Origin of the sequence: Paraburkholderia ultramafica (assembly GCF_902859915.1) — a bacterium.
GTDB classification, from domain to species: domain Bacteria; phylum Pseudomonadota; class Gammaproteobacteria; order Burkholderiales; family Burkholderiaceae; genus Paraburkholderia; species Paraburkholderia ultramafica.
Map to the genome: position 1 here is coordinate 1 of NZ_CADIKK010000040.1, position 55,156 is coordinate 55,156.

The window sequence follows — 55,156 nt, forward strand, 5'->3', positions numbered from 1 at the left end:
CGGAGCGGTTTCGCTCAAAGAATTTTTAGCGAAGCGGGCGCGGATTTCGTGCCGTGCCTGCGATCACCCCGGTGCGCCGCTTCCGCTTCGCTAAAAATCCTCTGCCTTATCGTATTGAACGTGTGGGTATTAGAGTTTGTTGTTTGTAATGTGTATTTGAATTGCGAAGAGGCGAATCAGGTCAATTCGACGGTTTATTTCGCGCGGAACAAATGACTAGTCCGCATTTGTGCTGCTCATCGTAGCGCTGTTGCCGTTTTCCGTGGACCATGCTGGCGAAAGTCCGCAAGCGTTACGACAATCGCCATGCAGGACGATCTGGGGCTCCGGTCCGGCCAATATATGCAAACGCAGCATCAATAAAGCCGAAAAATCAATTTGATTCATGTTGCGTCGCGGAATAACATGGCTGCCATCTTTCCATTTCGCCCTCGTCGACGCGTTATGTCAGTCAAATCAATCACTTCGAATCCGGTGCGCCGTGAGCACAGTCCATTCGCGGCAGTCGCCGCAGTCACGTTGCTCACGGGTATTGGCGCGGGTCTGGGCGGCATGTTGCTCGCGTTGTTGCTGCACGGCATCCAGCACGTCGCGTACGGCTACAGCGTCACGCACGCGATCAGCGCGGAGAGTTTTCTGCAAGGCGTGACCGGCGCGGCGCCCGGGCGCCGCGTGCTGGTCCTGGCGATTTGCGGCCTGGTGGCGGGGCTCGGCTGGTGGGCGTTGTATCGTTTTGGACGGCCGCTCGTGAGCATTCGCGAGGCCGTCAAATCCGACGATCCGCAGATGCCGTTGGCGAGCACGACAGCCCACGCGCTGTTGCAGATCGTCACGGTCGCGCTGGGTTCGCCGCTCGGCCGCGAAGTGGCGCCACGCGAGATAAGCTCGGCGCTTGCCGGGTGGCTGTCGCGTCGCGCGGGTTTGTCGGTCGCGCAGAGCCGGATCATGGTGGCATGCGGCGCGGGCGCGGGTCTGGCCGCGGTCTACAACGTGCCGCTCGGCGGCGCAGTGTTCGTCCTCGAAGTCTTGCTGGGCACCTTCGGCTGGCCTGCGCTGGTGCCGGCCATCGTGACCTCGTCGATCGCGGCGCTGGTCGCGCAAGCGGGACTGGGCAACGAGCATCAATACCTCGTGCCGTCGATGACACTGAGCGCGTCGCTGGTGGTGTGGTCGGTCGTGTGCGGTCCGCTTTTCGGCGCGGCGGCGTGGGGCTTTACGGAACTGATGAAGCGCTCGCGTGCCGCTGCGCCGAAAGATTGGCGTTTGCCGGTGTTGTCGCTGCTGAACTTCGCGATCATCGGCGTGCTGGCGATGCACTTCCCGCAATTGCCCGGCAATGGCAAGGGCCCGGCGGGGCTTGCATTCGATGGCGGTCTGACGATCGGTCTCGCCGCGATGTTGCTGGTGTTGAAGATCGTGATTACCGCGAGCAGTTTGCGCGCGGGTGCCGAAGGCGGCTTGCTGACGCCGGGTCTCGCGAATGGCGCGTTGCTGGCGATCGTGCTCGGCGGCGTGTGGAGTCTGTTCTGGCCGGGGGCTTCGTCAGGGGCATTCGCGGTGGTCGGCGCGACGGCGTTTCTCGCTGCATCGATGCAGATGCCGATTACGGCGGTGGTGCTCGTCTTTGAATTTACGCGCGTGAGTCAGGATTTTCTGATTCCCGTCCTGCTTGCCGTGGGCGGTGCACTGTTGGCTTTTCAGGCTTGCACGAAGTGGGCGCCCGCGTTGCAGCCCGGTTTCGGGCTTAACTGGGGCGGGGTGGGTAAAGCGCGATAGGGTGGGGTGGCCTCGCGGATGCCGTTCGTCGACCCGTGCGACGACGCCGTCAAAAGTCTTCCGCATCAGTGGTTAACATATGTTGCGCAAAATATTGATGTGGCAACATCTGTATCAATCCAGCTTCCAATGCGCAGAAGGCTGGTTAACACCACACTGGGGGAAATGTCATGAAACACAGGCTACTGATGGTGCTCACGACTCTTTCAATGGTTTCGGCCATCGTTTCGGCGCAAGAGACTCAGCCGACCCTGGCAAAAATCCAAAGCGGAAACTCGATTTCTATCGGTCATCGCGAGACGTCGGTGCCGTTCTCGTACGTTGATACGAACAATCAAGTCATTGGATTTTCCCAGGACCTTTGCGACAGGATTATCGACGCGGTCAAGGCAAAGACGGGGCACCCCGATCTGCATGTCCGCTTCATACCTGTCACTTCACAGAACCGCATTCCGCTCGTGCAGAATGGCACCGTCGACCTGGAGTGCGGTGTGACGACCAACCTGACCTCGCGGCAAAACCAGGTCACGTTTTCCGACACGTTCTTTGTTGCCACGACGCGTCTCCTCACGCGCAAAGACTCGGGCATCAAGGACTTCGCGGACCTTACCGGCAAGACCGTGGTGACCAATCAGGGAACCACCTCTGAACGTCTCCTCAGGAAAATGAACGAGGAGAAGAAGATGAACATGCAGATCATCAGCGCGAAAGACTATGGCGAAGGCCGTGTCACGCTCGAGACCGGCCGTGCCGTGGCATATATGATGGACGATGTCCTTCTTGCCGGCGCGCGCTCGCTCACGGCGAAGCCCGCCGACTGGATCATTGTGGGAACGCCTCAGTCGTCTGAAGCATATGGATTCATGCTCCGCAAAAATGATCCGGAATTCAAAAAGCTGGTCGACGACGCAATGATTCGTGTCATGAAGAGTGGCGATATCAAAACCATGTACGACAAGTGGTTCATGAAGCCTGTCCCGCCGAAAGGCGTCAATTTTGACTTCCCGATGAGCGAGTCGCTGGAAAAGCTGTATGCGGCACCCGACGACAAGGCCTTTGATTGAGATTGGGCACGGGATGAACAGCCGTCAACCCGCGTGCAGGCGTGAACGATTCGCCGGTCAACTAATAAGGATGCCTTGGCTTATCGAGGTCTATGTGAGCCAGGCCGTTTCTATATCATCGGCCACATGCCCTGACGACGCTGTCCGCAAGTGAGGTACGCGTGAGTAGAACTCAACGGCAGAAAATCAGACACCCATCGAACTGGCGCTTTCGTGGCGAGGTACGGCGTGTGCGCCGCAATCGCTTCTGGCACGGGCTTAACCTCGGGCGTCGCGAGCGTTGAAATTGGCTTGCTGCCAAGCGCTGGACTGAGATACTCGCGCACGACGAACTCGGCCTTCCGATAGGTCTGATCGGCCCGCTCCTCGCGCCTGAATGCGAACGTGCATCAACGTGCGAGACGTCAGGGTAGGGGGCGAGGCTGGGGGAAGTCTTCCTTGCCGGTGCTCAGTCCCCGATACCGTAACAGCCACGTCCCGGCCTAAGCGCAACGGCAGGCAACAAAAAACCCCGTAAGACGTTGATCTTACGGGGTTTCTCGAACTACTTCGGCTCATGCCGGAACAACCGTTGGTGCCCAGGAGAGGACTCGAACCTCCACGGTGTTGCCACCGCTAGGACCTGAACCTAGTGCGTCTACCAATTCCGCCACCTGGGCACGTTTTCAAGCTAGACCGCTATTTTAGCGAGATGATGCAGCGTGTCAATCCCTACTTCAAACAAACGTCGCTTTATCAGCCGCCCGGTTAAGTTGTGCAGCAAAGCTGCTGCTTTCACTACCCAACTACCGTCCGGCCGACTACGCAACCCGATCGCACAAACGAGTGAACCGGACCGCGTAGCCTCAAACAAAAATTAGAGCCACCCGTAGGTGGCTCTAATTTTGAATCTGGTGCCCAAGAGAGGACTCGAACCTCCACAGTGTTGCCACCGCTAGGACCTGAACCTAGTGCGTCTACCAATTTCGCCACCTGGGCAGATGATGAACAGCAAAGACCGCCATTATAGCGACAGATTGGAGCCTGTCAAGCGTTTCTCAAAACTTGCTTAAACCTCGCGACGACGCGCCTGCGCGCGCCTCCCAGCGACTGTTGACGGGCCGCGTGGCGCGCAAGACGGGTGTTAGAATGCCTCGCAATAGTTCGTTGGTACGGTGCACACACGCCCGTCGACTCAGTTTTGAACGAGCCGGACCCGAGCAGTCTTTTCTGTGCATTTGCAGGTGCAACTCAAGCGCAACGCAAACGCTTCTTCAGCCGAGCCACATCGCCGACCGACGTCCATGCAACGAGAAAAAATCATCGACAAGCCCTTGAGCAAATTTCCGTATCCGATTCCAAGCCGCGAAGAAATCCTGGGCGTCCTGCGCACGAGTGAAGCGCCGCTTGCCGCGAACGACATCGCCGAAGCCTTGTCGATCAAGCGCCAGGAGCGCGAAGGATTTTTCAAGCGCCTCGGCGCGATGGAGCGCGACGGCCAGATCCGGCTCGATCAGCGCAATCTCTATCAGTTGACGCATCCGTCGAACTTTGTCGCGGGCCGCGTGCAAGGTCATCGCGACGGCTACGGTTTCCTGATTCGCGACGACGGCCAGGACGACCTGTTCCTGCCCAGCGGCGAGATGCAGAAGGTCATGCACAACGACCGCGTGCTCGCGCGCATCGTCGGTTATGACCGGCGCGGCCGTCCGGAAGGGCATATCGTCGAAGTCACGGATCGCGCCAACAAGCGCGTGATCGGCCGCCTGCTCAACGAGAACGGCGCGCTGATCGTCGCGCCCGAAGACAAGCGCATCGGCCACGACATCCTGATCACGCAGAACACCAAGAAGGCCAGGGTCGGCCAGGTGGTGGTGGTCGAGCTGACCGATTTTCCGAGCCGTCACTCGCAGCCGCTCGGCCGCGTGGTGGAAGTGCTCGGCGATATCGACGACCCCGGCATGGAAATCGAAATCGCGGTGCGCAAATACGGCGTGCCGCACGAATTCAGCCCGGACGCGCTCGACGAAGCCGCCAGGCTGCCCGACGCAGTCCGCCCGGTCGACGCGCGTCATCGCATCGATCTGCGCGACGTGCCGCTCGTCACGATCGACGGCGAAGACGCGCGCGACTTCGACGACGCGGTGTATTGCGAGCCGGTGCAGGTCGGCCGCGGCGAGGGCTTCCGCCTGATCGTCGCGATCGCGGACGTGTCGCACTACGTACTGCCGAACAGCGGGCTCGACGCCGATGCGATCGAACGCAGCACGTCGGTGTATTTCCCGCGGCGCGTGATTCCGATGCTGCCGGAGAAACTGTCGAACGGCTTGTGCTCGCTGAATCCGAACGTCGATCGTTGCGTGCTCGTGTGCGACATGATCGTCACCGCGCGCGGCGAAGTGAAGGCGTATCAGTTCTATCCCGGCGTGATCCACTCGGCCGCGCGTCTGACCTACACGGAAGTCGCCGCGGTGCTGAAAAACACCAAGGGTCCGGAGGCCACGCGCCGCGCCGCCTTGCTGCCGCAGCTGCAGAATCTGTACGGCGTGTACAAGTCGCTGTTCGCGGCGCGCCAGAAGCGCGGCGCGATCGATTTCGATACGACCGAGACGTACATCGTCTGCAATGCGCAGGGCAAGATCGAACAGATCGTGCCGCGCACCCGCAACGACGCGCACAAGCTGATCGAGGAGTGCATGCTGGCCGCGAACGTCTGCGCGGCCGACTTCCTCAAGCGCAACAAGCATCCGGGCCTGTTCCGCGTCCATGCCGGGCCGACCGCGGAGAAGCTCGAAAATCTGCGCACTTTCCTGCGCGGCATGGGCCTCACGCTGGCTGGCGGCGACACGCCGCACGCGAGCGACTACGCGGCGCTGATGGCGCAGATCCGCGAGCGGCCCGATGCGCAGATGCTGCAAACCATGCTGCTGCGCTCGATGCAGCAGGCGGTCTACAGCCCGGAAAACATCGGTCACTTCGGTCTCGCGTACGAGGCGTATGCGCACTTCACGAGTCCGATTCGCCGTTATCCCGATCTGCTGACGCACCGCGCGATCTACGCGATCCTGCAGGGCCGCAAGTATCAGCCGGAACCGCCGCAAGGCGTCGAGCTGAATACGGCGCTGTCGCCGCGCGCGCGCGCCATGCAGCAGGCCGACGACGAAAAGCGCGGCCGCCAGCGCGGCAACAACGTCGCGATCTGGGAAGAGCTCGGCCTGCATTGCTCGGCCAACGAACGCCGCGCCGACGAAGCATCGCGTGACGTCGAAGCATGGCTGAAGTGCTATTTCATGCGCGACAAGCTCGGCGAAGAGTATGGCGGCATGGTGAACGGCGTGACGTCGTTCGGCATTTTCGTGCAGCTCGATTCGCTTTTCATCGAAGGTCTCGTGCACGTCACCGAACTCGGCTCGGACTACTTCCAGTACGACGAGATCAAGAACGAGTTGCGCGGCGAGCGCACCGGCATTCGTTACCGCTTGTCGGATCGCGTGCGCGTGCAGGTGAGCCGCGTCGATCTCGATGCGCGCAAGATCGATTTCCGGCTCGTGCGCGACACGCCGATCAAGCCGCCAGTGGCGCGTGGGGCGCTGGCCGACAAGGGCGCCGGTGACAGCGGCGGCGCGCGCGTGCGGGTATTGCCGCCTGCCGAAGGCGGCGCGGCAGCGCCGGGCGCGCGGCGCAAGAAGGCCGCGCCGGCGCAAACCGTAGCGGTCAAGGAGGCGCGCGCAGCGCGTGGCGCGGCGAAGAAGCACGGCGCCGCGGCTAAAGCGGCGCCGAAGCCGCAGGCACGCAAGAAGCGTTGAAGCGCAAGCGCTAAGCGGTTTCACCGCCTGAACCGCGCGCATCGGGTACGTTCACACGTGCCGGTTGCGCGCGGTCTGCTTTTTATCGCGGGCAAGCGCGCGAGCGCGCGAGGCAAGTAGAGTGTTCAAGCGAAGTACTCAGGCTCGTATTCATCACAGCAGCGCGCGTTGCAGGCGCGCTCAATCAAAGGTTGTTCAGTCATGGCACGTCTCAAGGTTTTATACGGTTTCCACGCAGTGACCGCGCGCATCCGGCACGATGCGTCGACGGTCGAAGATGTCTATTACGACGCGACGCGCAAAGACCGTCGTATGACCGAATTCCTGCACGCGGCGAAAGATGCCGGCGTGCGTCTGATCGCCGCCGACGAAACGCGGCTGTGGGGGCTCGCGCACACCGAGCGTCACCAGGGCGTGGTGGCCCGCGCGGGCGACCTGCCGCTCGCGCAGAACCTGGCCGAACTGCTCGACGGCATCAACGGTTCGCCGCTGATCCTGGTGCTCGACGGCGTGACCGATCCGCACAATCTCGGCGCCTGCCTGCGCGTGGCCGATGCCGCCGGCGCACATGCGGTGATCGCGCCGCGCGATCGCGCGGTCGGCTTGAACGCGACCGCCGCGAAGGTGGCGAGCGGCGCGGCCGATACCGTGCCGTACATCACCGTGACGAATCTGGCGCGTGCGCTGCGTGAGTTGAAGGACGCCGGGGTGTGGGTGGTCGGGACCGCCGGCGAGGTCACCAGGAGCCTCTACGACACGGAGCTCGACGGTCCGGTGGCGCTCGTGATGGGCGCCGAAGGCGAGGGCATGCGCCGCCTCACGCGCGACACTTGCGACGTGGTCATGCAGATCCCGATGGCGGGCACGGTCGAGAGCCTGAACGTGTCGGTGGCGAGCGGCGTGTGTCTGTTCGAAGCGGTGCGTCAGCGCGCGGTGAAGAAGTAATCGCCCGGCGACCGCGTGCCACTCCGGTAAACTAGACGTTTTTACTGCTTGCCTGCTTTTTCTCCATGACTCAAGACGAACTCAAACAACTGGTCGGCCAGGCCGCCGCCGACTACGTGAACGCCAACGTGCCCGAAGGCGCGGTGATTGGCGTCGGCACCGGCTCCACCGCGAACTGCTTCATCGACGCGCTGGCCGCCAACAAGGCACGCTATCGCGGCGCGGTGTCGAGTTCGCTCGCCACCACTGCGCGGCTGCAAGCGCACGGCATCAAGGTGCTCGATCTGAACGAAATCGATTCGCTGCCGGTGTACGTGGACGGCGCCGACGAGATCGACCACAGCGGCGCGATGATCAAGGGCGGCGGCGGCGCGCTGACGCGCGAGAAGATCGTCGCGTCGGTGTCGGACGTGTTCGTCTGCATCGCGGATGCGAGCAAGCTGGTCGACACGCTCGGCAACTTCCCGCTGCCGGTCGAAGTGGTGCCGATGGCGCGTACCGCGATCGGCCGCCGCGTCACGGCGCTCGGCGGCGTGCCGGTGGTGCGTGTGACGAAAGAGGGCGTGCCGTTCATTACCGACAACGGCAACGAAATCATCGACGTGAAGGGGCTGCGCATCAGCGACCCGCGTACGCTGGAAACGCAGATCAATGCGTGGCCGGGCGTGGTGACGGTCGGACTGTTCGCGGGCCGTGGCGCGAACCTGTGCCTGCTCGGCACGGATACCGGCGTCGAAACGATCGAGTACGGCAAGGGTTGATCGACGCGCGTCGCAGTTGCGCGTGAGTTTGCTGTTAAGGGGCTCACGCGTGCTTCGTTTGCATGGCCTGCACCGTTTGTACCGTTTGCATTAGCACGCGCCTTGCCTGATTGCCTGCGTCGTCCGCCGCAAATACCACTCCACTGAAAACTCCAGCTGCGCATCGTTCGGCGCCTCGCTTCGCGAAATGCTGCGCCACTGCCGGATCGGCGCGCAGCGTGCCGGTCGCGTTAGTCGACGCGGCTGCGTCGCCAGCTTTTAGCCGCCAGCCATCGCGGTCATGCCGCACGATCTGGGTCACGCCGCCCGCGGCGGTAATCACCGGACGTGCCGCCGCCATCCCCTCGACGATCATCCGCCCGGCCAGCTCCGGTTCGGGCGACGTGTGCACGATCGCATCCATCGCTTTCATCCATGCAGGCACAGCGGTCTGAAAGCCCGCGGAAAGGCAGGCGATCCGGACCGCCCGACGCCACCGCGTGCTCATGCAGACGCTGCGCTCGCGCGTGTCCGTACGCGTGCTCGCCGAACAACGCACGAGCGAACGGATTTATCGAATTATTCGCGTGCTGTCGCGCGTCGAATGTGGGCACGCGCACGCACGGCAAGAAATGCGACACATACACTCGTTCCTAGGCGCAACAGATGTTTCCCGACAGCCAGGAGAGGTCATGAAAGTGGCGATCGTGCACGACTGGCTCGTCGCATCCGGCGATGCGGAGAAGGTGCTCGAGCAGATCATCGAGTGCTTTCCCGACGCGGACCTTTTCAGCCTGGTCGATTTTCTCGAGGACCGCAGGCCGCTCGGCGGCAAGTCCGTCACGACGTCGTTCATCCAGCGCCTGCCGTTTGCACGGCGCCACTATCGCGCGTATCTGCCGTTGATGCTGCGGGCCATCGAACAGTTCGATTTGTCGGGCTACGATCTGATTATCACGAGTTCCTCCGCGCTCGCCAAGGGTGTGCTGGTCGGCCCGGATCAGACGCATGTGAGCTACGTGCATTCGCCGCTGAGCTTCGCGTGGGATCTGCAACACCAGTATCTGCGCGAAGCGAATCTGACGCACGGGCCGAAGTCGTGGGCGGCGCGCGCGTGGCTCCATTATTTGCGCGGCTGGGATACGCGTTCGGCGAATGGCGTCGACCGCCTGATTGCGAGCTCGCATTGCGGCGCGCGACGCATGATGAAAGCATACCGGCGCGACGCCGCCGTGATTCCGCCTCCCGTTGACGTGCGCCAATTCGAACTGTGCGCGCAGAAGGACGACTTCTATCTGAGCGTATCGCGCATGGTGCCGGGCAAGCGGATCGACCTGATCGTCGAGACCTTCAATGCGACGCCGCATCGCAAGCTGGTCGTTATTGGCGACGGGCCGCAGATGGCGGCGATGCGCGCCAAGGCCGGGCCGAATGTGACGATCCTCGGCGCTCAGCCGTGCGAGGTTCTGAAGGATCATCTGCAGCGCGCGCGGGCCTTCGTGTGCGCCGCCGAAGCAGACTTCGGCATCGTCCCGCTCGAAGCGCAGGCCTGCGGCACGCCGGTCATTGCGTTCGGCAAGGGCGATGCGCTCGAGATGGTGGTGCCGGTCGGCGACGCGCATCCCACCGGCCTTTATTTCGGATGCCAAACGGTCGGGTCGATGCGCGACGCGATCGACCGCTTCGAACGGCTGCGCGAACCTATCACCCCCGCGGCCTGCCGTGCGAATGCCCAGCGGTTTTCGGCGGCGGTTTTCCGCCGCGCGTTCATGGCCGAGGTCACCCGGACGATCCTGGCCGCGGGCCAGCGTCAGCGCCTGGGGACGGTAGAGCGGGGCGAACACGATCTGACTGCCCAGACCCTCGGATGGCCGGGCAAATCCGCATCCACGAGCAGTGGGGGGCGCTGATGCGCTCGGGCCAGGTGCGTCAGCCTTTCGGCCCGGCACGTCGGCGGGAGATCCGGCGCTGGGTCAGATTGTCTCTTTATTCGCACATTGGGAAGTTCGCAGTGTGCGAATAAAATGGCTTTCGCTGTACCGCAGCAAGCTGTAACCAGCCGTTCGGACTATGCCGTCCGGCCGGCTATCGTTGTCGATCCGCTCCATTTAGCCTTGCAGGTCAGGCGCGCATGTTCGATGCGCGGGTACGTGCGAGGAGAGACGATGCGGGTCATTTCAAAGAAGGCGTTGCTGGACTTTATAAAGAGACATCCGGGCGCGCGCAGTGCGCTACTGACCTGGTACTCACTGGCGCAGGCTTGCCTCGCGTATGGCTATAACGACCTGAAGCAGACGTTCGCCGGCGTGGACTACGTGCCGCCTCAGTACACCGTTTTCGATGTTGGCGGCAACCGGTTCCGGATCGTCGCGGCGATTCACTAGAACAGGCAGTCGTGATTCGTTCGTCATGTATTGACGCATGCGGAGTACGACCTTTGGACGAGGAAGAATCTAAACTCATGAATGCCGATCGCCTTCCGGGACCTTTTCCCGACGTTGCTCAAACCTGGGCCGTGCTGCAAAACCAGTTGCCGATCACACCCATTCGTAGCGAACAGGATTACCAGCAGATGGTGCGGGTCGCCAACTCGCTCGCCGATCATCTGAACGGCAACGAGGAAGACCCGCTTGCCGATCTGTTCGCGATCGTGACGGACCTGATCGGAAGCTGGGAAGCGCACAACGTGACGATTCCAAAAGCGGAGCCCCGCGAGGTGTTGCGGCATCTGCTGGAGACGCACGGACTCAAGCAGAAGGACCTGATAGGTATCGCGTCGCCCACCGTGGTGAGCGATATTCTCGCGGGCCGACGCGCCATCAGCAAAAAGGTGGCCAAGGCGCTGGCCGTGCGTTTTAATACCGACGTCAGCGCGTTTCTGTGAAGCTCGCGCAGCGCCGGCTTCGTGCCGTGCGCTGCGCAGGACTGCAAGCTTTCGCGCACTTCGACTCGTTCCATTCACGCCGGCGCCGGCGGCTTGTCGTTGAGCCGTTGGTGTCGGCGCTGCCGCATTGGTGTCGCTTCTATTGCAGGATATTTGCGCGCGACGTCCGTCCGTTGTACATGCCGGAGCCGCTCACGCCGTTGGACGTCCCGCCGGCGGTGCGCCTGCAGGTCGGCACGATCGCCGACACTTTGGCGAACGGCTTGCGGATCGGCATCGTCAGAATGCGTTGCGGCCGACAAAGCCCTTGAAGATGGTGATGAACACGATCTTCATATCGAACCAGAACGACCAGTTGTGAATGTAGAAGAGGTCGAATTTGACGCGCGCTTCCATCTTTTCCACCTTGGTGGTGGCGCCGCGATAGCCGTTCACCTGAGCCCAGCCGGTAATGCCCGGCTTGATCCGGTAGCGGTGCATGTAGCCGTACACCTGGTCCTTGTAGAGATCGTCGTGTTCGACCGCATGCGGACGCGGGCCGACCACCGACATCTGGCCGAGCAGCACGTTGAGAAACTGCGGCAGCTCGTCGAGACTGGTGCGGCGCATGAAGCCGCCGAGCTTCGTGACGCGCGCGTCGTTGCGCGAGGCCTGAGTGATCTGGCCATGCGCTTCGTGATGAACGGTCATCGAGCGGAACTTGTAGATTGCGAACGGCTGGCCGTCGACGCCTTTGCGGGTCTGGCGAAAGAACACGGGCCCAGGCGACGTGAGCTTGATGCCGATCGCCAGCACGATGAACACCGGCGCCAGCGCGAGCAGCGCGAGCGCCGCGAACAGACGGTCGAACATCAGCTTCGGCCACATCTGCGGCGGCGAGAAGGGCGTCGCGCTCAGATTGAGCGTCGGCAAACCGACGACATCGACCAGCGCGTGATTGAACAGCGAGAGGCTGCGCACATCGGGAATGAAGCGCAGATTCACGAAGTCGTGTCTGAAGGTGCGCGTGAAGCGATAGATCGTGTGTTCTTCGGACAGCGGCAACGCGAGCCACACTTCGTTCACGTGCTCGTCGCGCACCTTGCTGACGAACGTATCCAGATCGGTCAGCACCGGCAGGCGGTTCAGACGCGCGCCGTAAGCGCCGGCTCCTTCGATGCTGGTGTCGAATACGCAGACCGGTTTGAAGCCGGCTTGCGGCGCATGTTCGAGATGGGCGAGCAGCGTACGCGAGAAGCCGGGTGCGCCGACGATCGCGACCGTGCGGAAATTCATCCCGCGGCGCCGCACGCCGCGCAATATCACGTGCATGATGCAGCGGGTGACGATGATCAGCGCGCCGGAGATCAGCGTCGAGTAGCCGAACCACAGCCGTGACACCGCGTCCATACGGTGCAGCGTAAACGCCAGCACGAGGCCGGTGGCGACCACCACCAGCCAGGCCGCGGCGATTCTCGCGAGCACTGGCGCCAGCGCCTTGCCGCGCCACGTTTCATACACGCCGAAGCCCGGAAACAGCAGCAGCACGAGTACACAGTTGAAGGCGATCAGAAGTCGCTCGGTGTCCGACAACGCAATCGGAGTCGAGAAGCGCATCCAGTGAGCGAGCAGGCCTCCCGCAATCACGAAGAGTGCATCGAGCAATCGCACAGTATTCCTGAACATAGGTGAGTCTACCTCGTGGTCGGGCGGCCCCGTGCTTATTCGACGGTTTCAGCCTGGCGCAGGCGCGGCAGAAGACGGTCGAACTCACGCTTGACGAGGCCGTAGCATTCGCAGGCACGTGCTTCGAGGCCCTTGCGGTCGAGCACCTTGATGTGGCCGCGGCTGTGATGAATCAGGCCTTCGTCGTGCAGCTTGCCGGCGGCTTCCGTAATCCCTTCGCGGCGCACGCCGAGCATGTCGGCGATCAGTTGCTGGGTCACCGTCAGATCGTTCGACGCGACGCGATCCACCTCGATCAGCAGCCAGCGGCACAGTTGCTTGTTGAGCGCGTGGTGGCGATTGCACGCGGCGGTTTGTGCGACTTGCGTGAGCAGGGCATGCATGTACAGCAGCATCAGGCGGCGCAGAAAATCCGAGCGGGCGAATTGCTGCTTGAGCGCCTGCGCGCTCATCCGGTACGCGAAGCCGGCGCATTGCACCTGCACGCGGTTCGGCATGGTTTCGCCGCCGGTGAGCACCGGCACGCCGGTCATGCCTTCGCGGCCGACCGCGGCGATCTCGACCGAGCTGCCATCTTCCATCGTCGAGAGCATCGAGATGATCGCGGTGGTCGGGAAGTAGACGTGATGAATGCGTTGACCGGAGTCGCACAGCAACTGCTCGGTGCGCAGGTGGACCAGTTCGAGGTGGGGAGCTAGCGCTTGCCATTCGTGCGACGGCAACGCGCCAAGCAAATGGTTACCGTGCAGATCTGATTGAAGTGTCAACATGATCGGTCCTCGCGTGAAAGTCGCGTTCTGTGCGACTTTCTGTTTTTGATCCGATGCCTGCATCCGTTAGCAAACGAAGGTGCTGCCTGGCGAGCAGCGAAGGATTGGCAGAATCGGCCCCGTATTGGCCTTGGTGCGCCGCCGCCTTTGTTGTCGGTCCCCTTGCGGTGGCGCTGTGCTGCACTGATCTATTAGCGAGGAGCGTGCCAACGCCAGGGAAAACGAGCGCTGGTGCGGCGCAGCGAAGCAGGTCTTAGCGACGCGCGAAGCTAAATGTGAATTTTTGTTTCAAATCTGTACAACGCGTTGCCCGGAGGTCCGCGTTTCGCGGGCTCTTTTCAAACGGCCGAAGCCTTTGATGGTATTGGCTTTGCGGCTGCTGGTGCGGGTCATGCGGCAGGTGTCTCACGGTTCCAGTAGCCCTTCGATGCTCGCCGTGATGCGATGTCCGCGATGTGCCGGAATTGATTCAGATGTGTTCAATACGCTGCGTACGCTGCCGTACCGAGTGGCTTTTTGGAGGCGCGGAAGTCGCGGAAAAACCAACAGTGACTCCGTAAATCAGACACATGGATTCGCGGAGCGCGAGGTTTTATGCGTGTCGCGAACGCGTACCTAGTTCAGGAAGACGTTTACCGGTAGAACGTGGCGGATATCGCATTGACCGCGCGGACTTCGCCCGCGGGTGGTGCGCATGTTGCATCAGCTTTAAATGCCGGGCTGGATGCGCGTGCAACGATTCGTTCCTGTGACGCGAGTGACGTCAGAGGAATCAGCGGCACGTTGAACGGGCGGTTCGGTTCGAGGTGGAACCAGTCGTGCGCGGCCCGGTAGTGCGGGTCAATGATATGAACGAAGCGCGCAAAACGCTGCGCTTCGATGACAAGCTGCCAGCCGTCGCTGGTGCGCTCGACGGCCACCGTCAGACCCAGGTCGTGGCGCTCGCTCACGCGCCGCTGCGGCAGATGAAACGTTTGCGAAACGATCTGGCCGCTCGCCGCGTCGCGCAGTGTCGCAATTGTGACGTCGTGCGCGCGCGGGCCGAAGCGGTACGCGTGCGTGAAGTCGAAGAACTGGCCGAGGCATGCGGCCGCGCTGATACGTTGCACGCTATGCGGCTGCAACTCGACCGGGCGGCTGGCGGATGCGACCTTGACGCTGCCGTCGCGCAGGCAGACCAGTTCCAGTTGCGCACTAAACGTTTGCGCTCGCTCGTTGATCAGATGAATGTCGAGGCCGTTGAGCCCTTCGTTGGTCATCACGAGCTGCACGGGCTGCAGCGTATGCGCGAGGCCGTGCAGCGCGCTTTTAGGCCGTCCTGTCGCGTCGATCAAGCCCCAGCGCGCGCCGGGGCGCAGATCCTGCAATTGCCAGACCAGCGCGCCGCCGCACGTCGAGCCCGCGCGACGCCATTCGGCGAACACATCGCTCATCAGTTCGGCGCTCACTGCGCGCGACAGATCCAGATAACGCTCTGGGTCCTCATAGCGCAGCCGCGCCGGCTCGACGCCGTAGAGGGTTTGCAGATAGTGGTCGCGCACGTCGTCGAAATCCCAGCCCGCGCCGGGGTCGCGCGGCACCGCGGCCTTCCAGCGCGGATCGTGCGAATGGATCGTGCCGAGCACGTCGTGCAAGGTTGCGTCGTCGGGCACGTTGGCGAACGCGAGGCATTCGGCGGCAAAGCGCACCTGCGAGCGGCGCACGTCGTCGAGCGGACGCTGATACGCGCCCACGCCGTAGTAGTGCGTAATACCTTCGTTGGTCGAAAACGGCCATGCGCCTCCCGACGGCGAGTTGCTCACGTATGGCACGTCCGGCCGTTCGCGTGCGACGATCGCAGGCAAACGTTCAGTGAATAGCGGCTGCGCGCGCATCGAAGGCGGCAGGCCGAACATGGCCGCCTGCTGGTCGGCTTCACTGCCGCCGCACAACACGGCGAGCGCTGCGAAGCGCCGCGTGCGGGCCAGAAACTGCGTAGCTTCCCGCTCGACCGACGCGCTGAATGCGGCATCGTTCGGGTAGTCGAAATTCGCCAACGCGAAGTCTTGCCAGACGAGCATGCCGTATTCGTCGGCGAGTGTATAAAACGCGTCGGACTCATACACCATCGTGCCGCCCACGCGCAGCATGTTCATCCCCGCAGCGCGGGCCAGCTCGAACGCGTGACGCAATTGCGCGTCGGTCCCAGTGAGCGTGACGAGGTCCGCGCTAGTCCAGCACGCGCCACGGCAGAACACCGGCAGGCCGTTCACGCGTAATGCGAAACCCGTGCCGTCGACGCCGCGTTCCACTGCAAGGCTGCGAAAGCCGATCGATCCCAAAGAGTGAGACGTTACGAGCCCGTCATCGAGCTGCAACGTCAGCGGATATACAGTGGGCTCTCCGTGCGTGTGCGGCCACCAACGTTGCGCGTGCGGCACTCGCACGCTGCCGGTCAATGTGTACGCATCGCGCCATTGCAAAGACGAAACAGCAGCGCCGCATTTAAGTGTCGCGTGGCAGGCGGCGGTATCGTGCGGATTCGCGAAACGTAGCGTGAGTGAAACAACGCCGTCGTCGTGCTCGAGGCGGCTCGCCAGATCGAGCGTGTCGAATGTGTGCGGCGCATCGCCGAGCAGTTCGACCGGACGCCAGGGACCGACCGCCTGGATAGAAGGACACCAGCCCGGCATGTGGCCGAGCAGCGTGGTGCGCACGTTGCGCAAGGTCGGCGGCGACGCGAGCCGGGGCCGCCAGCGCGCGCGCGAGCGTTTTGCCGCCAACGCTGGCGTCAATGAGCGAAAGCACAGCGCGAGCGTCGCGCTGCCATTCAGTTCGATGTCCAGATCATGTGCGATGAACATCGAATCGGAGTCGAGGCGCTTGACGCCGTCGAGCCAGACTTCGGCGAGCGTCGCGAGGCCGTGCAGACGCAAGCGGCGTTGGCCGGTGCCCGTGAGCGTGACGCGATACCAGTGATCGTCGAACGCGAGCGGCGCTGGATCAGCAGGGTCGAGCAGGCCCGCGGCCCGGCGCGCGCTGGCTACGGTGCCCGGCACTGGCGCGGCGAGCCAGCCGTGCGCAGGCAATTGCGCGGGCGACCCGCACGCGCCCGCCGGCGTGCTGACGCACTGCCAGCCGGTGTCGAGCCGCTGCGGCCAGAGCGATTCGCATGCGAGGTTCACGGCGGCAACGCTTGCGTCGGCCGCGTCGGCTTGAATGCTCTGCGAGGTTGGGTCGACAGCGGCGGCCGTCGCCGCGAGCGGGCCGCGGCCGTCACCTTCGTCGGCCGCCGGATTGAGCGTCGGTGCATCCACGGCGAGTCCCCGAGAAGTCTACGCGGCGTGAGACGCGCACCTCACCGCACCAGTGCGGCAAGCGGCGGCAGCGTCTTGTCATACGCGCTTTCAAGCACGTCGAAGCAATCTTCACACGCGTCGCGACGACCGCGAGCGATGGCCCGTACGAGCCGGAACTGCATCACCATCGACTCCGACGCGATACGCTGCGCCGCAGCGGGGATCGACGCCGGAATCTCGAAGCCTTGCGCGGACAGCCACAGCAGATACTTCGACAGAAACTCGAAGTTCGCGCCGAGCTGCCGCATCAGGTTGAACGAGTACGGGTGGAAGAACGCATCACCGCGTTCGAGCAGCGTGTCGAGATGCGCGGGAAACTCGACGCGCCATTGCGAAATCGGATTGGTGAGCGGCCGCCGCTGCAGATGCGCGCACAGCAATTCCGCCGACGCTTCCGCGAGCGCGGTGCCTTCGAGAGCGGGCCGCGCCTGCTTGGCGAATTCCACGTAGGGGAACAGCAGATCGGCTTGCTGCGCGAATTGCGGCAGCTTGCGAAACACGCCGTCGTAGTCGTCGCCGTCGAGCTGGTGATAGCCGGTGTTGTGGAAATAGCCGAGGCGGCGCGCGGCCGGATCGATGAAGTCGATGCCCACCGTGGTCTTCGGATGCTCGCGACGATACGACGTGGCGCGTGTGTTCGGCAGGTAATAGCCGTCCACTTCCACCAGCACCGCATGGCCGCGCGAGGTCTGCGCAAGCACGCGGGCTTCGAGCGAATCGTAGATGGCCAGTTCCTGCACCTGGGTGCCGTACAGCCGTTCGAGGTCTTCGAGCGGGAATTTGAAGAACGTGAACTGGTCGCCTTCGAAATCCTGCGTGACGGTAAAGCCGAACGCCGCGCGCGGTTCGAGCCCGAAGCCGTGCAGCAGTTCGATCCACAGATCGACGTAGCAATTGGTCTCCTGCCACACGCGTTCGCCTTGATGCAGCACGTGCGGCACGTGCTCGCGCAAGCGCGTGCCGGATCCCGGCGCGGCGGCGCTGCCCTGAGTGGACAGGACGACGCGCCGGGGCATCGGCAAAGCGCTGGGCGTGCCCATGGGCACCGGCGTCAGAGAGGGATTCATGCGCCGGCTCCCGCGCGTTGTGCCGTCTGCATGGGCTGCATATGTTGCGCGACGCGCGCTTCGGTGTCGCCCCACAGCAGCGCGCGCACCTCGTCCGGCCAGTGGTTCACGTCGAGCCCATGATGACGGAATAGCGCGAGTGTGATGCGTTCCATGCCGAATCCGACACAGCCGGTATGCGCGAGCGCGCCGTCTTCGCAGACGATCTTCCAGATCGCGCCGAAGTGGTCCATGTGATAGTTGAACGACAGGCAGGCCGTCTTGCCGCGCGGGTCGGCCAGCGGGATCAGCAGTTCGAACTTCAGCGCCTGGGCGCGCTGGCTATCGGCGACGATCTTGCCGCCGCGGCCGAAGAACGGATCGTTGGCGAGATCCACTTCGACCGGCAGTTGCAACAGCGTCACCAGCAGCGAGCCGCGTTCGATCCACATCTGCCGGAACGCCATCACCTGTTCGGCGCTGCCGAGGCGCACGTATTCGCGCTGCCGGAACATCTGCATGCGGCCCGGATCGAGCGACGGTTCGTAGCGGAAGCAATACGACAGCACGTCGATCGTGCGGCCGTCGGCGGGCAGCGGGCCGCGCCGCGCCATCACCGGGTAGACCGGGTAGCAGGCGGCGGGCGTCAGCACCACGCGGGTGGGTTTTTGTTGCGCCATCCATGCGTCGCTGCGCTCTTCGTCGCTTTCGGTCATCGCGTCGTCGAGCGCGCGCAGCAGGCGCCGGTGGCCCATGTCGTTGCCGCAGAACGAGTGGATCGTGCCGGCCAGATTCGGGAAGCTCTTCAGGTATTCGCTGTCTTCGAAATCGGTGCGGCGCATCGCCGGCGGAAAGCGCAACACTTCCGGCTGCTGGTCCGCGCCCAACTGCGTGATCGCAACATTCACGCGGTCCAGCACGTTTTCGAAAAGCTGGCTGCGGCCGTACAGGCCGTTTTCGCCGGTATCGATCAGCAGGCCGGCGGCCAGCAGTTCGTCACGAAAACCGGTTGCGGCGGTGGCCTTGGCAGCGGCACTGGCAGCGGCGGCCGCGACAGTATCGGTCATCGAGTTCATTCAGGCTCTCCCCGGAGCGGCAGGACGCTGCGCGAGCAACAGGCTCGCGGTGTTCTGCGCAATCCGGTCGTTGTTGATCATCAGCGGCGCGGAGTGCAGGTCGCGTAAATGGCGTCCGACGCTGTACGGCGTGCCGTTCTTGTAGCCCGCCATACCGCAGATCATCAGCACTTGCTGGACGACTTGCAGCGCGGTGTTGGAGAGGCTGGTCTTCAACGTGTTCATGTCGGACGCGAAGCCGAGCAGCGCGGCGAGCGGCGCATCGGCTTGCGGGTCGTGCTGGCGCGCCTGCCGGGCCTGGTGCGCGGCGCGTGCCGCTTCCAGCGCGAGCGCGAGGCGCGCCTGCATCATCTGCAGCAGGCCGACCGCTTCGGCAAGGCGCAAGCCCGCTGGCGGCATCGAGCCGGGATTGGCGCGAGCCTGAACCCGGAAGCAAGCCTTCGCGCGATTCACCGCGTCGCTCGCGATGCCGGTCCAGACCGAGGCCCACAGCGTGTGCGAGACCGGCAGCATGGTCTGGTCGGCGATCTCGGCGAAGGGCGTCGCGAGGATTTGCGCGGCGAGCCCTGTGGCGACGAGGCGAAAGCCCTCGCTGCAGGTGCCGCGCATGCCCAGCGAGTCCCAGCCGCTGCGCTTTTCCAGTTGCGTGCCGTCACGCAACGCGACGATCAGCACCTGGTCGGCGGCGGCCGACTCGGCGGTGCGGCGCGCGGTGACCAGGATGCCGTCGGCGTGCGCGCCGTACGAGATCGTCGGGGCGAGCTTTTCGATCCGAAAACGCTCGCCGTCGAGCTCGACCGAGCAGGCGCTCGTGCGCAGGTTACCGCCGATGGTTTGCTCGGAGGTCGCCGAAGCCAGCAGCCATTGATGCTCGACCAGTTGCGCAAGCAGGCGCCGCTGCCAGGCCGATGCGCTGCCGTGCGCTTCGATGCACGCAACCTGGATCTGATGCATCGCATACACCATCGCAGTCGACGCGCAGCCTTGTGCGAGCGTCTCGCAGATCGCGCCGATGTCCGCGAGCGACAACCCCGCGCCGCCGAACGCGGGCGGCACCAGCGCCGACAGCAAGCGTTCGCGCTTGAGCGCGTCGAACGCCTCGCTCGGGAAGCGCGCGTCGCGGTCCACCGCATCGGCGAACTGCGCGGCCACCGCGGCGCAGCGACGCGCGGCCGCGCGCCAGCCGGGTTCGGCCTCGACCGCCGTCAGCTGGACGGCAGCGTCAGCGCTGTCGTGCGCTGGCGCTGCCGCGCCTGGGGCCGCGGCGCTGGCCGCGTCCAGCAGCGGCGCGATCATGCTGCCTTGGCCTGTTGCACTTCGGCGATCGCGGCGGCCATCGAATCGATGCTGGAGAACAGCCGGCGCGTCAGCAGGCGGTCCGGAATTTCAATGTCGAATTCATTTTCGATTGCCAGCATCAGATGCACGGTCGCGAGCGAGGACAAGCCAGCGGCGTATAGATCGGCGTCGTCCGCCAGACTGTCAGCGGGAACATCCAGACGGGCGGATTCGGAAATGATGCGTCGCAATGCGTTTTTCATTGTGTAGTGGCCCTTGTGGTCCAACGAGCTTTCGGAAGGTGTCGACGAAAAACGAGCACCTGTATTCGTTTTTAGTCTTTATCGGCCCGGCCGACATCGTTGCCGCGCTCAACCCATGTGACCTTGTCAGCCACTCACGGCATCCGCGTGCCGCTTGCGACGGCTTGCTGCGACGCCGTGCTCCGGTAGGCCGTATTTAAGGATCGTGAACGCCTGGCGTCGGTGCGATGCCGCACGGAAACACGCCTATTGCGGACGTACCGTGTAGCCATGCCAACGAGCCGGTGTGTTGAGCCAGGCCGTCGAGGGCGGCGTGTGATGCCGGCCCCGTTGAACTCACTCACTGCTGGGGAACTTGATGAACTGGAAGACGCTGGAATTCGATCAGCTTTCGGCACGCGAGTTGTACCTGATCTTGCGGGCGCGCAGCGCGGTGTTCGTCGTCGAACAATCGCACGTCTGTCTCGACGCGGACGGCCGCGATGAAAGCGCGCTGCATGTGTTCGCGGTGGAAGACATGGCGCGGCCGATGCCGATCCTTGCCTACGCGCGTTTGCAACCCGGCGACGCGGAAGATCCGGAAATCACGATCGACAAGGTGCTGACGAGCCCGCTGCGGCGCGGCGACGGCACCGCCGAACTGCTGCTCGAACGCATCCTCGCGGCGATCGCCGAGCGTTGGCCGGGACACGCCGCGCGAGTGAGCGCGCCGCTGGGCTTGCGCGGCTTCTACGAGCAATTCGGCTTTCGCAAGACGGAAGGGCCGTACCTCGAACATGGCGTGCCGTTCATCGGCCTCGCGCGCCAGGTTCGCGGCAGCCAGCCGCGCTTCGGCACGCGTCGTCGCGCGCGCGACGGCGAGTCGGTCATCAACACGTTCGAGCTGTTGTGACGGTGCGAACGCCGGTCATGTGCGGAGCATCCTCCGCATCAAACGCGTGACACCGAACCAGACCAGATTGACCATTGATTGGAATTGCTCATGAATCGCATCGTAGAACCAGGCAATTCGCTCGCCTCGGGCGTGGGCGTCACCGAAGCGCTCACGCGTTTTTCCGTGCAGCCGGCGATTCTCGCGGGTGGCTCGGGCACGCGGCTTTGGCCGTTGTCGCGCGAGCGCAACCCGAAACAGCTGATCGACCTGATAGGCGACGAATCGTTGCTCGAAGCCACGCTGCGCCGCCTCGATGACGCGTTCGCCGTGGCGGCGCACCACACGTCGTCCGTCGATCCGCTCGCGACCGCCACGCCGCTGGTGGTCTGCTGCGAGGATCTGCGGCTGCAAACGCGCGAGCGTCTCGAACAATGCAGCCGGCCGGTGCGCATGATGCTCGAACCGGTGCCGCGCAACACCGCGCCCGCGCTGACCGTCGCGGCGCTTGCCGCGCGCGCGGCGGCTGCGGCCGGCGATGATCCGATCATCGTCGCGTTGCCCGCGGACCATCTGATCGCCGATCATGCGGCGTTCGGCGTGGCGCTGTCCGAGGCGCTCGGGCACGCGGCGTGCGGTGCGATCGTCACGCTCGGGGTGCCGCCGCAACGCGCGGCCACCGGTTACGGCTATATCCGCACGGGTACGGCGCTCGGCACGCGGGGGGCGCGCGCGATCGAACGCTTCGTCGAGAAGCCCGATGCCGAACTCGCCGAACGTTATGTCGCCTCCGGCGAGTACTGGTGGAACAGCGGCATGTTCGTGGTGCGCGCGTCGGTGTGGCTGGCGGCCATCGCGCTGTGCCGTCCCGTGATCGCGGCGGCTTGCGCGGACGCATTCGAGCACGCCACGGTGGATGGCGATGGCGCACTGCATCTCGCGCGCGATGCGTTCGCCGCGTGCCCGTCCGATTCGATCGACTATGCGGTGATGGAGCGCGTCGCCACCGACGCGCGCCTCGTCGGTGTCACGGTGCCGCTCGTCGCGGGATGGTCGGACGTCGGCGCGTGGGATTCGGTGTGGGACGCATCGAGCAAAGATGCCAGTGGCAACGTTGCGCGCGGCCGCGTGATGTTCGACGGCTCGACCAACAGCTTCGCGCATTCGGAAGGGCGGCTCGTCGCCTGTGTCGGCGTGAGCGGCGTGGTGGTGGTCGAAACCGCCGATGCGGTGCTGGTCGCCGCGAAGGATCGCGTGCAGGACGTGAAGGCGATCGTCGGTCGTCTGAAGGCGGAGCGGCGCGCCGAAGCGCACGAGCATCGCAAGGTCGGGCGGCCGTGGGGCTTCTACGATTCGCTCGAACACGGCGAGCGCTTCCAGGTGAAGCGCATCGTCGTCAAACCGGGCGGCCGATTGTCGTTGCAGATGCATCATCATCGCGCCGAACACTGGATCGTGGTGCGCGGCACGGCGCTCGTCACGCGCGGCGAGGAGAGCTTCCTGGTCTCGGAGAATCAGTCGACCTTCATTCCGCTTGGCGTCACCCACCGGCTCGAGAACCCGGGCAAGACCCCGCTGGAGATGATCGAGGTGCAATCAGGCTGCTATCTCGGCGAGGACGACATCGTGCGCTTCGACGATCAATACGGACGGCTTCAGGTGAGCGGCGACGCAGGCAAGGGCGCTTCACACTGACGCGCGCGCGTGGTCGCCGACGGGCTCGCCCCAGGCGTTGTCGCTGGATGCGCGCCCGGCGTGCCCCCTCGCGCCGGTTCTTTTTCGCCAATGCGCAACCGCCAGCTCTGGTGGATCAGACAAATTCGTCTCGCTACGTGCGTATTCGCACCATGCAAATTCCATAACGCAGGCACGCTTGAGGTGCAAGCTTACGGCCCGTCAAAACGTCCGACGTTACACGGAAGAAACAATTCTTCAGAGGGATAACCCTGTCAGGAAGTGTCCCAACTGGCGCATCTGTTTTGAAGCTAGCAACGTATCGTGAAAGTAAGCCGTATGCATAAAAAACGACACGAAAAGGGCCGCTCAATCAACAGGCTACGCGGGGAAAACACCGCTTCGGGGAGAGTGTCATGGAACAGGCAAACAAAGATCGATCGCTGGTGAGCAAGGTGATGGATGGGCTCGTCACCGGCATCGTCGAAGAGAAGTACGGCGCCGTCCTGCCACCGCAGGATGTGTTGTCGAAGGAGTTCGACGTCAGCCGCACCGTCATGCGCGAGGCGCTGTCGATGCTGCTCGCGCGCGACATGCTGGACGTGCGGCCGAAGATCGGCACGCGCATCCGGCCGATGAGCGATTGGCGCATGATCGACGAGGACGTCGTGAACTGGCGTTTTCGAGCGAAGCCTGATCCGCTGTTTCTGCGCGACGTGATCGAATTTCGCATCCTGATCGAACCGCGTGCTTCGGCGCAGGCGGCCGCGCGCGGCAGCAGCGCGGACATCGCGGCGATTCGCGAGGCGTTCGACGCGTTTCGCGTGATCCGTCCAGGCGAGTCCGGCTATCAGGATGCCGACGAACTGTTCCATACCCGCATCGTGGTGGCGAGCGGCAACCAGTTCTTCAAACAGATGGCGGCGATCGTTCGCGGCGCGCTGTCGACCGTCAACCCCATCGTCACCGACAAGGCCGGCTTGTGGGAGACCGCGGTGAGCTCGCATCAGCGCGTGCTCGAAGCGATTGAACGGCGTAATCCGAAAGAAGCGGAAATCGCGTCGCTGGCATTGATCGACTACACGGCCGAAGAGGTCGGCGGCAAATTTTCAGCGGAGCCGCCGACGCGCGCCTGAGCGCAGCCGCGGCAGCGGCCTGCGGGTTGGTTTTCCTGTGAGACAGCGGATGACAGAAGGCGCAAGCCCATGTCCGCGCGTGCGCGTTCGGCATGCGCGACAATAGCGCCTGTTCTAAACCGCATGGACTCGAAGAAACGATGACAATCGCAACGCAGGAAACCTCCTCTGGCGACGTGATTCGCTGGGGGATCGTCGGGACGGGCCGGATTGCCCGTCGCTTTGCTCAGAGTCTGACTCATGTGCCGCAAGCGCAACTCAGCGCGCTGTGGTCGCGTCGCGCGCAACCGGCGCAGGCGTTCGCCGAAGAGTTCGGCGGCACAGCATGCGCGAGTTTCGACGCGCTGCTCGCGAGCGGGATCGACGCGCTCTATATCGCCACTGTCCAGGACAGTCACGCCGACTACGCGATCGCCGCACTGCAAGCCGGCCTGCACGTGTTGTGCGAAAAGCCGGCCACCATCAACCGGCCGCAACTCGTGCGTGTGCTCGACGCCGCGCGTGCCGCGCAACGGCTCTTCATGGAAGCGATGAAGCCGCCGTTCTATCCGCTCTACAGAAAATTGCGCGAACATCTCGCGGCCGATCCAATCGGCGACGTCGGACTCGTGCGGGCGGGCTGTTCGGTGCCGGGCGTGCCGGACGATCACCCGTCGCTGTCGTTCGACCATGCGGGCGGCGCGCTGCTCGATATCGGCATCTACGAAATGTTCCTCGCGGTGGACTGGCTCGGCGCGCCGCGCGAGGTGCAGACGCTCGGGCGGCTCGGGTCGACTGGCGTCGATACGTTCGCGAGTCTGAACAGCCAGCACGAGCGCGGCATCGCGCAGCTTTTTTGCGGGCTCGATCTGCACGGCAGGGGCGATGCGCTGCTGATGGCCAAAGGCGGCCACGTGATGCTTCACGAACCGTGGTGGAATCCGTCGCGCGCGACGATCCGTTACGCCGACGGGCACGTGGTCGAACTCGACGAGCCGTTCGATGGCGGCGGGCTGAACTACGAGACCGCGCATTTCTGCGCGCTGATTCGCGCGGGGCAACTGGAGAGCCCGGTGATGACGCATGACAAGTCGCTGCAGATGATCGCGATGGCCGATGCGGCGCGTGCAGCGCTGGGGCTGAAATTCGCGGGGGAGTGAGAGGATCAGGGCGGGGTGAAAGCGAGCCCCAGTGGTACGATTTGCGCGGGTGCGCGGAGGCGAAAATGCTCCGCGCGCCCGTCGCTTTCGAACCCCTTCCAATGGAGCCGCTTGCCATGCGCATGCCCATAAAACTGTGGCGCGACAACAAGAGCCTCGTCGCGTTCCTTTTTCTGATGGTGCTGTTTCGCAGCGCCGTCGCCGACTGGAACGTCGTGCCGAGCGGCTCGATGCTGCCGACGATCCGTGAAGGCGACCGGATTTTCGTCGACAAGATGGCCTACGATCTGCGTGTGCCGCTCACGCATATCGCGCTCGCGCATCTGCACGATCCGCAGCGCGGCGACATCGTCACGATCGATTCGTCCGCCGCGCACGAGTTGATCGTCAAGCGTCTGATCGGCTTGCCCGGCGACAGCGTCGCGATGCGCAACAACGTGTTGTATGTGAACGGCGTGCGCGCCGATTACCAGCCGCTCAAGCTCGCACCGTTGCCGGGCGACGCCGTTTCGCCCGGTGACTATCTGACCGAGCGTTTCGACGGCGTCGCGCACATAGTGAGACTTGCGCCGGACGCGCCCAGCCTGCGCGACTCGTTCGGCCCGGTCATCGTGCCGCCAGGCGAGTACCTGATGCTCGGCGACAATCGCGACGACAGTGCCGATTCGCGTTACTTCGGCTTTTTTCCGCGTAAGGAGCTGATGGGCCGCACGCGTCACGTCGCGTTCTCGCTCGACCCGGACCATTACTACAGACCGCGCTTCGAGCGCTTTGGCGCGTCGCTGGATGCGGCGTCGCCGGTTGCCAGCCGTTAGGCGACGCGGCCCAGGTGCTCAGTGGCTCAGTGACGCGACGGCAGCGCAAGGCGCCGTTCGTACCAGCGCTGCACCCATTCGAGCACCTGGCAGAGCACCCAGTACACCGCGGCCGCGGCGAGATAGAGCGGCAGCGGCTGATAGGTCGACGCGATGATTTCCTGCGCGCTGCGCAGCAGTTCGGTCACGGTAATCACCGACACCAGCGACGTGTCCTTGATCAGGCTGATCAAACTGTTCGACAGGCTCGGCACCGCAATGCGCAGCGCCTGCGGCGCGATCACATGGCGCAGCGTCTGGCGGCGCGAGAGTCCAAGGCTATACGCGGCCAGCCATTGGCCCTTGTGAATCCCGAGAATCGCGCCGCGCATGCTCTCCGACAGATACGCCGCCACGTTCGCCGACAACGCGATCACGCCGGCCGGCGTCGGCTCGAGCGAGATGCCGAAGCTCGGCAAGCCGTAGTAGATCACGAAGATCTGCACCAGCAGCGGCGTGCCGCGCATCACGCTCACGTAGATGCGCGCGAGCCAGTTCAGCGGACGACTGTGGCTGATGCTCATCAACGCGAGCACGGCGCCGGCAATCAGGCCGAAGAACATCGACAGAACCGCGAACTTGACCGTCAGGACGGCGCCCTGTGCGAGCACAGGAAGCGATTGGACGAGCAGGGAGGTGGTGGACATGAGCGGTGGTCTGGTTGGCGCACAAAGCGCACATCATAAACTTTGGCGGGCGTTAAGGCGTGGCTGCGCAAGGGCAAACTGAAGGCGCCGTCGGACGCATCATGCAGCGCCGGGCGTCGGGCGTCGGGCGTCGCGCAAGCTGCAACGTGAGCGGCAACGCAAGCCTCGGCGCAACCCTTCGCGAGCCTTCGCGAGCCACCAGGCGGCGGTGAAACGCTGCGCGATGCCACAGCGGCAAAAAACGCGAAGGGCGGCATCGTCGACGATGCCGCCCTTCGTTTCATCCCGCGTGTGTTACTTGATCGGCTTGCTGACGTCGATGCCGAACCACTTGTCCGAGATCTTCGAGAACGTGCCGTCCGCTTCGAGCTGGGTCATCGCGTCGTCGATCGCCTTGGCGAACTTCGGATTGCCCTTCCGGAACGGAATGCCCGACGGGTTGCCCGCGCCGACATTTGCACCGGTGCGCAGCGGCAACTGCGAGTTCTTCATCAGGTACGCGAGCATCAGACGGTCGTTGAGCGCCGCGTCCAGACGGCCGGCGGCCAGGTCGCGCAGGTATTCAGGCGCGCCCGGATACGTCTTCACGTCGATGCCCGGCACGGCCTTCGCCATGTCCATGTAGTTCGTGCCCAGACCGACGCCGAGCTTCTTGCCCTTCAGGTCTTCGAGCGACTTGAACTCGCGCGTGTCGTCCTTACGCTGGATCAGCTGCGCGGCCGAGTACGTGTAAGCCGGCGAGAAGTCGAGCGCCTGCTTGCGCGCGTCGGTGATGCCGACCTGGTTGACGATCACGTCGAACTTGGCCGCCTGCAGGCCGGCGATGATGCCGCTCCATTCGGTCGTGACGAATTCCGGCTTCACGCCGAGTTTGGCCGCGACGGCCTTGGCGATGTCGACGTCATAGCCGACCAGTTCGCCCGACGGCGCTTTCGAATTGAACGGCGGGAAGGTGCCTTCCAGACCGATGCGCAGCGTGCCGCGCTGCTTGACCTGGTCGAGCAGGTCTTCCGCGTGCGCGGCGACGGCGGTGAACGACGCGCCGATCAGACCGGCGACCAGAAGCTTTTTCAGCAGGCCAAATTTCATCGGGTTCCTTTTTGTTCGTCTGGCGTTTTAACGGTCGAGAGCTTAGCAAAGCAGGCTATCGAAACCAAAATATCGTTTGTTTATGTCTATATTACCGAGGTGGACCGGCGTTGCCGGCCGCCCCAGCCGCCATAGGTTGAGGCCGCCGCAAAACCGCCGCGAATCAGCAGCTTAACGCAGCGCCTGCGCGCATTCTGCCACCAGCGCCGGTCCACGATAGATAAAACCAGTATAGAGCTGCACCAGCGACGCGCCGGCCGCCAGCTTCGCGCGCGCGTCCTCGCCCGAGAAAATCCCGCCGACGCCGATGATCGGCACCGTCTCGCCGACTTCGGCGCGCAGCTTGCGGATCACTTCGTTCGACGCATCGAACACCGGCTTGCCGGACAGGCCGCCGGCTTCGTCGCCATACTGCATGCCGGCGACGGCGGTGCGCGACAGCGTGGTGTTGGTCGCGATCACACCTTCGAACTGGTGGCGCAAGAGCGTATCGGCGATCGACTTGATCTGTTCGTCGTCGAGGTCCGGCGCGATTTTCAGCGCGAGCGGCACCAGCTTGCCGTGCATGTCGGCCAGACGCTGCTGCTTGTCCTTGAGCGCCGCGAGCAGCGCGTCGAGTTCGCCCGCGCCTTGCAACTGGCGCAGATTCTTCGTGTTCGGCGACGAGATGTTGACCGTCACGTAGCTCGCGAACGGGTACACGCGCTCGAGGCAGTACAGGTAATCTTCGGCGGCGCGCTCGATCGGCGTGTCGGCGTTCTTGCCGATGTTCAGTCCGAGAATGCCGCGATAGCGCGCGGCCTGCACGTTCTTCACGAACTGGTCGACGCCCGCGTTGTTGAAGCCCATCCGGTTGATGACCGCGTTCGCCTGCGGCAGACGGAACATGCGCGGGCGCGGGTTGCCCGGCTGCGCGCGCGGCGTCACGGTGCCCACTTCGATGAAGCCGAAGCCGAGCGCAGCCAGCCCGTCGATGCACGCACCGTCCTTGTCGAGGCCCGCGGCGAGCCCGACCGGATTGCGGAACGTCAGCCCCATCACGGTGCGCGGCGCGTCCGGCACGCGCGCCGCCAGTGCGCCGGCGAGGCCGGTGCGGCCGGCGGCGCCGAGCATGCGCAAGGTCAGGTGGTGAGCGTCTTCCGCGTCCATGCGAAAGAGTTGGGCGCGTACAAGCGGGTAGAGGGAACTGAACACGGGACGAAGCCGGGCGGCCGAAAAATGGGAACCCGCCATTTTACCGGTTTTGCGCTTTGACGAGACCGACTGGCGGTGGGGCGGGCGGACCGGGTGCGTAGCACGTGCCCGCCGTGTGGCTATGGCCTGAGCGGCCCGCGCTTACTGTGAATCGCCAGATCGAGCGGCGGCAGATCGGCGCTCGCGGGATCGAGCACGCTCCACGTGCCGTCGATCAAACCTTCGAGCGGGCGGAAATTCGCCTTGTACGCCATCTTCGGGCTCTCGCGAATCCAGTAGCCGAGATACACGTACGGCAACTTCAGGCTGCGCGCCTGTTCGATCTGCCAGTAGATGTTGTAGGTGCCGAAACTGGTGTGCGGCAGCCCCGGCTCGAAGAACGTGTACACGGACGAGAGCCCGTCGCCGAGGATGTCGATCATGCTGATCATGCGCAGGATGCCAGGCGCATCCGGCCGATCCGGCAACGGCTCGCGGAATTCGACCAGCCGTGAATTGATCCGGCTCTGCAGCAGGAACTGCTCGTACTGGTCGCGGCTGTCGCGGTCCATGCCGCCGCCCGCATGCCGCGCCGACTGATAGCGCATGTAGAGCGCGTAGTGCTCTTCGTCGTAGTGGAGTGGCGCGACGGTGGCGATCATCTCGCCATGTTTCTTCCAGACGCGCCGCTGCGTGCGGTTCGGCACGAACTGCTCGACCGGCACGCGCACCGGCACGCAGGCGCGGCAGCCGTCGCAATACGGGCGGTAGGTGAATACGCCCGAGCGCCGGAAGCCCGCCTTGACGAGGTCGGTGTAGACGTCGGAGTTGATCAGGTGACTGGGCGTGGCAACTTGCGAGCGCGCGATGCGGCCATCCAGGTAACTGCAGGGATAGGGCGCCGTTGCATAAAATTGCAGCGCTGAAAGCGGAGAAAGAGGCAGCTCGTTGGGATGAGTCACGTTGGCAGCTCTCGAAGCATCTCTGGTAATGCAAACCCGGCGCCGCGTTGCGGCTCGTCACCCGCGGCCCGGTGGGCGGGGATCCGGATTCGGCCTGATTCTTCCTACGCCGCCCGCGTGACGACCTCGAGCAACGCGGTCTTGTCGAAGCGCCATGAAATGGGCGGTGCGTCGACAGACGCGCGAACATGCGCGACGAACGCCTTGCGCGCTATCTCGCGACCGCCCAGCGACGCCAGATGCGACGTGTTCTGCTGGCAGTCTATCATTTCTATTTCGTGGCGGCGCAAGTGCCCGACGAGCGCAGCCAGCGCCATTTTCGACGCATCGGTGACCTCCGCGAACATCGATTCGCCGAAGAACATCTTGCCAAACGACACCCCATACAAACCGCCTACACGCTGGCCCTCGAACCAGGTTTCGATGCTGTGCGCATCGCCCACCCGATGCAGCGACGAATACGCTTCGACGACGTCCGCGGTGATCCACGTGCCGCGCTGTCCGCGTCGCGGCGCTTGTGCACAGGCGCGCATCACGGCGGCGAAATCATGGTCGACGCGGATTTCCCACGCGTCGTCGCGCAGCACGCGCTTGAGCGTCTTGCGCAGCGATGGCGACAGCTTGAATTCGGCGGGGCGCAGGATCATGCGCGGGTCGGGGCTCCACCACAACACCGGCTGGCCGTCCGAATACCACGGAAAGATGCCGCGCCGATAGGCGTCGATCAACCGTGACGGCAGCAGGTCGCCGCTGGCCGCGAGCAGGCCGGGCGCGCCGCTGGCCGCGCCGAGCGCGCGCTCGACGGGCGGGAACGGATCATCAGCTCCGAGCCAGGGCACCATGCGCGCCGCTCAACCTTCGCGCAGCGAGCGGAAGATATCGCCCGTGTGCAGGCCGAAACTGCCGGCGGAGCGGTCGGCGAAAAAGAAGCGCAGCGTCTGGCCGACCGTGGGGAAGGCGATCTCGTCCCACGGAATCTCGTGTTCCTCGAAGAGCTTCACTTCGAGACTTTCCTCGCCGGCGGCGATGTCGAGATCGAGCAGGCGCGCCATGTAGAACAGATGCACCTGATGCACGTGCGGCACGTTCAGCAGCGAGAACAGGCTTTGCACCTCGACGCGCGCGCCGGCTTCTTCCAGCGTTTCGCGCGATGCGGCCTCGGCGGTCGTCTCACCCATCTCCATGAAGCCTGCGGGCAGCGTCCAGTAGCCGTAGCGCGGTTCGATCGCGCGACGGCACAGCAGCACCTTGTCGTCCCAGACCGGGACGGTGCCGACCACGTTGCGCGGATTCTGGTAGTGCACCGTGCCGCAACTGCCGCATACGAAGCGCTCGCGGTTGTCGCCCGGCGGAATGCTCAGACTGACGCCGTGGCCGCAGACAGAACAGAATTTCATAGGAAGGGGACGAGAAGGGGTGATGGGAGTTTATCACTGGGGAAGCCGGACAGACCTCCGGTGTGCTCAGCCGGAACGAGCCCTGAATAGGCGCTGGCGTCCCGCGTTCGTCAAGGTGCTGCAGAGCTGCGCAAGAGCTCTGCGTCTCTACGTTGATTCACATTGATGGCGGCTCGAACACAGTAAGCGGCTGGGGTATTCCTGGCGTACTGGTATTGCGCTGTTGTCCAATATCAAGTCTGAATGATTCAGGAAATTATTTATGCGCTGCGAATGGTTCCGGGATTTTTTATTGAGTTACGCACGCCTAATATCAATCTCTAGCCTTGGTTTGTCCCTGACGTTGCCGCTTTTTACGCCCGCTTCTCGCGTGCGCTTTTTTCTTTCCCGTAACGCCTCCATTTTCTACTGAGCCGCTACGTTCTCTGTCAGGCAGGCGGAAAAGTCCTGTATGCGAATCCGTCGTTTCAGGCTATTCCGTTACTGCAAATTACGCAAAGATGGATGATGCGCGACGTATCCAAGATGATATGTAGGACTATCAATATAACAAAGTGGCTTGTGTTAGGCGCATAGACAGGTCATTCCGAGAAAGACGTAAACAGGGGCAATCGCTTATACGTGGTAACGGATAAAGATATGCAACGAACGAGACCCTTTGCATCGGGCAGCGGCGCCCAATGCATCATGTACGACCCCGCACCGGGCACTTATTACATTATTGTGAGCCCCAATACCAACCTTAACGATGATGTGATTTACGCTACCTATACGCTGAAATAGGCTTGTGGTATGCGAAAGGCTCCTGTGTCGCCCCTTGCGGCGCGCAGGAGCATCACTTCTCGCGCAAGCGAAGCCAGCTATTTTTGAAGATGCCTAACCCAGCCGCCCGAAATTCCGACGTAACAGACGCAAACTCCCTGATTGCTCGCGGCGACGCTGATTTTTCTTCGCATCGAATGAGCGATGCGGCAGACAGTTATCGCAAGGCTTTGGCTTTAAAGCCACATGATGTACACGCGCTACACCGTATGGGGCTGGTTTGCGTACACATTAATGAAATCACAGAAGCAAGTACCTATCTGGATCTTGCTCTTCAGAGCGCTCCAGCCCGCGCCGATCTTTGGGAACACGCGGGCCTGATTATGGCTATGAAAGGCGAATATATCCGGGCGGAAGCATTCTATCGTCGCGCGCTAAGTCTCTCTGGAAGCACGGTGACACTACATCGTAACCTCGCGGACTGTCTGCGGCTGTGTGGGCGCCTTGTCGAAAGTAAAACGCAGTACAAACAGGCCATTTCGATGGAGCCGGACTTGCATCATGCGATTCGTGCAGTCGCGCGCATAAGTACGGAACTCGGGGAATGCGATGATGCTGTGGACTCCTGGGTGCGTGCTTGGGCGATTGATTCATCTGCCCCGCAAGATGGGCTTGACCTCGTTGCCGCACTAGCTCAGGCAGGGCGCAATGAGTTGCTTGATGAAGCGATCAAGCAGGTTAGAACGCGGCACGCGGCCAACGTGGAGGCACTGGCAGCTTTGTGTCTCGCACTGTACAGAATTGATCGTTTCGCCGATATGCTGAGTGTTGCCCGGCAAGCACTCTGCATTGATCCGGAATGCGTCAAGCTACACCACTATGCTGCACATGCCCTGAGCGTGCGCGGCAAAGTTGAAGAAGCTATGGTTCACAGTCGAGAAGCGGTACGGCTCATGCCGGACGACCCGATCATACAAATTCAGCTTGCGTTCCTGGAACTTAGCTGCGGTGAGTTTAAAAACGGTTGGGCGCGGCGCAATATCTTTTACACAACGCCTGTAGCGCGGAGGACGCTGGTTTTCCCGAGCTTTCCGGTATGGAACGGCGAACCTGTTGACGGGTGCCGGTTCCTGCTCGTTGGCGAGCAGGGGCGAGGCGACGAGATTCAGTTAATGCGATTCGCTGGGTGGCTGCATCAGCAAGGTGCAATTGTTGACGTGATGGTCAGCCAACCTGTTGCTGGAGTCGCGGCCAGCATGACGAGTGTGCGTTCAGTCTTTACCAGTGTGCCATCCGGATCTTATGAATACTGGAGCCATATGCTACGGATGCCGGAACACATGAAACTTGAACCGACGATGTTACCCATCGTCATGCCGTACATCGCGGCATCGCCGGACAAAATTGACCACTGGCGGGTCCAGATGGACGCCGTGTTACCGTTAGATGCACAAGAAAGTAATCGGAGAATCGGTGTCGTGTGGGCTGGCGGTCCCTACAGTGCTCTAGACCGGTTCAGGTCGATTAGTATCGAAGCGCTTAAGCCTCTGTTCTCGCATCCAGGTACGACATGGTTTTCGGTACAAAAAGGCGAGCGGGAGCGCGAAAGCGAAGCTCTGTCAGACGAATTCGATTTGCACACGCTTGGACCGGTGATCGAAGACTTCACGGATACGCTCGCCATACTTGAGACGCTCGATCTGTTAATCACCGTTGATACATCGGTCGCGCATCTTGCTGGTGCGGCGAACCTTCCGGTCTGGGTGCTTGTGCCTGCGTATTCAGAGTGGAGATGGATGACCGAGAGAACGGACAGCCCCTGGTATCCGTCGATGCGACTGTTCCGCCAGCGCGAGTTAGGCGAATGGGGGCCAGTCATCGAAGAAATGTGGGACGCATTGCAGGAATGGTGCCACGCACAGGCTATGCAAGGAGCAAACCCCATTCGAAAAATATTCGGTTAAACAGCAGTAGTACCTCAGAATGGCAGCGCTCTTCAAAGCCCGTCGCATTCGTTTATCCGCGTTCCATTCAGGCGCTCTCTCTTCCATGTCGCTTCGCGGGGTCTCATTAAGAAGGAAGATAGCGCGGAAGTCTGCCGCTGAGACGTTCCTGTGCGTTGCCTGCTGGCGGTTACTCATGGGTTACACACACGCAAGAAAACAAAAAAGGCTTACACGCCAATGCGTTGTAAGCCCTTGATGTACTTGGTTGCGGGGGTAGGATTTGAACCTACGACCTTCGGGTTATGAGCCCGACGAGCTGCCAGACTGCTCCACCCCGCGTCCGTCGAAGAAAAAATTATAGAGCAAAGCTTACGCCGATGCAACGACTATTTAAGAATCGACTTCACACCACCCGCAGCATGCTGCTAGCGGCGATCCGAAGTCGCGGCACGCATCGACCACGTCGCATGCCGGAAGGCCGTCGTCAGACGCTGCGCTAGAATTCAGATTCCCTTCGCAGCTCGCCAGGCATTCACAACCGATTCACAACGAACCACGGCGAGCGCTTCAACTCTTTACCTTGCTCTGAACTGAACCCCCATGGATATCGCTCACGATCTGCAGGTGATTGCCGCTCAGGAACAAGCACTCGTGTTCCCTCAATTCGATGCCGACCGCGCATGGCAAATCGGCGCCTATCTGCACGAGGTCGCGAAGGCGCGCGGTATCGCGGCCGCCATCGACGTGCGCACCTTCGGTCAGCCGCTGTTCTTCAGTCTGCTCGCCGGCGCGACGCCGGACAACGTGGATTGGGCGCGCCGCAAGGGCAACACGGTCGCGCATTTTCGCCGCAGTTCGTACGCGATCGGCCTGAAGATGCAGCTGGCGGGCAGCACGCTCGCCGACAAGCACGGCTTGCCGGCCACCGAATACGCATCGCACGGCGGCGCATTTCCGTTGACGGTGGCGGGCGCCGGCGTGATCGGTTCGATCACGGTATCCGGCCTGCCGCAACGCGCTGATCATGAGCTGGTGGTGGAAGCGCTGTGCGCGCATCTCGGCCACGACTACAGCAAGCTCGCGCTTGCGAAGGTCTGAGGCGATGCGGGTGCCTCCCTATGTATTGCTTAGCATCGCCATCGTCGCCGAAGTGATTGCGACTTCGGCGATGCGGGCGTCGGAAGGCTTCTCGCGGCTGTTGCCTTCAGCGGTCGTGGTGCTCGGCTACGGCGTGGCGTTCTATTGCCTGTCGCTGACGCTCAGGAGCATTCCGGTCGGTATCGTCTACGCGGTGTGGTCCGGCGCGGGCATCGTGCTGATCACGCTGGTCGCATTGCTGCTCTACCGCCAGGTGCCCGACGTGCCGGCGATCATCGGGCTCGGGCTGATCGTTTCGGGCGTCGCCGTGTTGAACCTCTTTTCAAAGATGCAGGCGCATTGACCCGGCGTTCAGTTGCACCAGGCGCTATGTGTGGTGCTCACTTGCAGCGCACGATCATCGAACGGTTTTTCACGTTGGCCGATACGACGTTGGTGATGCTGCCACCCGCCGTGCCGCCTTCGTCGTTATCTTTCGACACGATGTCGTAGCCGGTCGCGCCGCACGCCTTGCCGGCCTGCACATAGCAGGAGGCCCAGCTGGAAGCGGCGTCGGCGCCGCTGCAATTGACCGCGAAGCCGGTCTGGCCGTTCGGCAGATTGATCAACGAGGTCGTGTTCGACGATGCGCAGCCGGCGAGGCCCGCGCCCAGCAGCACGGCAGCGGGCAGCGCAGCCGACAGCGCAGCCCGCCGCACCAGCGCAAGCGCGGTGTTCGGTCGGAGGCGGCGGAAGCGGCCGGCGCGGCGCGGTTGCGTCATGAAATGCATCGTGTTGTTTCCTTTCAAATAAATACCTGGACTCGCCGCTGACACCCGAGGTGTGCGCCGAACGCCAGCGCGTTTCGATCGATGCCCGCTGCGCTGACCAGCCGGCGGCTTTCCGTGCCGCTTTCGGTGGCCGCGTCTTCCCAGATGCTGATGGCTTTCGGAATGTCGATGCCGTGACTTTCGGCGTACGCAAACCATCGGTTCGCCGCATCCGGCTCGGGCAGTTCGCGGTTCTGCAGAAAATATTTTCCCATATTGCGCTCGTGACCTCGAAATGGCCTCCTGCGGCAGCACGCATCGTGCCGAGGTCGAGGTTCGACCGGCGCGGGCGGAACAAGTGCGATCCGATGGCTGCGGTGGTGCGTCGAGCAGAACTTATCGGCGCGCGGAGCGCCTTACTTGATTGTTGTTTGCCACGAGCGCATGCGTGCGACGCGATTCTTGCGCGGACCTGCAACGACATGCGGGTCCGCGCCGCGCGAGGCAGCGTTTGCCCTCAATCGAAATGAGGAGAGAGAAGATGGCCGAACGGGTCAGCGGCCCTTATCGCGGCTATTACATCAGCGCCGCCGCGCGCCTCGTGCCGGCGCACGACACGCCGGGCGCGGGCGGCACCTACGTCGGTTCGGTGAGTCTCGCCGAACACGGTCCGGACGATCCGCGCCGGATCGAAACCCTGCTGGAGCTCGGCACCGAGCAACGCTTCGGCAGCGAAGAGGAGGCGCTGGTTTTCGTCTTGCAGGCGGCGCGCGACTATGTCGATCGTCTGCTGGGAGGGCGTTGATGGCAACTCGCGACACAGGCAAACGCACCGGCAAACGCACCGCTGCAAGCACCGCTAAAAGCGCTGAAGAAAGCCCCGCCGCACGCTGGACCGCGATCCGGCCGCGCGAGTACCATAGCGGGATTGACGGCGGCCGGCCGGCTTTCACCGGCGCCGCTCTCGTGCCGGAATCTTCTGATGAGGTGGCCATGGAAATTCGGTTTCCCGCGGACGCGCGTGCTTACCGCGGCTCCAATCTGACCGTTGTCTTTCCCGCACTGGTGGACGGCGAGTCGGTGCCGTGCGCGATTTCGGTCGAAGCGCTCGAAGATCACTTCGGCGCCTACACCGAGGACCTCGAAGGCTGGCTGCGCGCGTTCGACGCCGGGCGTCCGCGCATCGAGGCCGTGGCGCGCGAGCACTTGCAGATCAGCAACGGCACGCCGGTACTGCTCAGGAGCGGCCACTTTCCGCCTCGCAAGGTCGCGGGCTAGTCCGGTTCGCACACACTTGTACGAGCTTGCAGCAAAGATCAAGTCCCATCGACAGCGTCGTTCGCGACGCTCGCCTTGCCAGCGTGACGTGTGATTCAGACCGTTTTCGCGGCGCTTCGCTGTGTTGCGCCACCAGCCGATGCCGCGTCGCGCGCGGCTTCGAAAGACCGCCGGATCCCTTCCTCGTACGACGTTTTGGCGATCGGACCGATCAGCTTCGTCAGCGCCGAGTCGTCGAGCACGACCGGCTCGGTCATCAGGTAGTTCATCTCCACCAGTTCGCGCATCAACGGATTGAACAGGCCGAGCACGCGCAGCATGGTCTTGCCGGCGACCATCAGCTTCGGTTCGCGGCCGGCCAGCGCGTAAGCCTGTCGCGCCACTTCGCGTTGCGTGAGCGTGCCCGCGCCGGCGAGGTGCCACCAGCGCCCAAAGGCTGCGGGCGTACGCGTGAGCGTCTCGACCACCGGCCCGACGTCCGGCAGGTAGATGAATTCGTGCGGCACATCCACCGGGCCGACCATCTGCGCGCGCTTCGCGGTGGCGGCGCCTTCGAACACGCCATTGAGCAGGCTGCGTTCGACACCCGGGCCGTAGAAGTCGGGCAAGCGCAGCACCAGCGTCGAGAGGCCGTGGTGGCCGTGCGCCGCCAGCACGAGATTTTCCTGCGCGAGCCGCATCCGGCCTTTAAACGTGTGCGGTTCACGCGGATGATTCTCGCTGATCGGATTGCTTCGCGCGCGGCCGTACGGATACACCGTGCCGATCAGAATCAAGCGTTCGACGCCCGCTGCCACGACGCCGGCGAGCGTTTTTTCCATCAGCGGCGGATGGGCGGCGAACTGATCATACGGCACGCCGACCAGGTAGATCACTGTTTGCAAACCGGCTGCCGCCGCGCGAATCGAAGCGGGGTCGGCGGGATTCCACGTGACGATTTCCGCGCGCGGATCGTGGCCGAACGCCGCTTCGAGCGGCTGGCGCGAGCGGCCGACCGCCCGGTAATCCCGGCCCGCCGCGCTCAGCGCCGCCGCGATGCTTTGACCCGCCGCGCCTGCGGCGCCGAATAAGCCCACTTTTCCTGACGCTTCCATGACGACTCCTCGAGACGGCGCCACATCGCGCCTGGTGAATTTCAATGATGGTTGAGAATTTAGTGAACGCTGTTCAGTGAACGGTGTTCAGTTTAATTTGACTTTTCAGTTTGTCAACCCGAGAATGTTCGTCATGGGAATCGCCGAACGAAAAAACCGCCAGAAACAGGCGCTGCGCGAACGCATCCTCGATGCCGCGCGGCGCATCGTGATGCGTGAAGGCTTTGCCGCGCTGTCCATGCGCAAGATCGCCGACGCCATCGAATATTCACCCGCCACGCTATACCTTCATTTCGCGAGCCGCGATGAGCTCGCGCAGGCCTTGTGCGCGGAGGGCTATGCGCAATTGCTGGAGAGCTTCGTGCCGCTCGCGGGGATCGTCGATCCGGCTGAGCGGCTCAAGGCGCTCGGGCGTGCTTATGTGGCGTTCGGCGTCGCGCATCCGGAAACCTACCGGCTGATCTTCATGGAAGATCCGAGCTATACCGGTGCGGCGCTTGGCGGCGCGGCGGGTGTTTCGGGTGCTTCGGGTGCGGGGAAGGCCGGCGCGCTCGCGGACGCTGAGGCCGGGAACACGGCGGCGCACACAACGGCGCCGGGGGCGGCGGCGACGCCGGTCGGCGAAGCGGGCGATGCAGCGCTCAGCGCCGCCGCCGACGACGACCCCGGCGCCGCCGCGTTACACATCATGATCGCCGCGCTCGAAGAGCTGAGGGCGGCGGGGCGCCTGTCGGCCTCGATGGATGCGGGCGTGTGGGCCGAGGCGTTCTGGGCGACCCTGCATGGGATCGTCGCGCTCAACCTCACGTGTCCCGTATTTCCGACCGCACCGCTCGATACAGTGGTGGAGATCGCACTCGACGCTTGGCTCGGCACACCGCAAGCCGCGCCACAAACCGCACGACGCGCCGCGCAGCCGCGCAGCGTCAGGAGCGCTGCTGGCGTTGGCAAGAGCAAGTCCGCTGACTCGCAGACCGCGTTGCCCGTCGAACCTGGCAGCGAACCGGCGGCTTCGCCATCGGGCAGCAAGTCAATGCAAGCACCCGCAAAAAAGGCCATCGGTCCGGGTACGAAACGCAAAACCGCGAGCCCGTGATAACGTTCAGTTCCACTTCACTCAACGCCGTCGCGCCTCGTTCTCCATGTCCATTTCCACCTCGCCCGCTGTCAGCGACGAAGTCGCGACTTACGTAGCCAACCGCATCGGCTTCATCGAACTGGAAAGGCCGAAGGCGCTCAACGCGCTGTCGACCGGCATGATTCGCGCGATGCACGCGGCGCTCGATCAGTGGCGCGAAGATCCCGACGTGCTCGCCGTCGTGGTGCGCAGCCAGCATCCGCGCGCATTCTGCGCGGGCGGCGACGTCCGGTTCCTGTACGAGTCGGCGCAACGCGGCGAGCACGATGCGCGCGACGTGTTTTTCACCGAGGAGTACAGCCTCAATCACGCGATCTTCACCTATCCGAAGCCGTATATCGCGTTGATGAACGGCGTCGTGATGGGCGGCGGCATGGGCATCTCGCAGGGCGCGCATCGTACCGGCGGCCTGCGCGTCGTCACTAACTCGACGAAGATGGCGATGCCCGAAACCCGCATCGGGCTCTTTCCCGATGTCGGCGCTAGCTGGTTTCTGGCCCGCACGCCTGGCGCGATCGGCCGCTATCTGGCAGTGACCGGCGAGACGATCGGCGCGGCCGATGCGCTCTACGCGGGTCTTGCCGATACATATATCGACGACGCAGCATTGCCCGCGCTGGTCGACACGTTGCGCAGCGAGCTGTTCGAGCGCGGCGTGGACGTGGTCGCGTGCATCGAGCGCGAGACGCTCGCGCATCAGGTCGTGCCGCGGCCCGAGGCTTCATCGCTCGCGCGCGCGCGCGCATTGATCGACCGGCATTTCGCGTTGCCCGACGTCGCGCGGATTCTCGCTTCGCTCGAACAGGAGCGCGAACATGCGGGCGACGCAGCGGAGTGGGCCGAACAGACGATCGCGGTGTTGCGCGAACGTTCGCCGTTGTCGATGGCGGTGTCGCTGGAAGTGGTGACGCGTGCGGAGGGCTCGATGGCCGACGTGCTGCGTGGCGATCTCGATCTGACGCGCTCGAGCTTCGTCGCGGGCGACACGATGGAAGGCATTCGCGCGCGCATCATCGACAAGGACAACGCGCCGCGCTGGCGCTTCGCGCGCATCGAAGACGTGAGCGCGGCCGACGTGGAGAAGATGTTCGAAAGTCCGTGGCCGGCGAACGAACACCCGTTGCGCGATCTGTGCGGTTAAACAGCGGGATTGAAGCGGAAGAGCTTATGCCGGGCTTGCTGACGGCATAAGCTCGCAACTACCAAGCCACAAAGCCGCTCACTCTTCGTCTTCGCTCGCCATGAACGCGCGCATGAACACCAGCGCGCCCCAGCCCCACATCGCGTTCGCCGCGAAACCTACCGCGAGGCGCGGCAGCATGTTGCCGCTCGGCCAGATGCCGCGCAGCGGATCGACCACGAACACGCTCGCCGCCGTCAGCACGACGCCGCCGAACACGAAAGCCGGCATCCACGGCGCGCGCCGCTGCGGCGCGACGCGCAGCAGCCACGCCATCAGCACGGCCCAGAACGCGCTCCAGATCGCATTCGCGATGAACTCAGGCAATCCGAGGGGCAAGAACGGCGCAGTCGAAAAACCGGTCGGATCGATCATGCCGGCTGCGTGCATCAGCGCCAGCGTCGATTCGTGAAAGAACAGGGATGCCAGAAAACCGGCGACGAACGGCAGGATGAGTTTTTGCATGCATTGACCGCCAGGGTACAGGCGGCGTGATTCGCGTGACCTGTACCGGATTATTGGAAACGTGCGCCATTATATATTTGGGCATCCCGTTTCCCGCGTGCGTAAAGTGCAACACCCGTATGCTTTAACGTCGGGCTAATCATGAAAGTGGAAAACCTAAGCTAAAAAAAATCGTTCAAAAGCCGTGGCCCGATCCATAGACTGCTTCTTCATGCAGACGGCGTTGGTCGCCGTCGCCCGTTTAATCGGGCGCGTCACGCGCACGTTTGGTCGAGGGAAGCCGTCGCGATGTCCTGCCTGATGCCGATGTTTGCCCGCCGCATGACGCCCGTGCGCCGCGGCCTGCGCTGTCGCTCGTAGCCCGCGCCGACACCGGCCATTTTTCCAACCCTTTTTGCGCTGCATCGCCCGGCCGCGTGCCGGCTGGATGCGCGCGGCCGGCGTGTGCGCAGGCACGTTACGCACCGTCTCCACTCAATCCAGTTTCGAACAGGCAGGAGCAGCAACATGAATGTGTTCTGGTTCATTCCGACTCACGGCGACAGCCGCTATCTCGGTACGTCCTAAGGCACACGCGCAGCCGATTACGACTACTTTCAGCAGATCGCCGTGGCCGCCGATACGCTCGGCTACGAAGGCGTGCTGCTGCCGACCGGCCGTTCGTGCGAGGACGCGTGGGTCGTCGCGTCGAGCCTGATCGCCGCGACCAAACGCCTGAAGTTTCTGGTGGCGATCCGTCCGGGCATTGCGTCGCCGGGTCTGGCCGCGCGGATGGCGGCGACCTTCGACCGTCTTTCGAATGGGCGTCTGCTGATCAACGTCGTGACCGGCGGCGATGCGGCCGAGCTGGAAGGCGACGGCGTGTTCGTCGATCACGACACACGCTATCAGATCACCGATGAGTTCCTGCACATCTGGCGCAAGCTGTTGACCGCGTCGCACACCAACGACGCGATCGAGTTCAACGGCAAGCATCTCACGTCGAAGGGCGGCAAGGCGTTATATCCGCCGGTGCAGAACCCGCATCCGCCGCTGTGGTTCGGTGGTTCGTCGCCGGCCGCGCACGACATGGCGGGCGAGCATATCGACACCTATCTGACGTGGGGCGAGCCGCCCGCGGCGGTGGCGAAGAAGATCGCGGACATTCGCGCGCGCGCTGCGGCGCATGGCCGTCAGATCAAGTTTGGCATTCGCCTGCATGTGATCGTGCGCGAGACCGAAGAGGAAGCATGGGCCGCCGCCGACAAGCTGATCAGCAAGCTCGCCGACGACACCATCTCGCGCGCGCAGGCGTCGTTCTCGAAGATGGACTCCGAAGGGCAGCGCCGCATGGCCGCGCTGCACGGCGGCAAGCGCGGCGGCCGCACGGAGCTCGAGGCCTATCCGAATCTGTGGGCGGGCGTGGGCCTCGTGCGCGGCGGCGCGGGCACGGCGCTGGTCGGCAATCCCGAGCAGGTGGCCGCGCGCATGAAGGAGTACGCCGAGCTCGGCATCGACACCTTCATCCTGTCCGGCTATCCGCACCTCGAAGAGTCGTATCGCTTCGCCGAGCTGGTGTTTCCGCTGCTGCCGAACCGGCGCAACAAGACTTCGAACGGACCGCTGTCGGGGCCGTTCGGCGAGATCGTCGGCAACAACTATCTGCCGAAGGCGGCGAGCGCGAGCTGAGCGGGTGCCATAAAGCGTACGGACTTTCGACTAGCAATGAGGAAAGCAATCATGACTCAAGCCACTTTGAGCGCGGATCGCAGCGATGCAAACGCGAACGCTAATGCGGGCGCCGCCGCGGGTGCGCTGCGCCGGATCGGCGCGCATCTCGCGCCCTGGCTCGCGCCGCTCGCGATTCTGCTGGCGTGGGAATTCGCCGCGCGCAGCGGCGTGCTGTCGACGCGCGTGCTCCCCGAACCGCTTGCGGTCGTGAAGGCGGCGTGGTCGCTGATCCAGTCCGGCGAAATGTGGGCGGATGTGAAGGTCAGCACCTGGCGCGCGGTGTCGGGGTTCACGATCGGCGGCGGCATCGGCCTCGTGCTCGGGCTCGCGACGGGCCTGTTCAAGCCCGCCGAGATCGCGCTCGATTCGACCGTGCAGATGGTCCGCAACATCCCGGCGCTGGCGATGATTCCGCTCGTGATCCTGTGGTTCGGCATCGAGGAACAAGCGAAGGTGTTTCTCGTCGCGCTGGGCGTGTTCTTCCCGATCTACGTGAACACGTTCCACGGCGTCCGTTCGGTCGACGCCAACCTCGGGCGTGCTCGAAAAGCGCGCCGCAGACGGCGGCCCGCTCGACACCCGCATCATGTTTCAGGACGCGCGTCTGCTGCCGTGGAAGAGCGTGCTGCAAAACGTGATGCTCGGCCTCGGCCGCAGTGCCCGCGAAGATGCGCGCGCCGTGCTCGCTGAAGTCGGCTTGCTCGAACGCGCGGACGACTGGCCCGCGCAGCTTTCCGGCGGTCAGCGCCAGCGCGTGGCATTGGCGCGGGCGCTCGTGCATCGTCCGCAATTGCTGCTGCTCGACGAGCCGCTCGGCGCGCTCGATGCGTTGACGCGGATCGAAATGCACGCGCTGATCGAGCGGCTGTGGCGCGAGCATCGCTTCACCGCGCTGCTCGTGACGCACGACGTGCATGAAGCCGTGGCGCTCGGCGACCGGATTCTGCTGATCGAGGAAGGGCGCGTTGCGCTCGATCAGCCGGTGGCGCTCGAGCGTCCGCGCTCGCGTGCGTCAGGGAGGTTCGCCGCGCTCGAAGAACACGTGTTGCAACGCGTGCTGAAGAACGCGCCGAACGACGACGCGCTGGTGAAGTCGACGGAGGTGTCGATCGCGCGCCTGTAAGGCCGGCGCTATTTCGCGTTCGCGGCGCTGGCGGGTGGTTCGTGCATCAACTTGTCGTTGGTCGGTTTGCGCGGACGTTTGATCGGCATGTTGTCCGGGTTGCTTGAACCGCCTGAGCCGGAGGCGGCTTGGGGCGGTTTTATCATTGGGGCGCTGTTGGTTTGCGGCGCTGGTTTTTCCGTTTGCGCGAATGCCGCCGCGCCGCTCGCCGCGGCCACCGCGAGCGCGATGCGTGCGCTCAGCGTTGTCCATCTGCTTCGCTTCATTTCGTCCTCCTTTGTGATGCCAGCTGTTGACTGTGTTGCTGGTACGTTTGTGGTGATAGACCCGAAGGGGAAGGGGAAATTCGCGTGCGTCGCATGGCGTTGCGCTGCGATGATGCGCCTCGCTACCCGATGCGTAACATCAGGCGAGCAAACCCCATACCCTATTTTCAACTTCCGCGACGCAACGCGCACGCCTCAACGCGCCCCTGCATACGTCCCCGAAACTTGCTACGATAAATTGATCATCCCGACGGAGACGGTCATGTCGAAGTCATTGAGTCCCGAAGCGGTCGAAGCGTTGCGGCTTCTGAACGACGTTGGCGTCGGTCAGCAGGTGCCGAAGCTGGCGCAGTCCGTCACGGCGGAATTGCTGGCGAGCGGCCTGGCTGCCAAAGCAGGCGGTGGCGAGGTCGAGATCACGTGTAACGGCCGACAGTATCTTTCCGGCGATTGCGATTGAGCGTCGGACAAGACCCGACTGGAAGGCGCCGCTGCATGCCGCGAGCCGGTAGCAACGCTCGCTGGACAAGCCCGGCCGTCGTCCTTTCACCAGCGACACCACGGAGGCGCACATGGAGCCGAAGGGCTTCGACATGGGGGATTACGAGGAACGTTACCAGGACTACAACATCGAGGTCGCGGTCGAGCAGGTGCTGACGGGCGTCAAGGCGCATTTTCGGGTGTTGCGGGACGACGCCGTGGTGGTCGATTGGCGGCTCGTGCATATCAACAGCTTGTGGTCCACCGAGCATGCTGCGGCCGAAGCGGGTTTGCGCGCGGCGCGCGAGTTGATCGATGCAGGCCTGACAGGCTAGTCGAGAGGGTGGGACAGCGCGGATGCGGTCGATCCGGTTGGGCAGCGCGTCATGACTTGCTGAGGCGGAGCGCAGACCGCTGTGAATCTCGCGCGCGCAAGGCTGCGCGTCCGCATCGCCGTAGACGATTGTTCCGCTAAATGACCGGCGCGCGCATGGCGCCGCGTAAACGCAACTGGGCGCCGGCATCAGTACTGCATGCGCGGCGCCCAGTTGATCCGCTGCCCTGACGGGCAGCGGCTTCGACGGCGAGGGCTTAGTGGCCGAAGTAGACCGATTGCGGGCCCGAAACCGGCTCACGCGTACCCGATTGCGACGACACGTTCTTCACGCCGCCGTACGCATTCGATTCAGCGTTGGCGCGTTCAGCGGCAACGGTTTGTGCGTTCAGACCTTGTTGCGATGCCGGTGCGCCGACCGACGGACGATACGACGGTGCGGGGCCGTAGCCGCTAGCAAAAGCGGGGGCGGCGATCGAGGCAGAAACAGCAACCAGCAGGGCGGCGATGAGCTTGGTCTTCATGGTGTGACTCCGATAACGTTTCCACTTCATTTCAGGAAGGCGTCGCAGGGGCCGGTGAGGTGTGTCTGCAACGTCGATGGCAGGCAGTGTATACCCCTACTATCGAAAATTTGTGCCGATAATCTGAAATTACTATTCCTGGTTTTAGAACAATCCGTCAGAGGTAAGCGGGATCAGCGTCCGCGCCGGTCCGACCCTGTTGACCGAGGCGTTTGGGGGACTTGAAGAACTCGCGTGACGAGGGTCACCTGCGCAGTGGGTGAAACAGCAGAGGGACGCGGAGCCGGCGTGCAGCCCGTCGATAACGGGCCTCCAGATAACCGGCCAAAAGACGCAGAACCTTGGCGCGGCGAAGGCCGGATATCCAGCGCAATCAGGCGCTTTCCCACCTTGCGGTAAAATCGGCGTTTTGATTCAAGCAGTTTGGCCGCCCCATGTCTTCACCTCAAACCCCCAGCCCGCGCCGCGTCTCGGTGGCGCCCATGATGGACTGGACCGATCGCCACTGTCGCTCGCTGCATCGCGTGATTTCGCGCCATACGTGGCTTTACACGGAAATGGTGACGACCGGCGCACTGCTGCACGGCGATGTGCCGCGCCATCTCGCGTTCACTCCCGCCGAAGCGCCGGTCGCGCTGCAACTCGGCGGCAGCGAGCCCGACGACCTCGCCCGTTCGGCGAAGCTCGGCGAGCAATGGGGCTACGACGAAATCAATCTGAACTGCGGCTGCCCGTCCGAGCGCGTGCAACGCGGCGCGTTCGGCGCGTGCCTGATGAATGAGCCGCAACTCGTCGCCGACTGCGTGAAGGCGATGCGCGATGTCGTCTCGGTGCCGGTAACGATCAAGCACCGTATCGGCGTCGATGCGGTCGAGGAGTACGGTTTCGTACGCGACTTCGTTGGCACGATTGCGGATGCCGGTTGCAACGTGTTCATCGTGCATGCGCGCAACGCGATCCTCAAAGGTTTGAGCCCGAAGGAGAATCGCGAGATTCCGCCGCTCAAATACGAGTACGCGTATCAGTTGAAGCGCGACTTTCCGGAACTGGAGATCATCATCAACGGCGGCATCAAGACACTTGATGAAGTCGACACGCATCTTCAGCACGTCGATGGCGTCATGCTCGGGCGCGAGGCTTATCACAACCCCTATGTGCTCGCCGAGGTCGATGCCCGTTTCTATGGTTCGACGCAAGCGCCGCTGACTCGCGAGCAGGTCGAAGCGAAGCTGATTGAATATTGCGCCGCTGAGATGGCGCGCGGCACCTATCTCGGTGCGATCACGCGGCATGCGCTCGGCTTGTATCGCGGCGAGGCAGGGGCGCGTGGATGGCGTCGCGTTTTGTCCGATAGTAAACGCCTGGCCGCGCGTGATCTGACCATCTTCGATGAGGCGAGACAGCATCTGCGTGAGCCTGTCGAAATTTTTGAATAAAGGACTAGGCAAACGGAATTCTTGTTGGCATAATCTCGTTTCTTCATCGACGAGCCAAGTTTCTCGGCAAGTCAAGCGGATGTCAGTGGTGGCTGTAGCTCAGTTGGTAGAGTCCAGGATTGTGATTCCTGTTGTCGTGGGTTCGAGCCCCATCAGCCACCCCAAAGAATTCAGGCAGTAAATTGTTTTTGCGAACGGCGTTGTGAGAAATCACAACGCCGTTTTTGTTTTGGGTCCCCGCAATCGTCCTGATAACTAAAACGCCAGTCCAGCGGTGACTACGGTTTGTTGACCCCTGCAGGCCGAAGGCGAACGCGCCGTCGTTTGCGCTTTTCGAGTTGTCGGTATCGCTCATGTCGTCTCCCCAGACTCAACCACCAGCGGGTCCTGCTGCACGGAAATCGACCTGACGAAAGTGCTACGATTTCATTGCAATAACGATGGAGGTAGATATGACTACGTTTGCTATCGACGCCATACGCATCAACCCTGCGAACGACAGGATTACACACGTGCGCTGGGGTCCCGTCGACCCGGCGTCGCGTGACTGGCTGTCTCCGACTTCAATTGTCGAGGTGCCCGAAGTGCTGAGCGCGATCCATCGGGGGGATCCTGTTTGGTCCCTTTTTACGCTCGGCGGCGTACGGTTTCTGGGGCCAAAAATCAAGGCGGTCGCTCACACCGACGGCCACGACGGGATAGATACGGATGTCCCGGGCGGTCACATCGAAAAATGCATTGACGACCTGCCGCACGTGTGACGGCTTACCTTTGCGGTCGCCGCTGATCGTCGCGACCATTGTTCTGGAAAAGTCGCCGCAGCGGCAGCGGTTGATAGAGTCGTTCAGATCCTCTCTCCCGTTTCAATCACGCCGGTCGAAGCACTTGCGCTTGAGCGGGAGAATCAGGTGGGGTAACTGTTTGCCGCTCACTTTCGAACCCCGCTTCGGTGATGTGCAATGCGCGCTACGACGTGATGATTTACCGCTTTTTTAACGGCATCGTGCATCCGGGCTTTTGCCTGCAAGAAAGGGCTGGGATTCGAATCGCCGGCGGCTGACGACATCCCTTGTCCGGTCTCGATCCTGGCAACACCGATCAACCCGTCAGCCGCCAATACAGCTTCAATGGCCGTGTCCCCCATGGCCGCCACCGCCGCTGCTCCACGTGCCGTCGTGCGATCCGCCAAGCCCACTGCCGTGGGAGCCGCCGCCATGCCAGCCACCGTGACCACCATGCCAGTGACCACCGCCGCCCCCGTGGTAGTAGCAGCATGGGCCACCCCAGCCACCCCAAATGCCAACCGTTCCATAAACGGGCGCATACGGCGGTCCATACGGGTACCCATAGGCGGGGTAGTAGGGCTGCGCGTACGCATAGTCATATGCCGGCGCAACCACGCATCCGGTGAGACCTGCCGCCAGCGCTAACAGCGCCATCGACGCAACGAGCCTGCTCACGATTTTCTCCTTCGTATAAGCATCAGAAAAAACGCGTGCGGCGGAGTTCAGCAGCATTTGTGTCCGCACATTACGGCTATCGCGTCTGAGTCTGCGTCCATGATTCACGCGTGGCGATCAATGCCACGACTGCCAGCCGTTGCGACAATCTTCCTACTCCTTACCAATTCGCCATGTTGTAACAGTTGGTTAAATATCCGAAAAGGAACTGTAGGGGGCGCCTGTTAATTTCCGCTCAGACAATCGCCTTTGAGTCCGGACCCATGCCCGTGCCGACGCCGGACGAAAAAGAACGACACGCCCACTGCCAGGATCGCTCGACGCGACGCCTGCGAACATCCACCCGTCCATGAAGTACGATCCCCAGCCGGCTACCGCCTCGGCGTGTCGCATTGAAGGCGACGCATGCATTGCACGCGGCGACCTCGAAGCCGCCCGCGCGTGCGCTCCCGCCGATGCCGTGAATTATGAGCGCCTCGCCGCGACGTTGGCCGCGCTGAACCGCTTTCCCGAGGCCGTCGACCGTTATCGCGAGGCGATCGCGCGCGATCCGTGCAACGCGGATTTGCATCACGGACTCGGCTGGACGCTCGAGCAGATGCATCGGCTCGAGCAGGCGGTCCAGGCATACCGCGAAGCGGTGCGACATAATCCAGGCGCCGACGGCTCGCACAACAACATGGGCAACTGTCTGCAGGCACTCGGTCGTTTCGACGAAGCGCACGAGGCGTATCGCCGCGCGATCGACGGTGCGCCGCGCGTGCCGCTGTATTACCGCAACTTCGTGCAGACCAAGCGTCTCGCCGCCGACGATCCCGTGTTCGCGTCGCTGGAGCAGCTGGTCGGCGACGCCGCTTCGCTGAGCCCGGCCGATCAGGCGGAGCTTCACTTCGCGTATGGTCAGGCGTTGTCCGGCGTGGGCCGCCACGACGCTTCGTTTGAGCACATCCTGAAGGCCAACGCGTTGCACCGCGCCGGCGTGCGTTATAACGAAGCCGACGCGCTCGGCCTGTTCGCGCATCTGCCGGAACTGCTGACTTCAGAGCTGTTCGCGGCCGCGCGCGGTCTGGGCGATCCGTCGGCGGCGCCGATCTTTATAGTCGGCATGCCGCGCTCCGGCTCGACCTTGATCGAGCAGATTCTGGCGAGCCATCCGCAGGTGTTCGGTGCGGGTGAGCGCACGGAATTCGGCGAGGCGCTGGTCAAGTGCATGCGCCGCGCTTCAGGCGATCCGCTGAGGATCGATATCGAAGCCTTGCACGGCGTCGGCGCGGCGCAATTGCGTGCGCTCGGCGCCGACTATCTGCAACTGATGCGCCGCGCGCTGCCGGAAATCCAGGGCGATGCGCAAAACCACGCGCAAGACCAGGGGCAATCGGACGCGCCAGGCGAAGCGCCGCACTACGCTCGTTTCACCGACAAATATCCGTTCAATTTCATCAACGTCGGGCTGATCCATCTGGCGTTGCCGAACGCGCGCTTCATTCATAGCCGCCGTTCGCCGTTGCAAACCTGCCTGTCGATTTTTTCGCGGCTTTTTCACGACGTGCCATTCAGCTACGACCTCGGCGAACTCGGCCGCTACTATCGTGCGTACGATGCGTTGATGGCGCACTGGCGAAGCGCGCTGCCCGAAGGCGTGATGATCGAGATCAACTACGAGGAGCTGGTCGACGATCTCGAAGGCAATGTGCGTCGGATGCTCGCGCATTGCGGGCTCGACTGGGACGAACGCTGTCTCGCGTTTCACCAGACGACGCGTCAGGTGACCACGGCAAGTTCTGAGCAAGTGCGCCGTCCGCTTTACAGGACGTCGGTGCGCCGCTGGCAGCCGCGGCAGGCGTTGCTCGAGCCGCTGTTCGACGGTCTCGGGCCGGAACTGACGAAGGCCGACGGCTTTAGCGAGCCGGTGTCTCGCGTGGTTGTCCAGCATGCCGCGGCCGGCGCGGCGCGTAAATCGTGAGCGCGCCCCGTGGCGCTGTGAGCTGGATGGCGGGCCTGTCCGGCGCCGGCAAATCGACGTTGGCCGACGCGCTGCATCGTGTCGCCTCGCGCAAGCGAGGCACGTCTCGATCGTGCTCGACTGCGACGTGTTGCGGCGCGGGACTAATGCAGCGCGACAGCCGAATGATGCAGCGCAGGGTACACGCCGATGATGAACGCCGCGTAGATCGCGGCCATCGTGACGCCGGCGACCGTGCCCCAGATGTCGCGCGACGCGGCCCCTTGGCGAAAATGCACGGGCAGTCCGACTACCACGTAGCCGATCAGAAAAAACGCGATGACCGCGCGCACGGGTGAGAGGTCGTGGCCGATAAATTCCAGCAGGGTGGACAGGCTGAATTCAGGCATGGACAGGCAGGATCAGATGCGGAAATTTCGCGCGAGCCGTCGGACCATTCATGGCTGCGCGACGACTTATGCAGATTTAAGTCCATGCAGTCGCGAGGTGCAATAAAAAGACTGTATAAATTTGTACAAGCCTACATTGCTTGCACGTTGCCTGCGTTGCAACTTTCATCCGGCTTCACTGCGCTCTAGCGGGCTTTCATCGAGACGGTATCAGCGCTTGCGCAAGGGCTCGAGTAGCGGCTTCAAACCGTTGTGATCGATCTCCTGCATCAACGCGAGCAGGCGGCCGATTTCACCCGGCGGAAACCCCTGGCTCGCGAACCAGTTTAGATAGTGACCCGGCAGGTCCGCAATCAGGCGGCCTTTATATTTCCCGTAGGGCATTACGCGCGTGACCAGCAGTTCGAGGTGTTCGGGATTCATCGCGGATAGAGTCGACGCCAGGTTCATTGAGCGCGGAAAAGCGGGCGACGCCCGCCGGGGTTAGCATTCTAGCCTTGCTGCAGGCATTGCGCCGGCGTGGTAACGTCAGCGCTTTCCGTTCACATTCAACAGGACAAGATAGATGGAATACCGCAGACTCGGCGACTCCGATGTTCAGGTTAGCCTGATCGGTCTCGGCACCATGACGTGGGGCGAGCAGAACAACGAGCAGGAAGCGCACGCGCAGATCGATTACGCGCTCGATCATGGCGTCAACCTGATCGACACCGCCGAAATGTATCCGGTGCCGCCGCGCGCCGAGACGCAGGGTTCGACGGAACGCTACATCGGCACGTGGCTCGCGCAGCATCGCAGCGCCCGCGAGAAAATCGTGCTCGCCACCAAGATCGCCGGGCCGGCGCGTCAGCCGCACAATCCGCGCCATATTCGCGGCGAGGCCAACCAGTTCGATCGCAAGAACCTGACCGAAGCGCTCAACGATAGCCTCAAGCGGCTGCAAACGGACTACGTCGATCTGTATCAGCTGCATTGGCCGGATCGCAACACGATGACGTTTGGCCGTCCCGCGTATCCGTGGGTCGACGACGCGTACACGGTGCCGATCGAAGAAACGCTGTCGGTGCTCGCGGAGTTCGTCAAGGCGGGCAAGGTGCGCCATATCGGCGTATCGAATGAAACGCCGTGGGGTGTTGCGCAGTTCTTGCGCGCCGCCGAAAAGCTTGGCTTGCCGCGCATCGTCAGCATCCAGAATCCGTACAGCCTGCTGAACCGCACGTACGAAGTGGGCCTGTCCGAGTATGCGCATCGCGACAACATCGGCTTGCTGGCCTATTCGCCGCTCGCGTTCGGCTGGCTGTCGGGCAAGTATGAAGGCGGTGCGCGTCCGGCCGGCGCCCGCATCACGCTGTTCGAGCGCTTCCAGCGCTACAGCAAACCGCATGCGATTCAGGCCACCACGCGTTATGTGGAACTGGCGAAACGTCATGGCTTCTCGCCCGCGCAATTCGCGCTTGCGTTCGTCAATAGCCGGCCGTTCGTGACCAGCAATCTGATCGGCGCGACGTCGCTCGATCAGTTGAAGGAAAACATCGCCAGCGCCGCAGTGAAGCTGTCGCCGGAAGCGCTTGCCGAGATCGACGCGCTGCATGAGTTGCAGCCGAATCCGGCGCCTTGATGCGGTAGGTTTGCGTTGGTTGTACGTTGGTTGTGCGTGGTTCCAGAGGCTGGTTCGAGGTGGTTTCGAGCCAGACTCGAACCGCGCTTCAGCAGGTACCCCCGCCACCGCATAGAACATCAAATAAACCCGGCCACCTGCTTATTAGCGCTCGCATCGATCAGTCAGATCATTACGAACGTCGCAAACCCTCCTGCTGAACGTTGTCACGCCAATAGTTGCAACTGACCGCCAGACCGGTCGCGCGCGTTTGCGTCCGGATAATTTCGGCTGTCGGCGCGGGTGGCCATGCCTGGGCGAGCGCATTTGAAACCCGGCGAGCGAAGCGATAAATCAGCGGCTTGGCTCCCGACGTAGCCGATACAAAGGCAAATGTCCCAGCCGGAAACCGATTCACGACCTAAACTGTGGTGGACGGAGGTGACCGGGAAGAAGAGCACTGCGCGGCTTGTGATGTTGCAACGCACACCAGTGGTAGGATTCAGCCCGAAAAATGGAGCACGGTGCGCAATCGACGCGGCGTGTCGTGCACAACAGAGCGATAGGACTCAGGACATCGAATGGCGCAACAAAAAACAAACCCAAAACTTGAGCAGGCGCTGACGCGCGGGGATCTTGCAATCCGTCAGGCGAATTCGGCACGGGCGACCGCGTTGCTGCGCGCACTGGGCAAGATGATCGTCGATGCTTCGGCGACCATCGGCGTGGAAGCGTTCACGCTGATCCCCGACGGCGACAAGATTTACGATCCGGCCGATGGACTGTGGCCGCAGGAATTGCAGATCTCGCTCGACGGCCCCGTCGAGGAAGCCGACCCGGATGAGGTTCGGACGGTGCGATTGATCGCCGACGATCCGGGCACGGTGTTCCGGGTTGAATGGCAGCGCGCCGATGGGAAGATCGGGCGTCAGGATGGCGGGCCGTTCGCGACGGTGGCGTTCATCTCCGACGTGGATATTCCGTGGACTGACGACGAGGATTGAAGCGGATCGTTTCGCTGCGGGGGCCGAGGTTGGCCTCCGAGGTCGATCCACGAGGTTGACACCGACAGCGCCGCAACCCCGGTTGCGGCGCTGTCGCCGAACGCCGGCCGCCGGCGGCTCTTCAAAGACCGAGGCCTATTTCATCATCCGGCGTCGAAACAGAATCGCCGACACGATAAACCCGCCCACCGCATAAGCGGCCAGCACGGCCAGGTGCAAAGCCGCATTGTCGATGGACCGCGCAAGCATCGCCGGGCGCATCAGATCGACCGCATGCGCGAGCGGCAGCACGTCGGTCACGGCCCGCGCGGCCGCAGGCAATTGTGAGGTGGGAAAGAACACGCCGGACAGCAACAGCATCGGCGTCAACACCAGCGTCTGGTAAAACATAAAGAAGTCATACGAAGGCGCCAGCGCCGTCACCACCATCGCGAGACTCGCGAACGCAAGCCCGGTCAGCATGATGACCGGCAACGCCAGCAGCATCGACGGGAAATTCGCGTAGCCCAGCGCGCCGGCCACCAGCATGATCGCCGCGCCCGACAGCATCGACTTGCTGCCGGCCCACATCACCTCGCCGAGCACGATGTCGCCGAGCGTGAGCGGCGTATGCATGATCGCCTCCCATGTGCGCTGCACGTGCATGCGCGAGAAGCCCGAATACATCGACTCGAAACTCGCCGACATCATCACGCTCGACGCCACCGTGCCCGCCGCCAGAAACGCGATGTACGACACGCCGTCGACCCGTCCGACCATCAGCCCGAGCCCGAAGCCGAGGCCGAACAGATAGATCATCGGATCGGCAAGATTGCCGAACATCGATGCGATCGCGAGCTTCTTCCACACCAGATAGTTGCGGCGCCATACCGCGATCCAGTTCACGGCGTTGGCCGGGAAGGCGGCGAAGGGCTCCTGTTTCGATGGCGTGTCGCCTGGGGCTTCGTAAGTGCGTGCGTCCATTGCGTGTCTCGTGCGGTGTCGTTGCAGCTATAGCGAGTGGCGGTGCTCTTGTCAGTGTGCGCGTCTTCAGTCCTGCATCTCGCGGCCGGTGAGCCGCAGGAACACGTCCTCCAGATTCGCTGGACGATGCAGATAGCGCAGATCGGCGCGCTGCTTGAGCCGCGCATGCACCGGCTGCGCGTCGTTCACGTAGCAGAACAGCGTCTCGCCGCTGATCTCGGTCCGCTCGACGAGCGGCGCGAGTTCATCGCGCAGTGCCAGCGGATCGGGTCCGAAGATCTCGATCACATCGCAGCCGATCTCGGTTGCGATCAACTCGCGCGGCGCACCCTCGGCAATTTTGCGTCCTTCTTCGATCACGCACAGCCGGTGGCAAAGCCGTTCGGCTTCTTCCATGAAGTGCGTGGTCAGCAGGATGGTCTTGCCGCGCGCCAGCAACGAGCGCAGCCGCTCCCAGATCAGATGGCGCGCCTGCGGATCGAGCCCGGTGGTCGGCTCGTCCATGATCAGCACGTCGGGATCGTTGACGAGCGCGCGCGCGAGCGTGAGACGCCGCTTCATACCGCCCGACAGTTCGCTCACGCGCGCATCCGCCTTGCTCTCGAGCCGCGCGAATTCGAGCAGC

At 63.2% G+C, this 55,156-nt stretch carries 53 protein-coding genes, 4 tRNA genes and 3 pseudogenes (1 of these 60 cut by a window edge); 32 read left to right on the forward strand and 28 right to left on the reverse strand.

From position 1 onward, the window contains the following. The 3 genes from HV744_RS36870 to HV744_RS30475 all read left to right on the forward strand — a co-directional run. Positions 1-216 (forward strand): hypothetical protein (locus HV744_RS36870; protein ID WP_217469176.1); only part of this gene is annotated, 216 nt, incomplete at its 5' end. A gap of 228 nt (positions 217-444) precedes the next feature. Further along, complete coding sequence (locus tag HV744_RS30470) at positions 445-1,776, forward strand: chloride channel protein (protein WP_175153062.1); 1,332 nt, start codon at positions 445-447, stop codon at positions 1,774-1,776. A gap of 188 nt (positions 1,777-1,964) precedes the next feature. Beyond that, positions 1,965-2,840 carry a glutamate/aspartate ABC transporter substrate-binding protein gene (locus HV744_RS30475; protein WP_246279269.1) on the forward strand — a complete coding sequence of 292 codons (876 nt, stop codon included), beginning with the start codon at positions 1,965-1,967 and terminating at the stop codon, positions 2,838-2,840. Positions 2,841-3,412: 572 nt separating this feature from the next. Here the strand turns inward: HV744_RS30475 and HV744_RS30480 are convergent. Together HV744_RS30480 and HV744_RS30485 are read right to left on the reverse strand one after the other, a co-directional pair. Further along, positions 3,413-3,499, reverse strand: a tRNA-Leu gene (locus HV744_RS30480). Positions 3,500-3,731: 232 nt separating this feature from the next. Beyond that, positions 3,732-3,818, reverse strand: a tRNA-Leu gene (locus HV744_RS30485). A gap of 305 nt (positions 3,819-4,123) precedes the next feature. Here HV744_RS30485 and rnr point away from each other — a divergent pair. The 3 genes from rnr to rpiA all read left to right on the forward strand — a co-directional run bounded on the left by rnr (position 4,124) and on the right by rpiA (position 8,331). Then, positions 4,124-6,625 (forward strand): ribonuclease R, encoded by a 2,502-nt coding sequence (rnr, locus tag HV744_RS30490; protein WP_175153064.1) that lies wholly within the window; start codon positions 4,124-4,126, stop codon positions 6,623-6,625. A 201-nt stretch (positions 6,626-6,826) separates the two neighbouring features. Further along, positions 6,827-7,570 (forward strand): 23S rRNA (guanosine(2251)-2'-O)-methyltransferase RlmB, encoded by a 744-nt coding sequence (gene rlmB / locus HV744_RS30495; protein ID WP_175153065.1) that lies wholly within the window; start codon positions 6,827-6,829, stop codon positions 7,568-7,570. A 65-nt stretch (positions 7,571-7,635) separates the two neighbouring features. Further along, positions 7,636-8,331: a ribose-5-phosphate isomerase RpiA gene (gene rpiA, locus HV744_RS30500; RefSeq protein ID WP_175153066.1), complete on the forward strand. Its 696-nt coding sequence runs from the start codon at positions 7,636-7,638 to the stop codon at positions 8,329-8,331. A gap of 43 nt (positions 8,332-8,374) precedes the next feature. Here the strand turns inward: rpiA and HV744_RS37740 are convergent, their stop codons facing one another. Next, positions 8,375-8,734, reverse strand: coding sequence for a glycosyltransferase family protein (locus HV744_RS37740; RefSeq protein ID WP_246279263.1), 360 nt, complete (start codon positions 8,732-8,734; stop codon positions 8,375-8,377). 268 nt (positions 8,735-9,002) lie between these two features. On the opposite strand from HV744_RS37740, the gene HV744_RS30510 reads away from it, so the two are divergent. From HV744_RS30510 to HV744_RS30520, 3 genes are all read left to right on the forward strand, one after another. After that, positions 9,003-10,220: a glycosyltransferase family 4 protein gene (locus HV744_RS30510; RefSeq protein ID WP_175153067.1), complete on the forward strand. Its 1,218-nt coding sequence runs from the start codon at positions 9,003-9,005 to the stop codon at positions 10,218-10,220. Between the two features lie 255 nt (positions 10,221-10,475). Beyond that, the gene (locus HV744_RS30515) at positions 10,476-10,694 is read left to right on the forward strand and encodes a type II toxin-antitoxin system HigB family toxin (RefSeq protein WP_246279264.1); all 219 of its coding nucleotides are present in this window, start codon (positions 10,476-10,478) and stop codon (positions 10,692-10,694) included. Positions 10,695-10,771: 77 nt separating this feature from the next. After that, entirely contained in the window at positions 10,772-11,194 is a 423-nt protein-coding gene (locus HV744_RS30520; RefSeq protein ID WP_175153111.1) for a helix-turn-helix domain-containing protein, read from the forward strand. A 139-nt stretch (positions 11,195-11,333) separates the two neighbouring features. On the opposite strand, the gene HV744_RS30525 is transcribed toward HV744_RS30520, so the two are convergent. The 8 genes from HV744_RS30525 to HV744_RS30560 all read right to left on the reverse strand — a co-directional run bounded on the left by HV744_RS30525 (position 11,334) and on the right by HV744_RS30560 (position 20,630). Next, complete coding sequence (locus tag HV744_RS30525; RefSeq protein ID WP_175153068.1) at positions 11,334-11,471, reverse strand: hypothetical protein; 138 nt, start codon at positions 11,469-11,471, stop codon at positions 11,334-11,336. 2 nt (positions 11,472-11,473) lie between these two features. Then, on the reverse strand, positions 11,474-12,859 hold the full coding sequence (locus HV744_RS30530) for an undecaprenyl-phosphate glucose phosphotransferase (RefSeq protein ID WP_175153069.1): 1,386 nt from the start codon (positions 12,857-12,859) through the stop codon (positions 11,474-11,476). A 35-nt stretch (positions 12,860-12,894) separates the two neighbouring features. Continuing rightward, on the reverse strand, positions 12,895-13,629 hold the full coding sequence (locus tag HV744_RS30535; RefSeq protein WP_006048767.1) for a Crp/Fnr family transcriptional regulator: 735 nt from the start codon (positions 13,627-13,629) through the stop codon (positions 12,895-12,897). 632 nt (positions 13,630-14,261) lie between these two features. Then, on the reverse strand, positions 14,262-16,925 hold the full coding sequence (locus tag HV744_RS30540; protein WP_175153070.1) for a glycoside hydrolase family 2 protein: 2,664 nt from the start codon (positions 16,923-16,925) through the stop codon (positions 14,262-14,264). A 41-nt stretch (positions 16,926-16,966) separates the two neighbouring features. Then, positions 16,967-18,034 carry a DUF1839 family protein gene (locus tag HV744_RS30545; protein WP_175153071.1) on the reverse strand — a complete coding sequence of 356 codons (1,068 nt, stop codon included), beginning with the start codon at positions 18,032-18,034 and terminating at the stop codon, positions 16,967-16,969. Continuing rightward, a complete protein-coding gene (locus tag HV744_RS30550; protein WP_175153072.1) occupies positions 18,031-19,089 on the reverse strand; it encodes an amino acid--[acyl-carrier-protein] ligase in 1,059 nt (352 codons plus the stop codon). Before HV744_RS30550 ends, HV744_RS30545 begins: the two co-directional genes overlap by 4 nt. Then, positions 19,090-20,385: an acyl-CoA dehydrogenase family protein gene (locus tag HV744_RS30555; RefSeq protein WP_175153073.1), complete on the reverse strand. Its 1,296-nt coding sequence runs from the start codon at positions 20,383-20,385 to the stop codon at positions 19,090-19,092. It lies immediately after the preceding gene. Then, entirely contained in the window at positions 20,382-20,630 is a 249-nt protein-coding gene (locus HV744_RS30560; protein WP_175153074.1) for an acyl carrier protein, read from the reverse strand. The genes HV744_RS30555 and HV744_RS30560 overlap by 4 nt, the downstream gene beginning before the upstream one ends. Before the next feature lie 358 nt (positions 20,631-20,988). On the opposite strand from HV744_RS30560, the gene HV744_RS30565 reads away from it, so the two are divergent. The 5 genes from HV744_RS30565 to lepB all read left to right on the forward strand — a co-directional run bounded on the left by HV744_RS30565 (position 20,989) and on the right by lepB (position 26,265). After that, positions 20,989-21,522: a GNAT family N-acetyltransferase gene (locus tag HV744_RS30565; protein WP_175153075.1), complete on the forward strand. Its 534-nt coding sequence runs from the start codon at positions 20,989-20,991 to the stop codon at positions 21,520-21,522. Positions 21,523-21,612: 90 nt separating this feature from the next. Continuing rightward, positions 21,613-23,196 (forward strand): mannose-1-phosphate guanylyltransferase/mannose-6-phosphate isomerase, encoded by a 1,584-nt coding sequence (locus HV744_RS30570; RefSeq protein WP_175153076.1) that lies wholly within the window; start codon positions 21,613-21,615, stop codon positions 23,194-23,196. A gap of 395 nt (positions 23,197-23,591) precedes the next feature. Beyond that, a complete protein-coding gene (locus HV744_RS30575) occupies positions 23,592-24,311 on the forward strand; it encodes a FadR/GntR family transcriptional regulator (RefSeq protein WP_175153077.1) in 720 nt (239 codons plus the stop codon). A 140-nt stretch (positions 24,312-24,451) separates the two neighbouring features. After that, positions 24,452-25,450, forward strand: coding sequence for a Gfo/Idh/MocA family protein (locus HV744_RS30580; RefSeq protein ID WP_246279265.1), 999 nt, complete (start codon positions 24,452-24,454; stop codon positions 25,448-25,450). A 116-nt stretch (positions 25,451-25,566) separates the two neighbouring features. Next, a complete protein-coding gene (gene lepB / locus HV744_RS30585) occupies positions 25,567-26,265 on the forward strand; it encodes a signal peptidase I (RefSeq protein WP_175153079.1) in 699 nt (232 codons plus the stop codon). A 26-nt stretch (positions 26,266-26,291) separates the two neighbouring features. On the opposite strand, the gene HV744_RS30590 is transcribed toward lepB, so the two are convergent. The 6 genes from HV744_RS30590 to HV744_RS30615 form a co-directional block, all read right to left on the reverse strand. After that, a complete protein-coding gene (locus HV744_RS30590; RefSeq protein ID WP_175153080.1) occupies positions 26,292-26,951 on the reverse strand; it encodes an amino acid ABC transporter permease in 660 nt (219 codons plus the stop codon). A 294-nt stretch (positions 26,952-27,245) separates the two neighbouring features. Further along, positions 27,246-28,040 (reverse strand): cystine ABC transporter substrate-binding protein, encoded by a 795-nt coding sequence (locus HV744_RS30595; protein WP_175153081.1) that lies wholly within the window; start codon positions 28,038-28,040, stop codon positions 27,246-27,248. Between the two features lie 171 nt (positions 28,041-28,211). Further along, positions 28,212-29,273, reverse strand: coding sequence for a quinone-dependent dihydroorotate dehydrogenase (locus tag HV744_RS30600; protein ID WP_175153082.1), 1,062 nt, complete (start codon positions 29,271-29,273; stop codon positions 28,212-28,214). Between the two features lie 80 nt (positions 29,274-29,353). Beyond that, complete coding sequence (locus HV744_RS30605) at positions 29,354-30,175, reverse strand: arginyltransferase (protein WP_175153083.1); 822 nt, start codon at positions 30,173-30,175, stop codon at positions 29,354-29,356. A 104-nt stretch (positions 30,176-30,279) separates the two neighbouring features. Beyond that, positions 30,280-31,017: a leucyl/phenylalanyl-tRNA--protein transferase gene (aat, locus tag HV744_RS30610; RefSeq protein ID WP_175153084.1), complete on the reverse strand. Its 738-nt coding sequence runs from the start codon at positions 31,015-31,017 to the stop codon at positions 30,280-30,282. 9 nt (positions 31,018-31,026) lie between these two features. Next, positions 31,027-31,572, reverse strand: a complete 546-nt coding sequence (locus HV744_RS30615) for an NUDIX hydrolase (protein ID WP_074763806.1) — start codon at positions 31,570-31,572, stop codon at positions 31,027-31,029. 785 nt (positions 31,573-32,357) lie between these two features. Between HV744_RS30615 and HV744_RS30620 the strand changes: the two genes are divergently transcribed. Continuing rightward, positions 32,358-34,298: a tetratricopeptide repeat-containing glycosyltransferase family protein gene (locus HV744_RS30620; protein WP_175153085.1), complete on the forward strand. Its 1,941-nt coding sequence runs from the start codon at positions 32,358-32,360 to the stop codon at positions 34,296-34,298. Positions 34,299-34,542: 244 nt separating this feature from the next. Here HV744_RS30620 and HV744_RS30625 read toward each other — a convergent pair. Then, positions 34,543-34,619 (reverse strand) — tRNA-Met (locus HV744_RS30625). Positions 34,620-34,880: 261 nt separating this feature from the next. Here HV744_RS30625 and HV744_RS30630 point away from each other — a divergent pair. Together HV744_RS30630 and HV744_RS30635 are read left to right on the forward strand one after the other, a co-directional pair. After that, entirely contained in the window at positions 34,881-35,378 is a 498-nt protein-coding gene (locus tag HV744_RS30630) for a heme-degrading domain-containing protein (RefSeq protein ID WP_175153086.1), read from the forward strand. A gap of 10 nt (positions 35,379-35,388) precedes the next feature. Next, positions 35,389-35,721 carry a DMT family transporter gene (locus HV744_RS30635; protein WP_425497888.1) on the forward strand — a complete coding sequence of 111 codons (333 nt, stop codon included), beginning with the start codon at positions 35,389-35,391 and terminating at the stop codon, positions 35,719-35,721. 37 nt (positions 35,722-35,758) lie between these two features. Here the strand turns inward: HV744_RS30635 and HV744_RS30640 are convergent, their stop codons facing one another. Together HV744_RS30640 and HV744_RS30645 are read right to left on the reverse strand one after the other, a co-directional pair. Further along, positions 35,759-36,148, reverse strand: coding sequence for a hypothetical protein (locus HV744_RS30640; RefSeq protein ID WP_175153088.1), 390 nt, complete (start codon positions 36,146-36,148; stop codon positions 35,759-35,761). A gap of 14 nt (positions 36,149-36,162) precedes the next feature. After that, positions 36,163-36,402: a hypothetical protein gene (locus HV744_RS30645; RefSeq protein WP_175153061.1), complete on the reverse strand. Its 240-nt coding sequence runs from the start codon at positions 36,400-36,402 to the stop codon at positions 36,163-36,165. A gap of 266 nt (positions 36,403-36,668) precedes the next feature. Between HV744_RS30645 and HV744_RS30650 the strand changes: the two genes are divergently transcribed. Both HV744_RS30650 and HV744_RS38600 read left to right on the forward strand, forming a co-directional pair. Further along, positions 36,669-36,932 (forward strand): hypothetical protein, encoded by a 264-nt coding sequence (locus HV744_RS30650; RefSeq protein WP_175153089.1) that lies wholly within the window; start codon positions 36,669-36,671, stop codon positions 36,930-36,932. After that, a complete protein-coding gene (locus HV744_RS38600; RefSeq protein WP_246279266.1) occupies positions 36,932-37,405 on the forward strand; it encodes a DUF1488 family protein in 474 nt (157 codons plus the stop codon). Before HV744_RS30650 ends, HV744_RS38600 begins: the two co-directional genes overlap by 1 nt. A gap of 95 nt (positions 37,406-37,500) precedes the next feature. Here HV744_RS38600 and HV744_RS30660 read toward each other — a convergent pair whose 3' ends face one another. After that, positions 37,501-38,499, reverse strand: a complete 999-nt coding sequence (locus tag HV744_RS30660) for an NAD-dependent epimerase/dehydratase family protein (RefSeq protein WP_175153090.1) — start codon at positions 38,497-38,499, stop codon at positions 37,501-37,503. A gap of 133 nt (positions 38,500-38,632) precedes the next feature. Between HV744_RS30660 and HV744_RS30665 the strand changes: the two genes are divergently transcribed. Continuing rightward, a complete protein-coding gene (locus HV744_RS30665) occupies positions 38,633-39,595 on the forward strand; it encodes a TetR/AcrR family transcriptional regulator (RefSeq protein ID WP_175153091.1) in 963 nt (320 codons plus the stop codon). Positions 39,596-39,641: 46 nt separating this feature from the next. Then, entirely contained in the window at positions 39,642-40,778 is a 1,137-nt protein-coding gene (locus tag HV744_RS30670) for an enoyl-CoA hydratase/isomerase family protein (protein ID WP_175153092.1), read from the forward strand. 78 nt (positions 40,779-40,856) lie between these two features. Here HV744_RS30670 and HV744_RS30675 read toward each other — a convergent pair whose 3' ends face one another. Continuing rightward, positions 40,857-41,282: a hypothetical protein gene (locus HV744_RS30675; protein WP_175153093.1), complete on the reverse strand. Its 426-nt coding sequence runs from the start codon at positions 41,280-41,282 to the stop codon at positions 40,857-40,859. A gap of 507 nt (positions 41,283-41,789) precedes the next feature. Here HV744_RS30675 and ssuD point away from each other — a divergent pair. The 5 genes and pseudogenes from ssuD to HV744_RS30700 all read left to right on the forward strand — a co-directional run bounded on the left by ssuD (position 41,790) and on the right by HV744_RS30700 (position 45,196). Beyond that, positions 41,790-42,950: pseudogene (gene ssuD, locus HV744_RS30680) on the forward strand (FMNH2-dependent alkanesulfonate monooxygenase). A 51-nt stretch (positions 42,951-43,001) separates the two neighbouring features. Continuing rightward, positions 43,002-43,526, forward strand: a pseudogene (locus HV744_RS30685) (ABC transporter permease subunit); the annotation flags it as partial. Continuing rightward, positions 43,522-44,079: pseudogene (locus HV744_RS30690) on the forward strand (ATP-binding cassette domain-containing protein); the annotation flags it as partial. The pseudogenes HV744_RS30685 and HV744_RS30690, both read left to right, overlap by 5 nt. 564 nt (positions 44,080-44,643) lie before the next feature. Next, complete coding sequence (locus tag HV744_RS30695; protein WP_175153113.1) at positions 44,644-44,841, forward strand: hypothetical protein; 198 nt, start codon at positions 44,644-44,646, stop codon at positions 44,839-44,841. Positions 44,842-44,953: 112 nt separating this feature from the next. Further along, positions 44,954-45,196 carry a DUF6566 family protein gene (locus HV744_RS30700; protein ID WP_175153094.1) on the forward strand — a complete coding sequence of 81 codons (243 nt, stop codon included), beginning with the start codon at positions 44,954-44,956 and terminating at the stop codon, positions 45,194-45,196. A 256-nt stretch (positions 45,197-45,452) separates the two neighbouring features. Here HV744_RS30700 and HV744_RS30705 read toward each other — a convergent pair whose 3' ends face one another. Continuing rightward, positions 45,453-45,719: a hypothetical protein gene (locus HV744_RS30705; protein WP_175153095.1), complete on the reverse strand. Its 267-nt coding sequence runs from the start codon at positions 45,717-45,719 to the stop codon at positions 45,453-45,455. A gap of 434 nt (positions 45,720-46,153) precedes the next feature. Between HV744_RS30705 and dusA the strand changes: the two genes are divergently transcribed. The 3 genes from dusA (at position 46,154) to HV744_RS30720 (ending at position 47,916) form a co-directional block, all read left to right on the forward strand. Then, positions 46,154-47,155 carry a tRNA dihydrouridine(20/20a) synthase DusA gene (dusA, locus tag HV744_RS30710; RefSeq protein ID WP_175153096.1) on the forward strand — a complete coding sequence of 334 codons (1,002 nt, stop codon included), beginning with the start codon at positions 46,154-46,156 and terminating at the stop codon, positions 47,153-47,155. 88 nt (positions 47,156-47,243) lie between these two features. Beyond that, positions 47,244-47,319 (forward strand) — tRNA-His (locus tag HV744_RS30715). 288 nt (positions 47,320-47,607) lie between these two features. Then, a complete protein-coding gene (locus tag HV744_RS30720; RefSeq protein ID WP_175153097.1) occupies positions 47,608-47,916 on the forward strand; it encodes a hypothetical protein in 309 nt (102 codons plus the stop codon). A 363-nt stretch (positions 47,917-48,279) separates the two neighbouring features. Here HV744_RS30720 and HV744_RS30725 read toward each other — a convergent pair whose 3' ends face one another. Next, positions 48,280-48,615: a hypothetical protein gene (locus tag HV744_RS30725; RefSeq protein ID WP_175153098.1), complete on the reverse strand. Its 336-nt coding sequence runs from the start codon at positions 48,613-48,615 to the stop codon at positions 48,280-48,282. Positions 48,616-48,964: 349 nt separating this feature from the next. Between HV744_RS30725 and HV744_RS30730 the strand changes: the two genes are divergently transcribed. Next, positions 48,965-50,578, forward strand: a complete 1,614-nt coding sequence (locus HV744_RS30730; protein WP_175153099.1) for a tetratricopeptide repeat-containing sulfotransferase family protein — start codon at positions 48,965-48,967, stop codon at positions 50,576-50,578. Positions 50,579-50,721: 143 nt separating this feature from the next. On the opposite strand, the gene HV744_RS30740 is transcribed toward HV744_RS30730, so the two are convergent. Both HV744_RS30740 and HV744_RS30745 read right to left on the reverse strand, forming a co-directional pair. Continuing rightward, positions 50,722-50,967, reverse strand: a complete 246-nt coding sequence (locus tag HV744_RS30740) for a hypothetical protein (RefSeq protein WP_175153100.1) — start codon at positions 50,965-50,967, stop codon at positions 50,722-50,724. Positions 50,968-51,177: 210 nt separating this feature from the next. After that, on the reverse strand, positions 51,178-51,390 hold the full coding sequence (locus HV744_RS30745) for a DUF3820 family protein (RefSeq protein ID WP_175153101.1): 213 nt from the start codon (positions 51,388-51,390) through the stop codon (positions 51,178-51,180). Positions 51,391-51,532: 142 nt separating this feature from the next. On the opposite strand from HV744_RS30745, the gene HV744_RS30750 reads away from it, so the two are divergent. Next, on the forward strand, positions 51,533-52,585 hold the full coding sequence (locus tag HV744_RS30750; protein WP_175153102.1) for an NADP(H)-dependent aldo-keto reductase: 1,053 nt from the start codon (positions 51,533-51,535) through the stop codon (positions 52,583-52,585). Between the two features lie 560 nt (positions 52,586-53,145). Then, the gene (locus HV744_RS30755) at positions 53,146-53,568 is read left to right on the forward strand and encodes a hypothetical protein (protein ID WP_106283591.1); all 423 of its coding nucleotides are present in this window, start codon (positions 53,146-53,148) and stop codon (positions 53,566-53,568) included. A gap of 135 nt (positions 53,569-53,703) precedes the next feature. Here the strand turns inward: HV744_RS30755 and HV744_RS30760 are convergent, their stop codons facing one another. Together HV744_RS30760 and nodI are read right to left on the reverse strand one after the other, a co-directional pair. After that, the gene (locus HV744_RS30760) at positions 53,704-54,531 is read right to left on the reverse strand and encodes an ABC transporter permease (protein ID WP_175153103.1); all 828 of its coding nucleotides are present in this window, start codon (positions 54,529-54,531) and stop codon (positions 53,704-53,706) included. A 66-nt stretch (positions 54,532-54,597) separates the two neighbouring features. Then, positions 54,598-55,156: the 3' portion of a nodulation factor ABC transporter ATP-binding protein NodI gene (gene nodI, locus HV744_RS30765; RefSeq protein ID WP_175153104.1), read on the reverse strand. The gene runs 356 nt beyond the window's last position; 559 of the gene's 915 nt are visible here — the last part of the coding sequence; its start codon lies off the right edge, out of view — the gene reads right to left on this strand; it ends in the stop codon at positions 54,598-54,600.

What these genes read in the sequence shown, in the direction of transcription:
- HV744_RS30595 (WP_175153081.1), bottom strand. Translation starts at nt 28,040, where the DNA reads ATGAAATTTGGCCTGCTGAAAAAGCTTCTGGTCGCCGGTCTGATCGGC.
- HV744_RS30550 (WP_175153072.1), bottom strand. Translation starts at nt 19,089, where the DNA reads ATGAACTCGATGACCGATACTGTCGCGGCCGCCGCTGCCAGTGCCGCT.
- HV744_RS37740 (WP_246279263.1), bottom strand. Translation starts at nt 8,734, where the DNA reads ATGGATGCGATCGTGCACACGTCGCCCGAACCGGAGCTGGCCGGGCGG.
- HV744_RS30665 (WP_175153091.1), top strand. Translation starts at nt 38,633, where the DNA reads ATGGGAATCGCCGAACGAAAAAACCGCCAGAAACAGGCGCTGCGCGAA.
- rnr (WP_175153064.1), top strand. Translation starts at nt 4,124, where the DNA reads ATGCAACGAGAAAAAATCATCGACAAGCCCTTGAGCAAATTTCCGTAT.
- HV744_RS30730 (WP_175153099.1), top strand. Translation starts at nt 48,965, where the DNA reads ATGAAGTACGATCCCCAGCCGGCTACCGCCTCGGCGTGTCGCATTGAA.
- rlmB (WP_175153065.1), top strand. Translation starts at nt 6,827, where the DNA reads ATGGCACGTCTCAAGGTTTTATACGGTTTCCACGCAGTGACCGCGCGC.
- HV744_RS30615 (WP_074763806.1), bottom strand. Translation starts at nt 31,572, where the DNA reads ATGAAATTCTGTTCTGTCTGCGGCCACGGCGTCAGTCTGAGCATTCCG.
- HV744_RS30720 (WP_175153097.1), top strand. Translation starts at nt 47,608, where the DNA reads ATGACTACGTTTGCTATCGACGCCATACGCATCAACCCTGCGAACGAC.
- HV744_RS30470 (WP_175153062.1), top strand. Translation starts at nt 445, where the DNA reads ATGTCAGTCAAATCAATCACTTCGAATCCGGTGCGCCGTGAGCACAGT.
- HV744_RS30555 (WP_175153073.1), bottom strand. Translation starts at nt 20,385, where the DNA reads ATGATCGCGCCGCTGCTGGACGCGGCCAGCGCCGCGGCCCCAGGCGCG.
- HV744_RS30695 (WP_175153113.1), top strand. Translation starts at nt 44,644, where the DNA reads ATGTCGAAGTCATTGAGTCCCGAAGCGGTCGAAGCGTTGCGGCTTCTG.
- HV744_RS30570 (WP_175153076.1), top strand. Translation starts at nt 21,613, where the DNA reads ATGAATCGCATCGTAGAACCAGGCAATTCGCTCGCCTCGGGCGTGGGC.
- HV744_RS30740 (WP_175153100.1), bottom strand. Translation starts at nt 50,967, where the DNA reads ATGCCTGAATTCAGCCTGTCCACCCTGCTGGAATTTATCGGCCACGAC.
- lepB (WP_175153079.1), top strand. Translation starts at nt 25,567, where the DNA reads ATGCGCATGCCCATAAAACTGTGGCGCGACAACAAGAGCCTCGTCGCG.
- HV744_RS30745 (WP_175153101.1), bottom strand. Translation starts at nt 51,390, where the DNA reads ATGAATCCCGAACACCTCGAACTGCTGGTCACGCGCGTAATGCCCTAC.
- aat (WP_175153084.1), bottom strand. Translation starts at nt 31,017, where the DNA reads ATGGTGCCCTGGCTCGGAGCTGATGATCCGTTCCCGCCCGTCGAGCGC.
- HV744_RS38600 (WP_246279266.1), top strand. Translation starts at nt 36,932, where the DNA reads ATGGCAACTCGCGACACAGGCAAACGCACCGGCAAACGCACCGCTGCA.
- HV744_RS30600 (WP_175153082.1), bottom strand. Translation starts at nt 29,273, where the DNA reads ATGGCGGGTTCCCATTTTTCGGCCGCCCGGCTTCGTCCCGTGTTCAGT.
- HV744_RS30590 (WP_175153080.1), bottom strand. Translation starts at nt 26,951, where the DNA reads ATGTCCACCACCTCCCTGCTCGTCCAATCGCTTCCTGTGCTCGCACAG.
- HV744_RS30750 (WP_175153102.1), top strand. Translation starts at nt 51,533, where the DNA reads ATGGAATACCGCAGACTCGGCGACTCCGATGTTCAGGTTAGCCTGATC.
- HV744_RS30705 (WP_175153095.1), bottom strand. Translation starts at nt 45,719, where the DNA reads ATGAAGACCAAGCTCATCGCCGCCCTGCTGGTTGCTGTTTCTGCCTCG.
- HV744_RS30675 (WP_175153093.1), bottom strand. Translation starts at nt 41,282, where the DNA reads ATGCAAAAACTCATCCTGCCGTTCGTCGCCGGTTTTCTGGCATCCCTG.
- HV744_RS30530 (WP_175153069.1), bottom strand. Translation starts at nt 12,859, where the DNA reads ATGTTCAGGAATACTGTGCGATTGCTCGATGCACTCTTCGTGATTGCG.
- HV744_RS30660 (WP_175153090.1), bottom strand. Translation starts at nt 38,499, where the DNA reads ATGGAAGCGTCAGGAAAAGTGGGCTTATTCGGCGCCGCAGGCGCGGCG.
- HV744_RS30650 (WP_175153089.1), top strand. Translation starts at nt 36,669, where the DNA reads ATGGCCGAACGGGTCAGCGGCCCTTATCGCGGCTATTACATCAGCGCC.
- HV744_RS30670 (WP_175153092.1), top strand. Translation starts at nt 39,642, where the DNA reads ATGTCCATTTCCACCTCGCCCGCTGTCAGCGACGAAGTCGCGACTTAC.
- HV744_RS30545 (WP_175153071.1), bottom strand. Translation starts at nt 18,034, where the DNA reads ATGAATCCCTCTCTGACGCCGGTGCCCATGGGCACGCCCAGCGCTTTG.
- HV744_RS30640 (WP_175153088.1), bottom strand. Translation starts at nt 36,148, where the DNA reads ATGCATTTCATGACGCAACCGCGCCGCGCCGGCCGCTTCCGCCGCCTC.
- HV744_RS30575 (WP_175153077.1), top strand. Translation starts at nt 23,592, where the DNA reads ATGGAACAGGCAAACAAAGATCGATCGCTGGTGAGCAAGGTGATGGAT.
- HV744_RS30525 (WP_175153068.1), bottom strand. Translation starts at nt 11,471, where the DNA reads ATGCCGATCCGCAAGCCGTTCGCCAAAGTGTCGGCGATCGTGCCGACC.
- rpiA (WP_175153066.1), top strand. Translation starts at nt 7,636, where the DNA reads ATGACTCAAGACGAACTCAAACAACTGGTCGGCCAGGCCGCCGCCGAC.
- HV744_RS30755 (WP_106283591.1), top strand. Translation starts at nt 53,146, where the DNA reads ATGGCGCAACAAAAAACAAACCCAAAACTTGAGCAGGCGCTGACGCGC.
- HV744_RS30630 (WP_175153086.1), top strand. Translation starts at nt 34,881, where the DNA reads ATGGATATCGCTCACGATCTGCAGGTGATTGCCGCTCAGGAACAAGCA.
- HV744_RS30645 (WP_175153061.1), bottom strand. Translation starts at nt 36,402, where the DNA reads ATGGGAAAATATTTTCTGCAGAACCGCGAACTGCCCGAGCCGGATGCG.
- HV744_RS30580 (WP_246279265.1), top strand. Translation starts at nt 24,452, where the DNA reads ATGACAATCGCAACGCAGGAAACCTCCTCTGGCGACGTGATTCGCTGG.
- HV744_RS30700 (WP_175153094.1), top strand. Translation starts at nt 44,954, where the DNA reads ATGGAGCCGAAGGGCTTCGACATGGGGGATTACGAGGAACGTTACCAG.
- HV744_RS30560 (WP_175153074.1), bottom strand. Translation starts at nt 20,630, where the DNA reads ATGAAAAACGCATTGCGACGCATCATTTCCGAATCCGCCCGTCTGGAT.
- HV744_RS30475 (WP_246279269.1), top strand. Translation starts at nt 1,965, where the DNA reads ATGGTGCTCACGACTCTTTCAATGGTTTCGGCCATCGTTTCGGCGCAA.
- HV744_RS30760 (WP_175153103.1), bottom strand. Translation starts at nt 54,531, where the DNA reads ATGGACGCACGCACTTACGAAGCCCCAGGCGACACGCCATCGAAACAG.
- HV744_RS30535 (WP_006048767.1), bottom strand. Translation starts at nt 13,629, where the DNA reads ATGTTGACACTTCAATCAGATCTGCACGGTAACCATTTGCTTGGCGCG.
- HV744_RS30520 (WP_175153111.1), top strand. Translation starts at nt 10,772, where the DNA reads ATGAATGCCGATCGCCTTCCGGGACCTTTTCCCGACGTTGCTCAAACC.
- HV744_RS30565 (WP_175153075.1), top strand. Translation starts at nt 20,989, where the DNA reads ATGAACTGGAAGACGCTGGAATTCGATCAGCTTTCGGCACGCGAGTTG.
- HV744_RS30515 (WP_246279264.1), top strand. Translation starts at nt 10,476, where the DNA reads ATGCGGGTCATTTCAAAGAAGGCGTTGCTGGACTTTATAAAGAGACAT.
- dusA (WP_175153096.1), top strand. Translation starts at nt 46,154, where the DNA reads ATGTCTTCACCTCAAACCCCCAGCCCGCGCCGCGTCTCGGTGGCGCCC.
- HV744_RS30510 (WP_175153067.1), top strand. Translation starts at nt 9,003, where the DNA reads ATGAAAGTGGCGATCGTGCACGACTGGCTCGTCGCATCCGGCGATGCG.